This window comes from Gordonia sp. IITR100, assembly GCF_002009645.1.
Classification (GTDB): domain Bacteria; phylum Actinomycetota; class Actinomycetes; order Mycobacteriales; family Mycobacteriaceae; genus Gordonia; species Gordonia hongkongensis.
The window spans coordinates 403,700-461,370 of sequence record NZ_MVKV01000003.1 but is presented as its reverse complement, the minus strand read 5'-3'; the positions used below and the strand labels follow the sequence as shown (position 1 = coordinate 461,370).

General features: G+C 69.1%; 48 protein-coding genes, 1 pseudogene and 1 riboswitch (2 of these 50 running past the window's edge). Of the genes and pseudogenes, 15 read left to right on the top strand and 34 right to left on the bottom strand.

Annotation, left to right across the window (positions count from 1 at the left end):
• Positions 1 to 108, bottom strand: partial view of a DUF475 domain-containing protein gene (locus tag B1818_RS08490; protein WP_078112429.1) — the 5' portion only. It extends 1,029 nt beyond the left edge of the window; 108 of the gene's 1,137 nt are visible here — the first part of the coding sequence; the start codon lies at positions 106 to 108; the stop codon falls past the left edge of the window.
• Positions 105 to 386, bottom strand: coding sequence for a hypothetical protein (locus B1818_RS08485; RefSeq protein ID WP_065632033.1), 282 nt, complete (start codon positions 384 to 386; stop codon positions 105 to 107). Before B1818_RS08485 ends, B1818_RS08490 begins: the two co-directional genes overlap by 4 nt.
• 431 nt (positions 387 to 817) lie before the next feature.
• Here B1818_RS08485 and B1818_RS08480 point away from each other — a divergent pair, with 431 nt between their 5' ends.
• Positions 818 to 1,162, top strand: a complete 345-nt coding sequence (locus B1818_RS08480) for an RNA polymerase-binding protein RbpA (protein ID WP_058250448.1) — start codon at positions 818 to 820, stop codon at positions 1,160 to 1,162.
• Positions 1,163 to 1,240: 78 nt separating this feature from the next.
• On the opposite strand, the gene B1818_RS08475 is transcribed toward B1818_RS08480, so the two are convergent.
• The 5 genes from B1818_RS08475 to cobN form a co-directional block, all read right to left on the bottom strand.
• Entirely contained in the window at positions 1,241 to 2,059 is an 819-nt protein-coding gene (locus tag B1818_RS08475; RefSeq protein ID WP_058250447.1) for a polyprenol monophosphomannose synthase, read from the bottom strand.
• The gene (lnt, locus tag B1818_RS08470) at positions 2,043 to 3,737 is read right to left on the bottom strand and encodes an apolipoprotein N-acyltransferase (RefSeq protein WP_078112428.1); all 1,695 of its coding nucleotides are present in this window, start codon (positions 3,735 to 3,737) and stop codon (positions 2,043 to 2,045) included. The genes B1818_RS08475 and lnt overlap by 17 nt, the downstream gene beginning before the upstream one ends.
• A complete protein-coding gene (locus B1818_RS08465; RefSeq protein ID WP_078112427.1) occupies positions 3,734 to 5,368 on the bottom strand; it encodes an amidohydrolase in 1,635 nt (544 codons plus the stop codon). Before B1818_RS08465 ends, lnt begins: the two co-directional genes overlap by 4 nt.
• A gap of 108 nt (positions 5,369 to 5,476) precedes the next feature.
• The gene (locus B1818_RS08460; RefSeq protein ID WP_065632035.1) at positions 5,477 to 5,986 is read right to left on the bottom strand and encodes an FxsA family protein; all 510 of its coding nucleotides are present in this window, start codon (positions 5,984 to 5,986) and stop codon (positions 5,477 to 5,479) included.
• Positions 5,987 to 6,130: 144 nt separating this feature from the next.
• Entirely contained in the window at positions 6,131 to 9,862 is a 3,732-nt protein-coding gene (gene cobN / locus B1818_RS08455; RefSeq protein WP_078112426.1) for a cobaltochelatase subunit CobN, read from the bottom strand.
• 71 nt (positions 9,863 to 9,933) lie between these two features.
• Positions 9,934 to 10,011, bottom strand: a riboswitch (cobalamin riboswitch).
• Between the two features lie 60 nt (positions 10,012 to 10,071).
• Between cobN and cobG the strand changes: the two genes are divergently transcribed.
• The 3 genes from cobG to B1818_RS08440 are packed head-to-tail and all read left to right on the top strand — an operon-like array spanning position 10,072 to position 13,479.
• Positions 10,072 to 11,232 (top strand): precorrin-3B synthase, encoded by a 1,161-nt coding sequence (cobG, locus tag B1818_RS08450; RefSeq protein WP_078112425.1) that lies wholly within the window; start codon positions 10,072 to 10,074, stop codon positions 11,230 to 11,232.
• A 13-nt stretch (positions 11,233 to 11,245) separates the two neighbouring features.
• Positions 11,246 to 11,869, top strand: a complete 624-nt coding sequence (locus B1818_RS08445; RefSeq protein ID WP_078112424.1) for a precorrin-8X methylmutase — start codon at positions 11,246 to 11,248, stop codon at positions 11,867 to 11,869.
• A gap of 11 nt (positions 11,870 to 11,880) precedes the next feature.
• Positions 11,881 to 13,479 carry a precorrin-2 C(20)-methyltransferase gene (locus tag B1818_RS08440; RefSeq protein ID WP_249145729.1) on the top strand — a complete coding sequence of 533 codons (1,599 nt, stop codon included), beginning with the start codon at positions 11,881 to 11,883 and terminating at the stop codon, positions 13,477 to 13,479.
• On the opposite strand, the gene B1818_RS08435 is transcribed toward B1818_RS08440, so the two are convergent.
• The 4 genes from B1818_RS08435 to B1818_RS08420 are packed head-to-tail and all read right to left on the bottom strand — an operon-like array spanning position 13,432 to position 17,070.
• Positions 13,432 to 14,196, bottom strand: coding sequence for a cobalt-precorrin-6A reductase (locus tag B1818_RS08435; RefSeq protein ID WP_254859599.1), 765 nt, complete (start codon positions 14,194 to 14,196; stop codon positions 13,432 to 13,434). The two genes, B1818_RS08440 and B1818_RS08435, sit on opposite strands and share 48 nt — an antisense overlap.
• On the bottom strand, positions 14,193 to 14,969 hold the full coding sequence (cobM, locus tag B1818_RS08430; protein WP_078112471.1) for a precorrin-4 C(11)-methyltransferase: 777 nt from the start codon (positions 14,967 to 14,969) through the stop codon (positions 14,193 to 14,195). The genes B1818_RS08435 and cobM overlap by 4 nt, the downstream gene beginning before the upstream one ends.
• On the bottom strand, positions 14,966 to 16,276 hold the full coding sequence (cbiE, locus tag B1818_RS08425) for a precorrin-6y C5,15-methyltransferase (decarboxylating) subunit CbiE (RefSeq protein ID WP_078112470.1): 1,311 nt from the start codon (positions 16,274 to 16,276) through the stop codon (positions 14,966 to 14,968). Before cbiE ends, cobM begins: the two co-directional genes overlap by 4 nt.
• Complete coding sequence (locus B1818_RS08420) at positions 16,273 to 17,070, bottom strand: SDR family NAD(P)-dependent oxidoreductase (protein ID WP_078112422.1); 798 nt, start codon at positions 17,068 to 17,070, stop codon at positions 16,273 to 16,275. Before B1818_RS08420 ends, cbiE begins: the two co-directional genes overlap by 4 nt.
• Before the next feature lie 63 nt (positions 17,071 to 17,133).
• Here B1818_RS08420 and B1818_RS08415 point away from each other — a divergent pair, with 63 nt between their 5' ends.
• From B1818_RS08415 to B1818_RS08410, 3 genes and pseudogenes are all read left to right on the top strand, one after another.
• Positions 17,134 to 17,535 carry a PPOX class F420-dependent oxidoreductase gene (locus tag B1818_RS08415; RefSeq protein WP_078112421.1) on the top strand — a complete coding sequence of 134 codons (402 nt, stop codon included), beginning with the start codon at positions 17,134 to 17,136 and terminating at the stop codon, positions 17,533 to 17,535.
• A gap of 594 nt (positions 17,536 to 18,129) precedes the next feature.
• Positions 18,130 to 18,308: pseudogene (locus tag B1818_RS24395) on the top strand (IS3 family transposase); the annotation flags it as partial.
• Positions 18,309 to 18,476: 168 nt separating this feature from the next.
• A complete protein-coding gene (locus B1818_RS08410; RefSeq protein WP_078112469.1) occupies positions 18,477 to 20,084 on the top strand; it encodes an HNH endonuclease signature motif containing protein in 1,608 nt (535 codons plus the stop codon).
• Positions 20,085 to 20,262: 178 nt separating this feature from the next.
• Here the strand turns inward: B1818_RS08410 and B1818_RS08405 are convergent, their stop codons facing one another.
• On the bottom strand, positions 20,263 to 21,429 hold the full coding sequence (locus B1818_RS08405) for a Xaa-Pro peptidase family protein (protein ID WP_078112420.1): 1,167 nt from the start codon (positions 21,427 to 21,429) through the stop codon (positions 20,263 to 20,265).
• 54 nt (positions 21,430 to 21,483) lie between these two features.
• On the opposite strand from B1818_RS08405, the gene B1818_RS08400 reads away from it, so the two are divergent.
• Positions 21,484 to 22,440, top strand: a complete 957-nt coding sequence (locus tag B1818_RS08400) for a 5'-3' exonuclease (protein WP_058250584.1) — start codon at positions 21,484 to 21,486, stop codon at positions 22,438 to 22,440.
• Positions 22,441 to 22,510: 70 nt separating this feature from the next.
• Here B1818_RS08400 and B1818_RS08395 read toward each other — a convergent pair whose 3' ends face one another.
• From B1818_RS08395 to dop, 11 genes are all read right to left on the bottom strand, one after another.
• Positions 22,511 to 23,428 (bottom strand): DUF4333 domain-containing protein, encoded by a 918-nt coding sequence (locus B1818_RS08395; RefSeq protein ID WP_078112419.1) that lies wholly within the window; start codon positions 23,426 to 23,428, stop codon positions 22,511 to 22,513.
• Positions 23,429 to 23,639: 211 nt separating this feature from the next.
• Positions 23,640 to 26,450 (bottom strand): RNA helicase, encoded by a 2,811-nt coding sequence (locus B1818_RS08390; RefSeq protein WP_078112418.1) that lies wholly within the window; start codon positions 26,448 to 26,450, stop codon positions 23,640 to 23,642.
• Positions 26,447 to 27,364: a twin-arginine translocase subunit TatC gene (tatC, locus tag B1818_RS08385; RefSeq protein ID WP_091344258.1), complete on the bottom strand. Its 918-nt coding sequence runs from the start codon at positions 27,362 to 27,364 to the stop codon at positions 26,447 to 26,449. The genes B1818_RS08390 and tatC overlap by 4 nt, the downstream gene beginning before the upstream one ends.
• A 93-nt stretch (positions 27,365 to 27,457) precedes the next feature.
• Positions 27,458 to 27,730: a Sec-independent protein translocase subunit TatA gene (tatA, locus tag B1818_RS08380; RefSeq protein ID WP_058250435.1), complete on the bottom strand. Its 273-nt coding sequence runs from the start codon at positions 27,728 to 27,730 to the stop codon at positions 27,458 to 27,460.
• 83 nt (positions 27,731 to 27,813) lie between these two features.
• Positions 27,814 to 28,785 carry a YafY family protein gene (locus B1818_RS08375; RefSeq protein WP_058250434.1) on the bottom strand — a complete coding sequence of 324 codons (972 nt, stop codon included), beginning with the start codon at positions 28,783 to 28,785 and terminating at the stop codon, positions 27,814 to 27,816.
• On the bottom strand, positions 28,785 to 29,777 hold the full coding sequence (locus B1818_RS08370) for a YafY family protein (protein ID WP_078112417.1): 993 nt from the start codon (positions 29,775 to 29,777) through the stop codon (positions 28,785 to 28,787). Before B1818_RS08370 ends, B1818_RS08375 begins: the two co-directional genes overlap by 1 nt.
• A gap of 68 nt (positions 29,778 to 29,845) precedes the next feature.
• Positions 29,846 to 31,204, bottom strand: a complete 1,359-nt coding sequence (gene pafA, locus B1818_RS08365) for a Pup--protein ligase (RefSeq protein ID WP_004019052.1) — start codon at positions 31,202 to 31,204, stop codon at positions 29,846 to 29,848.
• A 75-nt stretch (positions 31,205 to 31,279) separates the two neighbouring features.
• Positions 31,280 to 32,071, bottom strand: a complete 792-nt coding sequence (gene prcA, locus B1818_RS08360; protein ID WP_078112416.1) for a proteasome subunit alpha — start codon at positions 32,069 to 32,071, stop codon at positions 31,280 to 31,282.
• The gene (prcB, locus tag B1818_RS08355) at positions 32,068 to 32,949 is read right to left on the bottom strand and encodes a proteasome subunit beta (protein ID WP_068970063.1); all 882 of its coding nucleotides are present in this window, start codon (positions 32,947 to 32,949) and stop codon (positions 32,068 to 32,070) included. Before prcB ends, prcA begins: the two co-directional genes overlap by 4 nt.
• The gene (locus tag B1818_RS08350) at positions 32,946 to 33,137 is read right to left on the bottom strand and encodes a ubiquitin-like protein Pup (protein ID WP_004019064.1); all 192 of its coding nucleotides are present in this window, start codon (positions 33,135 to 33,137) and stop codon (positions 32,946 to 32,948) included. The genes prcB and B1818_RS08350 overlap by 4 nt, the downstream gene beginning before the upstream one ends.
• A gap of 194 nt (positions 33,138 to 33,331) precedes the next feature.
• Positions 33,332 to 34,831, bottom strand: coding sequence for a depupylase/deamidase Dop (gene dop, locus B1818_RS08345; RefSeq protein ID WP_058250430.1), 1,500 nt, complete (start codon positions 34,829 to 34,831; stop codon positions 33,332 to 33,334).
• A 67-nt stretch (positions 34,832 to 34,898) separates the two neighbouring features.
• Here dop and glgP point away from each other — a divergent pair, with 67 nt between their 5' ends.
• Together glgP and B1818_RS08335 are read left to right on the top strand one after the other, a co-directional pair.
• Complete coding sequence (glgP, locus tag B1818_RS08340) at positions 34,899 to 37,493, top strand: alpha-glucan family phosphorylase (RefSeq protein ID WP_078112468.1); 2,595 nt, start codon at positions 34,899 to 34,901, stop codon at positions 37,491 to 37,493.
• A 102-nt stretch (positions 37,494 to 37,595) separates the two neighbouring features.
• Positions 37,596 to 38,021 carry a nitroreductase family deazaflavin-dependent oxidoreductase gene (locus B1818_RS08335; RefSeq protein WP_078112415.1) on the top strand — a complete coding sequence of 142 codons (426 nt, stop codon included), beginning with the start codon at positions 37,596 to 37,598 and terminating at the stop codon, positions 38,019 to 38,021.
• Positions 38,022 to 38,061: 40 nt separating this feature from the next.
• On the opposite strand, the gene B1818_RS08330 is transcribed toward B1818_RS08335, so the two are convergent.
• The 3 genes from B1818_RS08330 to B1818_RS08320 form a co-directional block, all read right to left on the bottom strand.
• Positions 38,062 to 40,596 carry an FHA domain-containing protein gene (locus tag B1818_RS08330; protein ID WP_078112467.1) on the bottom strand — a complete coding sequence of 845 codons (2,535 nt, stop codon included), beginning with the start codon at positions 40,594 to 40,596 and terminating at the stop codon, positions 38,062 to 38,064.
• 117 nt (positions 40,597 to 40,713) lie between these two features.
• Positions 40,714 to 42,531, bottom strand: coding sequence for a proteasome ATPase (arc, locus tag B1818_RS08325; RefSeq protein ID WP_058250428.1), 1,818 nt, complete (start codon positions 42,529 to 42,531; stop codon positions 40,714 to 40,716).
• A gap of 201 nt (positions 42,532 to 42,732) precedes the next feature.
• Entirely contained in the window at positions 42,733 to 43,563 is an 831-nt protein-coding gene (locus tag B1818_RS08320) for a tRNA (adenine-N1)-methyltransferase (RefSeq protein ID WP_065632207.1), read from the bottom strand.
• 203 nt (positions 43,564 to 43,766) lie between these two features.
• Here B1818_RS08320 and B1818_RS08315 point away from each other — a divergent pair, with 203 nt between their 5' ends.
• Together B1818_RS08315 and B1818_RS08310 are read left to right on the top strand one after the other, a co-directional pair.
• A complete protein-coding gene (locus B1818_RS08315; protein WP_058250581.1) occupies positions 43,767 to 44,651 on the top strand; it encodes a RecB family exonuclease in 885 nt (294 codons plus the stop codon).
• A gap of 67 nt (positions 44,652 to 44,718) precedes the next feature.
• Positions 44,719 to 45,564: a thioesterase family protein gene (locus tag B1818_RS08310; protein WP_078112414.1), complete on the top strand. Its 846-nt coding sequence runs from the start codon at positions 44,719 to 44,721 to the stop codon at positions 45,562 to 45,564.
• 78 nt (positions 45,565 to 45,642) lie between these two features.
• On the opposite strand, the gene hisG is transcribed toward B1818_RS08310, so the two are convergent.
• The 5 genes from hisG to B1818_RS08285 all read right to left on the bottom strand — a co-directional run bounded on the left by hisG (position 45,643) and on the right by B1818_RS08285 (position 48,925).
• A complete protein-coding gene (gene hisG, locus B1818_RS08305; protein ID WP_058250425.1) occupies positions 45,643 to 46,488 on the bottom strand; it encodes an ATP phosphoribosyltransferase in 846 nt (281 codons plus the stop codon).
• Between the two features lie 89 nt (positions 46,489 to 46,577).
• Positions 46,578 to 46,841: a phosphoribosyl-ATP diphosphatase gene (locus B1818_RS08300; RefSeq protein WP_014926729.1), complete on the bottom strand. Its 264-nt coding sequence runs from the start codon at positions 46,839 to 46,841 to the stop codon at positions 46,578 to 46,580.
• Positions 46,838 to 47,509 carry an HAD family phosphatase gene (locus B1818_RS08295; RefSeq protein ID WP_078112466.1) on the bottom strand — a complete coding sequence of 224 codons (672 nt, stop codon included), beginning with the start codon at positions 47,507 to 47,509 and terminating at the stop codon, positions 46,838 to 46,840. The genes B1818_RS08300 and B1818_RS08295 overlap by 4 nt, the downstream gene beginning before the upstream one ends.
• An 80-nt stretch (positions 47,510 to 47,589) precedes the next feature.
• On the bottom strand, positions 47,590 to 48,390 hold the full coding sequence (locus tag B1818_RS08290) for a helix-turn-helix transcriptional regulator (RefSeq protein ID WP_078112413.1): 801 nt from the start codon (positions 48,388 to 48,390) through the stop codon (positions 47,590 to 47,592).
• Positions 48,391 to 48,454: 64 nt separating this feature from the next.
• Entirely contained in the window at positions 48,455 to 48,925 is a 471-nt protein-coding gene (locus tag B1818_RS08285; protein WP_078112412.1) for a CinA family protein, read from the bottom strand.
• 118 nt (positions 48,926 to 49,043) lie between these two features.
• Between B1818_RS08285 and B1818_RS08280 the strand changes: the two genes are divergently transcribed.
• The gene (locus B1818_RS08280) at positions 49,044 to 49,898 is read left to right on the top strand and encodes an alpha/beta fold hydrolase (RefSeq protein WP_058250579.1); all 855 of its coding nucleotides are present in this window, start codon (positions 49,044 to 49,046) and stop codon (positions 49,896 to 49,898) included.
• Here B1818_RS08280 and B1818_RS08275 read toward each other — a convergent pair.
• Positions 49,811 to 51,241 carry an MFS transporter gene (locus tag B1818_RS08275; protein WP_078112411.1) on the bottom strand — a complete coding sequence of 477 codons (1,431 nt, stop codon included), beginning with the start codon at positions 51,239 to 51,241 and terminating at the stop codon, positions 49,811 to 49,813. The genes B1818_RS08280 and B1818_RS08275 overlap by 88 nt on opposite strands.
• Positions 51,242 to 51,380: 139 nt before the next feature.
• On the opposite strand from B1818_RS08275, the gene B1818_RS08270 reads away from it, so the two are divergent.
• Positions 51,381 to 52,304 (top strand): manganese-dependent inorganic pyrophosphatase, encoded by a 924-nt coding sequence (locus B1818_RS08270; protein WP_078112410.1) that lies wholly within the window; start codon positions 51,381 to 51,383, stop codon positions 52,302 to 52,304.
• A gap of 216 nt (positions 52,305 to 52,520) precedes the next feature.
• Positions 52,521 to 54,143, top strand: coding sequence for an HNH endonuclease signature motif containing protein (locus B1818_RS08265; protein ID WP_078112465.1), 1,623 nt, complete (start codon positions 52,521 to 52,523; stop codon positions 54,141 to 54,143).
• Positions 54,144 to 54,630: 487 nt separating this feature from the next.
• Here the strand turns inward: B1818_RS08265 and B1818_RS08260 are convergent, their stop codons facing one another.
• Together B1818_RS08260 and metH are read right to left on the bottom strand one after the other, a co-directional pair.
• Positions 54,631 to 55,398 carry a crotonase/enoyl-CoA hydratase family protein gene (locus B1818_RS08260; protein ID WP_078112409.1) on the bottom strand — a complete coding sequence of 256 codons (768 nt, stop codon included), beginning with the start codon at positions 55,396 to 55,398 and terminating at the stop codon, positions 54,631 to 54,633.
• 38 nt (positions 55,399 to 55,436) lie between these two features.
• A protein-coding gene (gene metH / locus B1818_RS08255; RefSeq protein WP_078112408.1) for a methionine synthase crosses the window boundary here: on the bottom strand, positions 55,437 to 57,671 show its 3' portion. 1,356 nt of this gene lie beyond the right edge of the window; only the last 2,235 of its 3,591 coding nucleotides appear in the window; the start codon falls outside the window, past its right edge — the gene reads right to left on this strand; its stop codon occupies positions 55,437 to 55,439.

Here is a 57,671-nt window from a genome sequence, read left to right as displayed (position 1 = left end):
GCCGAGGATGGCGCACAGGGCGAGGCCGGTCCAGCCGAGGTAGAGGTAGGCGACAACCAGCGCCACGAGCGTGACGACGAGCGAGGGCGCGAAGATGCGCGCGGTCACCGCAGCTTCTCGGCTTCCCGCGCGAGTTCGAGCAGCGTGTCGGTGAGGTCGGCCAGTACGTCGTGTTCGGCACCTTCGGCCACCGCGGTGCCGAGGTCCTCCGCGGCGCACCGCAGCGCGAACATCCGGTCGCCGAAGTCGGCGGCCTCCGCCGAGGAGAGGATCACCGCGTCGTCGGGAATGGATGTGCCCTCGAGCAGCGTTCTCTGCTCGTAGGCACGCTGCCTGCACGATCGCTTGCAGTACTTCCGCCGACGCCCCATCTCGGAGTCCACCATCGTGCGGCCGCACCAGGCGCAGGCGTACGGCCGACGCCGACGTGATGCGCCCGTTTGTACGCCGTGCGTAGTGCCTGGTTCCACACCGAGACCGTACCGCTGTCACGACTGGCCCCGCTCGCTGCGCTCCCGGCGGCACACACACACTCGCCCCGCTCGCTGCGCTCCCGGCGGCGCACACACACTCGCCCCGCTCGCTGCGCTCCCGGCGGCGCACACACACTCGCCCCGCTCGCTGCGCTCCCGGCGGCGGCCCCGCCGAGCGGGTTGGACAACACGGGTCGTCGCCGGTGGCGAACCCACGCAGGAATGCGCGTAGAATATTCCTGTTGACGACCCGAAAGTCGTGCGCAGCGTTGCGCGCGAACCTGGAATGCAACAGAGATCTCCCGGCAGACCGGGAGATCCGACGAAGTTGAGAGGAACCCTTCATGGCAGATCGAGTACTTCGGGGTAGCCGCCTCGGCGCGGTGAGCTACGAGACCGATCGTGACCACGACCTCGCGCCACGACGCATCGTCCAGTACCGCACCGACAACGGCGAGATCTTCGACGTGCCGTTCGCCGACGACGCGGAGGTCCCGTCGAAGTGGCCGTGCAAGAACGGCATGGAAGGCACGATCCTCGAGGGCGCCGAGCCCGAGGAGAAGAAGACCAAGCCGCCGCGTACGCACTGGGACATGCTGCTCGAGCGACGCAGCGAGGAAGAGCTCGAAGTGCTGCTCAACGAGCGCCTCGACCTGCTCAAGCAGCGGCGCAAGGGCATCACCAACTGACACCCGCGGGCGCCCGACGCACGAGACCGAACAGACCCGGCAGGACATCCTGCCGGGTCTGTTCGTCTGCTCAGCGAATCATCGCGTCCGGACGAGTCCCCAGCGCTCGAGGCGGCTCTGGACTCCCCAGCGGGCAACCATCGTGAACGCCTCGGACATCACGCCGCCGCTCATCTTGGACACCCCGATCTCACGTTCGGTGAAGGTGATCGGTACCTCCCGGACGTCGAAGCCGGCACGCACCGTGCGCCACGCCAGGTCGATCTGGAAGCAGTAACCCGCGGACTCGACGGTGTCGAGTTGGATCTTCTCCAGCACGATGCGGCGATAGGCGCGGAACCCGGCGGTGATGTCGTGGACGCCCGCACCGAGGGCCAGACGGGCGTAGGTGTTGGCCCCGCGGGAGAGGAACTCCCGGCGCTTGGGCCAGTTCACCAGCTTGCCGCCCGGGACGTAGCGGGACCCGATCACGAGATCCGCGCCGTCGTTGACGGCGTCGAACAGGCGGTGCAGCTGCTCAGGCGCGTGGCTGCCGTCCGCGTCCATCTCGACGATGACCGCATAGTCGCGGTCGAGTCCCCACGCGAAGCCGGCGAGGTACGCCTTGCCCAGGCCATCCTTATCGACGCGGTGCATGACATGGACCCGGGTCGCCGCGTCGGCGCGAGCAAGGTCGTCGGCGACATCGCCCGTGCCGTCCGGGCTCGAGTCGTCGACCACGAGGACATGCGCCCCTGGCAGCACGTCCTGTAGACGTCCGATGATGAGCGGCAGGTTGTCGCGCTCGTTGAACGTCGGCACGACGACGAGTGCGCCCGTGCCGTCGGCGCCGACCACGCGTTGCGGCGCGTCGTCGGGCCGCCGCTGCCCTGCCGTGGCGTCAATCCCCGATGCCATCGAGCTCCTTCGTGTCACCGGTCGCCCGTGCGGCGACCCTGCGTGGCCTGAGTGAGAACCTAGTACGCGAGCGCAGCGCAAACAAAAGCCCGGCCACCGCGGCGATGATCGCGACCACCTCCGGCCAGGGGCCCAGGCGGGTCGCGAGGGTCATGTCCTCATGGAGTGGCAGACGCCCGGTCAGCACGTCCGCGGTGAATATGCCGGACTGTTGGCTGATGGATCCATCCGGCTCGATGACGGCGCTCACCCCACTGGTGGCCGCGACGACCACGGACCGCCCGTGTTCGACGGCCCGGACCTGTGACATGGCCAACTGCTGATACGTCATCTCGGTCCGGCCGAAGGTCGCGTTGTTGGTGGGCACGAACAGCATCTGCGCGCCGTCCCGGACGGATTGCCGAGCGGCCCGATCGAAGGCGACCTCCCAGCAGGTCGCGACACCGACGGTCACCGTCCCCGAGCGACCGGGCACATCGACCACCGTGGGTCCGGTGCCGGGGCGGAAGTCTCCGGCCATGTCCGCATACGACGAGAACAGGCGGAAGAACGGCCGCCACGGGAGGTATTCGCCGAACGGCTGGACGATGTGCTTGTCGTAGCGGTCGACCGGGCCCTGCGCGCCGTCCCAGACCAGGACCGAATTGGTGGGTCGGCCATCGGGGTTGCGGATGAGCGTGCCGACCAGGATCGGCGCGTCGACGGCCTCGGAGGCCGCGGTGATCCCGGCGGCCGCGTCTGCGTTGTCCAGCGGCGAGATGTCCGAGGCGTTCTCCGGCCACAGGACGAAGTCGGGCTGCTCGGTCTGCCCGGTGTCGATCGCCCGGCCGTAGGACATCGTGGTGCGGACATGATTGTCGAGGACAGCGCGCCGCTGGGCGTTGAAATCCAGACCCAGTCGCGGGACATTGCCCTGGATGGCACCGATCCGGGCCGAGGACGTCGCGATGTTGCGGTCGAGGCTGGCGGGGGTCGCCGCGATGGCCGCGATCGGTGCGAGCAGCGCGATGGCCACCGCGGCGGTCGCGATGCGCACCACGCCCGAGGAACGTTCGGTGGACGGCCCCGGGCCGTCGGCGTGCTCGGGGTCGGAGGCGGTCGTCGTGCGCCGGTACGCCCGGGTGAGGATCACGAGCAGCCAGGCGACCGCGGAGCCGAACAGCGCGACACCGGCCGACAGCCCCGGAGCGCCGAGAACCGCGGCCAGCGGCAGCAGCGGCCCGTCGACCTGACTGAATGCGGTTCTCCCCCAGGGGAACCCGCCGAACGGGAAGGCGGAACGGAGCGCTTCGACGAGCACCCAGGACAACGTGAACCACACCGGGGGCACCGGAAGCCGCATCGTCAGGGTGGCGATCGCGCCGAACAGCGCGAGGTAGACGGCGAGCACCGCGGCCAGGGCGAGCCACGGGAGCGGACCGACGTAGACGCCGATCCACGGCAACAGCGGCACGAAGAACGCCAGCCCGAAGACGAAGCCGATCCACCCGCCGGTGCGCACCCGGGGCGACCCGACGAAGAGTGCGGCGAACAACAGGCCGAGGCCGAGGACCGCGAGGAACCACCAGTTGCGCGGTGGGAACGCGGCCCACATCGCGACACCCGCGGCGGCGGCGGTCCCGGTACGTGCGAGCCAGGACGCTGAGATCCGGGATCGGGAGACCCGCGGGGGACTCACCCGGCGTCCCGGTCGTACAGGGTCCGGCCCCGGTGCACGGTGCGTACGCAGCGCGGCAGCGCGGCCCCCGGTGAGACGTCCGGCAGCGCCGGCACCCGCGACCGCGGATCGGTCGACCAGCGCTGGACCTTCTCGTGGGACCCGGCGACGACGAGCTCGTCGACCTCCCACACCGCGTAACTCGCCGGGGCCCCGGGCGTCAGGGTCCCGGTGACACCGTCGTTGACTCCCCCGGCCCGCCAGCCGCCGCGGGTCGTCGCGGCGAACGCGCCGCGCGCCGAGATCGCGTTGGTCGGCTGATGATGGTGCACGGCGGCCCGGATGGTCGACCACGGGTCGATGGCCGTCACCGGCGCGTCTGACGAGAACGCCAGGGCGACACCGGTTTTGGCCAGCATCGCGAAGTCGTTGAGGGTGGCCGCGCGGCTCGCCCCGAGACGGGCGTCGTACAGGTCGCCGGGACCGCCCCATTCGGCGTCGAACAACGGTTGCATGCTGGCGATGACGCCGCAGCGGGCGAGGACCTCGGCATCGGCGGCGGTGACCATCTCGGCGTGCTCGAGCCGGTGCGCACAGCGTGCGAGCGCGGGCGTGCCGAGTTCGTCGGCGAGTTCGGCGAGTGCGCTGACGACGACGCCGGTCGCGGCATCGCCGATGACGTGGAAGCCCGCCTGGATGCCCGCGATCGTGCAGGCGCGCAGGTGATCGCGGATCGCCTCGGCGTCGAGGTAGCTGATGCCGCTGGTGTGCGGATCGTCGGTGTAGGGCTCCGAGAGCCACGCGGTGTGGGAGCCGATGGCACCGTCGATGAACAGGTCACCGCCCAGGGCGTCGGCCCGGGTGATCGACATCAGTTCGCGGGCGTGGTCGGCGTCGGTGACGGCCTGGCCCCAGTAGCGCCGGATCTCGACGGGATGGTCGAGTTCGGCGAGCGCGAGGAAGTCGTCCATGCCGCTGATGTCCGGTCCGCCGTTCTCGTGCACGGCCACCACCCCGTGGGCGGCGGCCCCGTCGAGCGCACGGCGTTGTGCACGTTCACGATGCGCCGCGGTGACCAGCAGGCGGGCCGCGCCGCGGACGAGATGGTGGGCCTCGGCGACCAGCGGCTCCTCCGGGTGATAGCCGACGGCGTCGGCCAGGTCCGGGATCAGGCGTCGCAGCGCGGTGGACGCCACCGCGGAGTGCTCGTCGATCCGGGCGAGGTACACCGGCCTGGTCCCGACGACGGCGTCGAGCTCGGTGGTCGTCGGGAAGCGACCGTCGTCGGGTTCGGCGCCCGCCCAGGTCGAGTCGTCCCAGCCGAGACCCCAGATGAGGTCGCCTTTGTCATGGGCGGATTCGGCGGCCACGGCCTTCTCCACCAGCCGCAGGCAGTGCGTGCGGCTCGACGCCTCGTTCAGGGTGAGGCCGTCGAGTCCGAGCCCGGTGGACGTCAGGTGGACGTGGGAGTCCACGAACCCGGGACTGACGAAGTGTCCGGCGAGGTCGATGACCTCGGCGTCGGGATGGAGTGCGCGGCCGACGTCGTCGGTCCCGACCCAGACGACGATTCCGTCGGTCACGGCCATCGCGGTCGCGTCGGGGGCGGCCGGCGAGTACACGGCGCCGCCGAGAAGCAGTTGGGTTGCCACGATCGTTCAGTGTGCCTTGCCGTCGGAGGAGGGTGGCGAGCGGTCCGGATGCGTACGTGTCGGCGGCGCGGGCGGCGTGGTGCCGACCGTCGGCTGATCAGGACCTGTTCAGCGGCCCTGCGGTAGGCCCCGGGTGTGCGGCGGCGCCGACGGCGACCCCGGCTCGGACGTGTCGGACTCCACGACGGAACCCTCGACGACGGTCGCGCCACGTCCTGCGCCGTAGACACCGGTGGCATACATCCCGGCCCGGTCCATCGCGGTCGCCACACGGCGGGCACCCACCGCGGCGACGGCCGGACGCATCACCCGACGGGTGGGCGGGAACAGCAGCAGGGTCCCGGCCACGGTCGACACGACGCCCGGGACGACCAAAAGGATGGTCGACACGGCGACGAGCGCGGTGTCGGCCAGCGGGGCGCGGGCGTCGACCTCGTTTCTCGACGCGCGGCGCAGCTCGTCGAAGACCTTGCCGCCCTGCCAGCGCAGGACGACAAATCCGAGGACCACGGCGGCGAGGCTGATCAACACCGCCCAGCCGAATCCGAGGGTCATGACCATCGCGACGAACGCGGCGATCTCCAGCACGGCGTAGGCCGCGAACCAGCGGAGAGCCATGATGCTTCACCTGTCCTTCGGTGCCCTTCGGCACCCGTTGACGTCAGGGTCTGCGTGGACAACGAACGACGACGCGGTTTTGTCCCGGGGGGTGGTTTCGACAAGCTCAACCAGCGGTGGGCGGCTCAACCAGCGGTGGGCGGCTCAGCCGGCAGAGGCGTCCTCGCCGCGGCCCTCGATGTCGCCCTCGGTCTGGAGGTAGACGGTGCGGAGGGCGTCGAGGAGCTCGGCCGGCGGTTCGCGCCACATGTCGCGTTCGACGGCCTCGAGGAGACGTTCGGCGATGCCGTGCAACGCCCAGGGGTTGGACTGCTGCATGAACTGCTGGTTCGTCTCGTCGAGGACATAGGACTCGGTGAGCTTCTCGTACATCCAGTCGGCGACGACGTCGGTAGTGGCGTCGTAACCGAAGAGATAGTCGACGGTGGCAGCCATCTCGAAGGCCCCCTTGTATCCGTGGCGCTGCATGGCCGAGATCCAGCGCGGGTTGACGACGCGGGCGCGGAACACCCGGCTGGTCTCCTCCGACAGCGTGCGGGTGCGGACGGAGTCGGGGCGGGTGCTGTCGCCGATGTAGGCCTCCGGCGAGGAACCAGTCAAAGCGCGAACGGTCGCGACCATGCCGCCGTGGTACTGGAAGTAGTCGTCGGAGTCGGCGATGTCGTGTTCGCGGGTGTCGGTGTTCTTGGCCGCCACGGCGATCCGCTTGTACGCGGCGCGCATGTCGTCGACCGCGGGCACCCCGTCGAGGTCGCGTCCGTAGGCGTAACCGCCCCACTCGGTGTAGACGCGGGCCAGGTCCTCATCGCTGCGCCAGTCCCGTGAGTCGATGAGTTGCAGGATGCCGGCGCCGTAGGTGCCGGGCTTGGAACCGAAGACACGTGTCACGGCCCGACGCCGGTCGCCGTGCTCGGACATCGCGGCGCGCACGTGTGCCGCGACGAAGTTCTGCTCGTCGGACTCGTCGTCAGCGGCCGCGGCGAGCGCGACCGCGTCGTCGAGCATCGTGACGACGTGCGGGAAGGCATCCCGGAAGAAGCCGGAGATGCGGACGGTGACATCGATGCGGGGACGTCCGAGTTCCTCGAGGCCGATGAGCTCGAGCGAGGAGACCCGCCGCGACATCTCGTCCCACACCGGCATGACCCCGAGCAGCGCGAGCACCTCGGCGACGTCGTCACCCGAGGTGCGCATGGCGCTGGTCCCCCACACCGACAGCCCCACCGACGCCGGGTATTCGCCGTGGTCGGTCAGGTAGCGCTCGAGCAGAGAGTCGGCCATCGCGCGGCCGGTCTCCCACGCCAGCCGCGAGGGCACGGCCTTCGGGTCGACCGAGTAGAAGTTGCGTCCGGTCGGCAGCACGTTGATCAGCCCGCGCAGCGGTGACCCGCTCGGTCCGGCCGGGATGAACCCGCCGTCCAAGGCGTGCAGCACCCGCGGGACCTCGCCGGTCGTCTGACGCAGGCGCGGGACGACCTCGGTCGCCGCGAAGGTGAGCACATCCCCGACCGCGCTGGGCAGTCCCGCGGTGGCCGCGGCAACCGCTTCGGTCGACCAGTCGTCCTTCGCGCAGGCGGCGACGAGTTCGCGGGCCTGCGCCTCGACGGCGTCGACGGAACCGCGCTCGGCCGAGCCGTCTTCGACGAGTCCGAGGGCCTCGCGCAGGCCGGGCAGGGCCGACGTGCCGCCCCAGAGCTGGCGCGCACGCAGCATGGCGAGGACCAGGTCGACCTCGGCGTCGTCGCGCGGGGGCTCGCCGAGCACGTGCAGCCCGTCACGGATCTGCACGTCCTTGATCTCGCACAGCCACCCGTCGACGTGCAGCAGCATGTCGTCGAAGACCTCTTCGTCGGGCCGTTCGGTGAGCCCGAGATCGGAGTCCATCTTCGCCGCGGTCAGCAGTGTCCAGATCTGCTGGCGGATCGCGGGCAGCTTCGCCGGGTCGAGGGCGGAGATGTTGGCGTGCTCGTCGAGAAGCTGTTCCAGCCGGGCGATGTCGCCGTAGGACTCGGCGCGTGCCATCGGCGGGATCAGATGGTCGACGAGAACCGCATGAGCGCGGCGCTTGGCCTGCGTCCCCTCGCCCGGGTCGTTCACCAGGAACGGGTAGACGAGCGGGAGGTCGCCGAGGGCGGCGTCGGTCCCGCAGTCCGCCGACATGCCGAGGTTCTTACCGGGCAGCCACTCCAGGTTGCCGTGTTTGCCGACATGCACGATGGCGTCGGCGCCGAAGCCGTTGTCGTGCGCCGCGATCCACCGGTACGAGGCCAGATAGTGGTGCGACGGCGGCAGATCCGGATCGTGGTAGATCGCGACCGGGTTCTCGCCGAACCCGCGCGGCGGCTGCACCATGATCGCGATGTTGCCGAAGGTCAATGCCGCGATGACGATGTCGCCGTCGGGATTGTGCGTGCGGTCGACGAACAGGTCGCCCGGAGCGGGTCCCCAGTGCTCGGTGACCGCCGCGCGCAGTCCTTCGGGCAGGGTGTCGAACCACGACCGGTAGTCGCGCGCGGACAGGCGGATCGGGTTGGCGGCGAGGGTCTCCTCGGTCAGCCAGTCGGCATCCTGACCACCGGTGGCGATGATCTGGTGGATCAGCGCATCTGAATCATCGTCGGCGAGACCGGGGATCGCGTCCGGGCCGGCCTCCGGGCCGATGTCGTAGCCGGCATCGCGCATCGCGGCGAGAAGGCGCAGCAGGCTGCGCGGGGTGTCGAGACCGACGGCGTTGCCGATCCGCGCGTGCTTGGTCGGGTAGGCCGACAGCATGACCGCGATCCGCTTGTCGGCGGCCGGGGTCCGACGCAACCGGGCGTGCGCGGTGGCGATCCCCGCCACCCGTGCGCAGCGCTCGAGATCCGGCTGGTACCAGGGCAATCCGTCGTCGTCGAACTCCTTGAAGGAGAACGGCACGGTGATGATGCGGCCGTCGAACTCGGGCACCGCCACCTGGGTGGCGACGTCGAGTGGCGACAGGCCGTCATCACTGTCCTCCCAGTCCGCGCGGGACCCGGTGAGGCAGAGACCCTGCAGGATCGGGATGTCGATGGCGGCGAGACGTTCGATGTTCCACGCCTCGTCGTCGCCGCCGGCCGATGCGGTGGCCGGGGTGGCGCCGCCGGCGGCCAGCACCGTGACCACGAGGGCGTCGGCGGTACCGAGCAGTTCGAGGAGGTCGTCGGGCGCAGTCCGCAGCGAGGCGCAGAAGATCGGCAGCGCACGGGCCCCGCAGTCCTCGATCGCATCGCACAGCGCGGCGATGTACCGCGTGTTGCCCGCCAGGTGCTGGGCGCGGTAGTAGAGAACCGCGATGGTTGGGGCGTCGGCGGGCCCTTCGTGGCTCGTCGCTAGCGCTCCTCGCACCTCAGGGAGCAGAGAAGGTTCGGCTTCCGCTCCTCGCACCTCAGGGAGCAGAGAAGGCGTCCGTTCCAGGACGCCCCACGCGGGCGTCTGCTGCGGGAGTTCGAACCCGTTGCCGGTCAGCAGGACGGTGTCGGACAGGAAGTGGTGCAGATTCACGAGGTTGGCGACGCTGCCCGCGGCGAGATAGTCGTGGGCCTGGGCGGCGACGCCGGAGGGCACCGTGGAGTGCGCCATCAGATCGGGGTCGGGCTGCTGCTCACCGGAACAGACGACGAGCGGCTTGCCGGTCGCCTCGACCGCAGCCAGCCCGTCCTCCCAGGCGCGTACGCCGCCCAGGATGCGCACGACGATGAGGTCGGCGTCGGCGGCGAGACGCGGGATGTCCTCGATCAGGATGCGAGAGGGATTCGCGCCGCGGTAGGACACCGACGCGTCGGGCGACGCGTTGCCCTCGTCGGCCGCCGAGGCCGTGAGCAGGTCGGTGTCCGAGGTCGAGAGCAGCAGGATCATCGTGTCTCCTCGCCGGGTTGTCGCGCCCGGTGCGTGTCGGTGCCGTGGGTGGCGGGTGCAGTGCGAGGGTCTGGTCTGACTTCCGGATGTCCGGCCGATGCCGACCCCCGGTCACAGTGGCGCGACCGCGCCGGAATCGCACCGGCTTCAGCCCGCTCGCGGTGCGTTCAGCCTACGGCCACCGCGCCCGCCGGTCGTAGGCTGGTGGGATGAATCAGCGAGCCCGGGCCGCCACCGACCGTTGCCCAGGCGTCTTCGACACGCACCCGGCGGCCGACGGCGCGTTGGCCCGTGTCCGGCTGCCGGGCGGACGGATCCGTCCGGACCAGCTGGAGATGCTCGCCCGGGCCGCCGCCGACCACGCCGACGGGCACCTGGAGCTGACGGTGCGCGGCAACCTCCAGCTGCGCGGGATCACCGACGTCGAAGCCGTCGCGCAGGCCGTCGTCGCCGCCGGGCTCGCGCCGAGCAGCAGCCACGACAAGGTGCGCAACATCGAGCTCAGCCCCCTGACCGGCCGCATCGGCGGCGTCGCCGATGCGCGTCCGCTCGCCGCGGCCCTCGACGACGCCCTGCGGGCCGACCCGGCCGCGGCCACCCTATCCGGCCGGTTCCTGTTCGGCATCGACGACGGGCGCGGTGACATCGCCGGACGACGACCCGACGCGTGCGCGGTGATCCGGGGCGGCACTCCCCTGGCCGCGGATGTGCTCACCGGCGGGACGGCCGTCGGATCGGCCACCGGTACGGAGGCGATCGTGCGCGCGCTCATCGCGGTGGCCGCGGGTCTGGGCGAGGTCTCGCCCGGCGCCTGGCGGGTCCGCGACCTCGACGACGACTCCCGGCGCCGGCTCGCGGAACTCATCGCCCCGACGCTGGATCCCGTCATCGGGGCCGACCCGGACGCGGCACCGGTCGCCTCGGAGGAACCGATCGTCGGCTGGTTCGACCAGGACGACGGCGCGGTGCTGCTCGGCGCGGTCGTCGAACTCGGACGCTTGCCGGCCCGGCTGGCGGAATTCATCGCGGCCGTGCAGGCGCCGGTCGTGTTCACCCCCGACCGCGAGATCCTCCTGTGCGACCTCGGCGAAGGCGTGGCCGAGACCGTCGTCCGCGTGCTCGCACCGATGGGTCTGATCTTCGACGCCGCTTCGCCATGGGCCCAGGTCAGCTGCTGCGTCGGAGCCCCGGGTTGCTCGTCCGCGCATGCGCCGGTCCGGGACGACCTGGTGACCCGGGTGCAGGACGGCGACCCCGTCGAGGAGCGTGAACACTGGGTGGGCTGCGCCCGTGGCTGCGGGTCGCCGGCCGAATCGCACCTGTCGGTGCAGGCCACGCCCGACGGCGGATACGAACGGCGGCGCCGTTAGGCTCGTTCCCACCATGACCGAGTACCTGCGTGACGGCGCCGCGATCTACCGCCAGTCCTTCGCCACGATCCGCGCCGAGTCCGACCTCTCCGCGTTCGCGCCCGACGTCGCGACCGTTGTCGTCCGCATGATCCACGCGTGCGGCCAGACCGACCTGACGCACGACGTGGTCGCGACGCCCGGCGTCGTGGCCGCCGCACGCAGTGCACTCGAGGCCGGCGCCCCGATCCTCTGCGACGCCAACATGGTGGCGTCCGGCATCACGCGCAAGCGTCTCCCCGCGGACAACGAGGTGCTCTGCCACCTGTCCGAACCCACCCTCCCGGCCCTCGCCGAGAAGATGGGAACCACGAGGACCGCTGCGGCACTGGAGTTCTGGCGGCCGCGCCTGGAAGGTGCCGTGGTCGCGATCGGCAACGCGCCGACCGCACTGTTCGCGCTCCTGGACATGATCGACGACGGCGCACCGCGTCCCGCCGCCGTCGTCGGGGCACCCGTCGGTTTCGTCGGCGCGGTCGAATCCTGCGCGGCACTGGCCGAACGCGACGACCTCGAATTCATCACGGTCACGGGCCGGCGCGGCGGGTCGGCGATCACCGCGGCCGCGGTCAACGCGCTCGCGACCCCGCAGGAATGATGGTGGATCACATGAACTCTGACAGCACCGCGGCCGGACAGAAGTCAGGGCCGGGCACGCTCTACGGCATCGGACTCGGCCCGGGTGACAGCGAGCTGATGACCGTCAAGGCCGCCCGCCTGATCAGCACCGCGGACGTGATCGCGTATCACTCTGCGCGACACGGCAACAGCATCGCGCGATCGGTGGCCGCACCCTACCTGCGTGACGGCCAGACCGAGGAACGTCTCATGTACCCGGTCACCACCGAGACGACCGACCACCCCGGCGGGTATCAGGGCGCGCTCGACGACTTCTACGCCGAGAGTGCCGAACGTCTCGCGGTGCACCTGCGCGCGGGTCGCGATGTCGTCCTGCTCGCCGAGGGCGATCCACTTTTCTACAGCTCTTATATGCACATGCACAAACGCCTGGCTTCGCACTTCGACGCCGAGATCGTGCCCGGCGTCACCTCGGTCAGCGCGGCGTCCGCGGCGACCGGGGTCCCGCTCGTCGAGGGCGAGGAGACGCTGACCGTCGTGCCCGGCACCGCGTCGACCTCGGAGCTGCTCTTCCGTTTCCGGTCCGCGGACGCGATCGTGGTCATGAAACTCGGTCGGACCTTCGAGCGGGTGCGCGACGCCCTCCGCGAGGCCGGGCGTCTCGACGAGGCCTTCTACGTCGAACGCGCGTCGACGACCGTCGAGCGGGTGTTGCCGGCCGCCGACGTGAATCCCGCAGAGGTGCCGTACTTCTCGATCCTCGTCGTCCCGGGACGCCGCAACAACCCGATGTTCGAACCGGAGCCCGTCCCGGGTGAGCTCGTCGTCGTGGGGCTCGGACCGGGTCACGACAGCTGGACCACCCCGGAGGTCCGCGCGGAGCTGGCCACGGCCACCGACCTCGTCGGTTACACCACCTATCTCAAGCGCGTCACCCCGCGGCCGGGGCAGCGAGTACACGCCAGCGACAACCGGGTCGAGGCCGAGCGGGCCGAGTTCGCGCTCGACCTCGCTCGACGCGGCGCTCGCGTCGTCGTCGTCTCGTCCGGTGATCCCGGCGTCTTCGCGATGGCCGCCGCGGTCGCCGAGGTCGCCGCACAGCCCCGGTGGCACGAGGTGCCCGTCCGTGTGGTGCCCGGCGTCACGGCGGCGACCGCGGTCGCCGCTGCCGTGGGAGCGCCCCTCGGGCATGACTTCGCGATCATCTCGCTCTCCGACCGGTTGAAGCCGTGGTCGGTCATCGAACGGCGCATCCGAGCCGCACTCGGCGCCGACCTGGTGATCGCCATCTACAACCCGGGCTCGGCGAGCCGCACCTGGCAGGTCGGGGCCCTCAAACACACTCTCTCGCAGACGGTGTCGCCCGATCGCGTCGTCATCCTCGGACGGGACGTCGGTGGTCCGGAGCAGCAACTCACCACGACCACGGTCGCGGACTTCGATCCCGCGGTCGTCGACATGCGCACGATGATCATCATCGGGTCGTCGGCCACAAGGGTCGCGCCGCGCGCGGCCGGAACGTTGGTGTTCACACCGCGCAGTCACCACCCGGTCGACAGCGACGATCACACCGCCGATCAGTCAGCCGAACAGCTCCTCGAGCCAGTTCCGGGCGGCACCGACATCTGAGACGACCGGCGTGTCGGGTTCGGCGGGCCGGTCGACCATGATGACCGCGATCCCGAGTTCGGCCGCGGCCGCCAGCTTGGCCGAGGTCAGCGTTCCGCCGCTGTTCTTCGTGACCAGCAGATCGATGTCGTTGTTCCGCAGCAGGTCTCGCTCCGACCGGTGGTCATAGGGACCCCGCGAGCGCAGCACCTCGTGATGCGGCGGAAGCGCTCCGGTCGGGGCGTCGACGACCCGGATCAGGAACCACGCCGAATCAATCCCCGCGAAGACACCGACGTCCTGGCGCCCGGTGGTCAGGAAGACGCGTCCGCCGCGGGCGGCCACCTCCCGCGCGGCGGCGGGGAGGTCGGGCACGCGTGTCCACGTGTCGGTATCGCCGGGCACCCACGGATCGCGACGCAGGCGCAGCAGCGGCAGACCCGCGTCGGCGGTGGCTCGCGCCGCATTGCGGGTGATGGTCGCGGCAAACGGATGGGTCGCGTCGACCACTGCCTGAATACGGTTGCTCTGCAACCACTCCCGGAGTCCATCGGATCCGCCGAACCCGCCGATGCGCACCGGCCCGACCGGTAGACGGGGGTGTTTCACCCGGCCGGCGAGGGAACTGATGAACGCGATGTCGGTGTCGGCGAGGGTCGAGGCGAGCGCTCGCGCCTCCCCGGTCCCGCCGAGGATCAGGACGTGCGGGACAGGATCCGGCGGGATCTGTTCGGTCACGGCGGCGGGTGGCGATCAGCGCGGAGTTTGGTCATCCGCGCATGCGAGTACAGATAGCTGTCGGTGACGTCCGACCGGCGCGGGCCGAGCACGTGGCCGACGAAGATGACCGCGGTCCTCCGGATGTCGGCGGCGTCGAGGGCCTCGGGCAACCGGTTGAGCGGACACCGCACGATCTGCTCGTTCTCCCGACTGGCGAAAGCGACTGTGGCGGTGGGGCAGTCATCGCCGTAGTGCGGGCTGAGCGCCGCCACGATCTCCTCGGCCCGATGGGCTGCGAGATGCAGCGCAAGTGTCACCCCCGTCCGGGCCAGGGTCGCGAGGTCCTCCCCCGGCGGCATGTCCGTCGACAGGGTGGAGACCCTCGTGATCAGCAGGCTCTGGCCGACACCGGGGATGGTGAGTTCGGTGTCGAGTGCCGCCGCGGCAGCCGCGAACGCCGGGACACCGGGCACGATCTCGTGATCGATTCCGCGCGCGGTCAGCTCACGCTGCTGCTCGGACATCGCTGAGTACACGGAGAGGTCACCGGAGTGGAGGCGCGCCACGTCGTGCCCCTTGCCGACGGCCGCCGCGATGACATCGATGATGTCCGACAGCGGCATCTGGGCGGTGTCGATCAGTTCGGCACCGTCGGGACACAGGTCGAGCAGTTCCGGGGGCACCAGAGACCCGGCGTAGACGCAGGTCTGGCACTCCCCCAGCAGCCGCGCTCCGCGCACCGTGATGAGATCGGGCGAACCCGGGCCGGCCCCGATGAAGTAGACGGTCAACGGAGCGCCTCCGTCGAATCCGCGGCGGCAGCGTGGGGTGCCGTCTTCGCGACGGCCCACTGCACGATCGGCAGCGCAGGGCGCCAGGTGTGCATCGTGCCGAGCGGTGCCACGGTTTCGACCGACAGGCGTCGTAGCGCACCGCCGTGTCGGGCGTGCCAGTGCGTGACGAGCGTCTGGTTCTCCACGGTCACCGCGTTCGCGACGAGCCGCCCCGAGTCCGGCAGAGTCGCCCAGACGAGCGAGAGGATCTCCTCGTCCAGTCCGCCACCGATGAAGACGACATCCGGCTGCGGCGCGTCGGACAGGTCGTCGGGAGCCGGGCCCCGCACCGACAGCCGATGCGCCACCCCGTGTCGGGCGGCGTTGCGCCGCAAACGATCAGCACGATCGGGATCGCGTTCGAAGGCGACGGCCACTCCCCGGTCGTCCGCGCGCAACCACTCGATCGTCACACTGCCCGACCCGGCCCCGATGTCCCAGAGGACCTGCGCGCCGGCCGGTTCCAACGCGCACACGGAGAGGGCGCGGATCGTCGACTTGGTGATCTGGCCGTCGTGTTCGTAGGTGTCGTCCGGCCGCCCCGGGAGCCGGGACCGGCGCGGTCCGACGCAGTCGAGGGCGACGATGTTGAGCGGGTCCCCGGCCCGGCGGCGCCAGGTCTCGGCCGTACCGGTGGCGATCTGTTCGGCCGGCCCACCGAGTTGCTCGAGGACGGTCATCGTCGACGCGCCGAAACCGGCGTCGACCAGGATGCCGGCGAGTGCGGCGGGTGTGGTCTCGTCGCGGCTCAAGACCAGTACGCGAGCCCCATCGGTGACCTCGCCGATCACCACGCCCGGCTCGGCGCGCACCGCACTGACGATCCGGGTCGTGGCGAGGTCCCAGCCCAGACGCGCACAGGCGAGGCTCGCGCTCGACACGGCCGGATACACCCGTACCCGGTCGACACCGACACGCGCGATGATGCTCGCACCGACGCCGTGGAACATCGGGTCGCCGCTGGCCAGGATGTGAATCGTGCCCGGGTGAACGGCGTCCGTGTCCTCGCTCTCGACCACTTCTGCGAGGTGTTCCGACATCGGCGACCGCCACGGTCGCAGTTCGGCGTCCAGTTCGGGCACCGCGCCGTCGAGCAGCGCCAACTGCCGCGCAGCGCCGTAGATCACGCGGGCGCGGCGAAGTTCGTCGCGGACGGTCTCGCCCAGACCGGACCAACCGTCGGCGCCGATCCCGACCACCACGAACTCCGATGGGACGAGCTCGGACGGGACAGACGACGTGACTTCGGTGTCCGGAGACGTCATCGGGGAAGTCTCCGCCACACGGCACGCGGCAGCAGTCGCATCCCGAAGAACAACGGACGCAACGTCCCCGGAATCCAGACCTCACCGCGGCCCTTGCGATAGGCGTGGGCCACCGCGGCGGCGACCTGCTCGGCATCCCGCGACAGCGGGGCCGGCTTCACCCCCGACGCCATCAGGTCGCGGGTCATCGCGCCGATCACGAAGCCCGGGCGGGCCAGCAGCAGACGAGCGCCGGTGCCGTGCAGCGCATCCGCGAGTCCGCTCGCGAATCCGTCGAGGCCCGCCTTGGTCGATCCGTAGACGTAGTTGGCGCGGCGCACCCGGACACCGGCGACCGAGGAGAAGACGATGATGGTCCCGGAGCCCTGCGCGCGCAACACCGACGCGAGCGGGGTGAGCACGCTGATGTGGGCGTAGTAGTCGGTGTGGGCGATCTGAAGTGCATGCGCCACATCGGTTTCGGCGCGGGCCTGGTCGCCGAGGATGCCGAACGCGATGATCGCGATCCCGATCGGACCGTGTCGCTGCGCCAACGACTCGACGAGCGTTGGGTGGCTGTCGGTGTCGTTCGCGTCGAGGGCGACGGTGTGTACCTCGGTTGCACCGGCGTCGAGCAGTCGTGCGGACTCGGCCGCGAGGTCGTCGGGACGGCGGGCCGCCAGGACGACGGTCCGCCCGGATGCGAGGCGCGCCGCGGTGGCGACGCCGATCTCGCTGCGGCCGCCGAACAGCACGAGGGCACCGGACGGGTCGGTGTCCGGACGCGCTGATGCCCCTCTGCTGCGTGACGCCATGGCTGCCAGTATCGCATCGGCCCCGCGACCGACCGTGTGCGGCGTCGCGGCTAGTTTGGTGTCATGCCTCGTACCGCCGCCGATCTCGGGCCCGATGCGCTCGCCTTCCTCGTCGAACGCCACCTCGGGACCCTCACCACGCTGCGTGCCGACGGCACCCCCCACGCCGTGGCCGTCGGCTTCACCTGGGATCCCGACGCCGGCCTGGCGAGGGTCATCACCTCGGACGGCAATCAGAAGGTTCGCAATACCGAGCGGGGTGGCTACGCGGCCGTCACCAACGTCGACGGCCCGCGGTGGCTGACCCTGGAGGGACCCGCGACGGTGAGTCGTGAGCCCGAGCGCGTGCGCGAGGCTGAGCAGCGCTACGCGCAGCGATACCGGGAGCCCAGGCCGAACCCACGCCGCGTCGTGATCGAGATCAGCGTGAGTCGGGTGCTCGGCTCGGCGTCGCTGTTCAGCTAGTGCCCACGTGTGAAGTCGGACGCTGCTTGACGTGGGCGCTGGCGTCGTCAGCAGGTTCGGTCCGGTTCATCGCATAGTCATCAAGGCCGGCCGGAACTTCCCGAACGGTGACGCGCTCCCCACGCTGGTGTGACCGGCGATCTGCGACATCGAGGACAACCGGCTCGGGGACCGACGGGGACCTGACCCCAGATCTCGGACACGTTGAATCCGGCAACGAGCTGGAGGAAGCGAGTCGATCGAGGTACGGCTCGACGACACGAGTGAGAGCGGTTTCGTCAGGACGCGGGTGGACTTGTACGAGTCGACCCCCGAGGCCACGGTGCGTGGTATCGCCGCCGATCTCGGTGGAGCGCGGCACGCTGCGTCACTGGCTCGACCGCTACGGCACTGACCCGCAAGACCGTTGGCGGTCGAGTATTTCGTCGGGGAGACGAACTGGTGAGCCGCTTCGGCGTTTGTCGCCGAACCGGCTCGACACCTACCCGGTGAGGTGGCAATGCCAACTCCTCACGATCGCGTGCTCGTCGTTCACGGGTGGCGGAAGGCAGCCCCCGCGCGGGCAGCGCGGACGGAAGCTGATCATGCTATGCGTGGTCGGACTTGCTGAGCCGCGACTTCGCCGCTTGCGCCCCGAATCGGGCGTGTGTCGGAGACATCGCGTATCTGCCGATCGCTGACGGCACCACCCTGTATGAGCCACGATGACCGACTGCTACTCCCGACCGCCGTCCGGGTGGGCGGTGGTCGATCACATGCGCATCGACCTAGTCGGGTCAACGCTCGGCATCGGGGTTTCTCCCTATATCACGAGGCACCGACAACTTGCTCTCGCCGAATAGCGTTGAATGACATAGCTTTTGAGATTGACGCGCGTCCATTTTGATGTACACTCGAACGTACATTCGCAGCAACGGCAACGGTTCTCAGGGGAGGTGACCATGTCTGATGAATCCGCGACGCCGCAACCGCGTGCCGTCGAACTGGTGGCCGACCTCCACCGCATCCTCGACGAACTGCAGACCGTGGACCTGGCGCCGTGTACCGATACCGAGTTGGCGGATGTGGCGGCCGACACCGAGAAAGCGATCGCACGGTTGACCGTGGCCGGTGACCGGCAGATCGATCAGGTCGAGGCCCGCGACCTGCCCCGCAAAGCAGGCTGTCGGACACTCATGCAGTACATGACCCACCGGCTGCGGGTCTCCAACCCGATGCGGCGTCGTAAGCAGATGGATGCCACCGCCACCCGCACCAGCCTCGGCGGCGAGGTCCTACCACCTGAACATCCGTGCCTCGCTGAAGCGTTCGCCGCGGGTGCGGTCGGCTCCGCGCACGTGCAGGCCGCCTTGGACGTCCTCGACCGCATCCCAGTCGCCATCAACCACGACATCAAGGTCGCCGCCGAACGGCAGATGGCCGAGATCGCCGCCGACCACACACCTGCCGACATCACCCAACTCGGTGCCCGGCTACTGGCCCATCTCGACCCCGACGGCACCCTCGCCGACGATTCGGAACGCAAGAGGCGCCGCGGCCTGTGGATCGGTCGGCAACGAGCCGATGGCACCGCCACCATCTCCGGCACCGTCACACCCGAACTCCACGCCCGACTGTCGATGATGTTCGCGGTCTGGGGCAAACCCGGACTTAACAACCCCGACGACCCGCAGTCTCCGTCCGGGCCCGCCGGCACCGCCGACCCCGACGCCCTGACCGCCGCCGCCGACCGCGACGGACGCACCCCCGCCCAGACCAATCACGACGCCCTCGATGCCGCGCTGGCCGCCGGTTTCGCCGACGGGACTCTCGGCACCTCGCATCGTGGGCTGCCGGTGCAGCTGATCATCAAGGCCGACCTCGGTGATCTGATTCGTGAAGCCGGCCTCGCGACCACTGCCACCGGCACCCTGCTGCCCATCCCGGACCTGATCGCGATGGCCGCCGACATCCAGCCGTGGTTGGCGATCTTCAAAGACCACACCACCGTGCCGCTGCACTTCGGCAGGGGGAAACGTCTCGCCACGCGCGAACAACGCCTCGTCTCCTTCGCCCGCCCTGACGGTGAAGTGTGCTCGGCACCCGGGTGTGACCAGCCCGCCACCCACGTCGAACTCCACCACGCCCAAAGGGACTGGGCGAAGGGTGGTCTCACTAACATTGACGACCTCGCCCCCGCCTGCCCACGCCACAACCGCATGGTCGGCGACAAGCCCGGTCAATACACCACCCGCATCGCTCGGTCCGGACCCGACGAAGGTCGCTGCGTGTGGCGGTTGAACGCCGAACCCGGCGCGCCACCCAACCCCGACCGCCTCAACCGTCGACCCGACATACCCCGACGGTTCGCACACCACCTGAACACCGTGCGCGAGCAGATCCACGGACCACCACCCCGGCCCGGCGATCACCCACGCCCAGACGGCCACACCCACATCGACGCACGCCGCTCATGGGCGACAATCAGCCACGTCATCGATGTCCGACCACCCCGACCCAAGCCCTCCGTCGTCGAAGCGTTCCTCGCCGAGCTTCTCGCCACCCGCTAGTTCGCGTCCATAGATCAAACTCGCGATCAGCGAACTTCGACTCGCCCGATGGACCTCGATCGAAGTCCAGCAGCCGAAATGACGTTCAACGGTCGGACAGGCGTGCCCGCCTCCCGGCGTCAGAGCGATGTCGTTGTCGTACGAGATGAACCGACGACGCGCGGCAGCAGTGTGAGTCCTACAGCCGGACGAGGTCGTGCGGGCGGTTGTTCAGCGACTCGCAGCCGTCATCGGTCACGACGACGATGTCCTCGATGCGGGCACCCCAGTGTCCGGACACGTAGACCCCCGGCTCGACGCTGAACGCCATGCCCGGGCGCAACGGAATGTCGTTGCCGCCGACGATGTACGGCTCCTCGTGTACCGACAGCCCGATCCCGTGACCGGTCCGGTGGATGAACCGATCGGCCAGGCCGCGCTCCGCGAGGAGATCACGCGCCGCCGCGTCGATCGAGGACGCGCTCACCCCCGGCCGGACGGCGGCCACCGCCGCGCGTTGGGCCTCGAGCAGAGCGGCGTAGGCGTCGGCGATCTCGGCGGGCGGATCGTCGAAGCAGTAGGTGCGCGTGGAATCGGAGTTGTAGCCCGGCTCGACCGGGCCGCCGATGTCGATCACGACGATGTCGGACCGCTCGATGACCCGGTCGGAGAACTCGTGATGGGGATCGGCTCCATTCGGTCCCGACCCGACGATGATGAAAGCCGCCTCGGTGTGTCCCTCCTCGAGGATCGCGGCGGCGATGTCGGCGGCCACCTCGCGTTCGGTGCGGCCGGGGATCAGCCAGTCCCCCATCCGCGCGTGCACCCGGTCGATCGCGGCACCCGCGCGGCGGAGCGCGTCGACCTCCGCGGCGTCTTTGATCATTCGTAGTTCGCGGAGCACCTCGGTCGCCAATTGCGGTGTGGCGCCGGTGTGTCGGGCCAGCGGGATGGCGTGGAGGGCGGGCATGGAGTCGGACACCGCGATCCGCGGCTGCGACGGCAATCCGGCCAATGCGAGAGCGTGGGCGTCGTCGCCGTCGACCCAGTCGGCCACCTCGATGTCGAGATCGCCGACCGCGGAGGACGACAGCGACGGGACCTCGAGCCGCGCGATCACCAGTCGGGGATCACCGGTAGCGGGGATCACCAGCGCCGTGAGCCGTTCGAAGGTCTCCGCCCGGGAACCGATCAGGTAACGCAGGTCCGGCCCGGGGGCGACGACCAGCGCGTCCAACTCCGCGGCGCGGGTGAGTTCGGCGGCGCGGCGGACCCGGTCGCGATACACCTGCGCCTCGAAGAGCGGCCCGGCTCCGATCCCCTCGCCCGCCGTCGCGACCCGTGTTGCCCCGCTCCCAGATGCCATGCGACGAACACTACCGCCGACTCATGACAGAGTGTGGGGGTGACGGATTCGTTGATGCTGCTCGACGGCGCCAGCCTGTGGTTCCGATCGTTCTTCGCGCTGCCGGAGAAGATGACCAGCCCGGATGGGCGCCCGGTCAACGCGGTACGCGGTTTCGTCGACACGATCGCCAATCTCGTGGTGCGCGAACGCCCCACACGCTTGGTGGTGTGCCTCGATCTCGACTGGCGCCCCGAGTTCCGCACCGACCTGATCCCCACCTACAAGGCCCATCGCGTCGCGGTCCCCGACGGCGGGACCGACGTCGAGGGCCGGGACATCGACGTCGAAGAGGTACCCGACACGCTCACCCCGCAGGTCGACATGATCATGGCTGTTCTGTCGGCGGCGGGCATCGCCACCTCGGGCGCCGTCGGTTGTGAGGCCGACGACGTGATCGGCACGCTCGCCTACGACGAGGCGAACGATCCGGTGATCGTGGTCAGCGGTGACCGGGACCTACTGCAGGTGGTCGCCGACGATCCCGTGCCGGTGCGCGTCCTGTACGTCGGCCGCGGTCTGGCGAAGGCCGAGATGATGGGCCCGGTGGAGGTCGCCGAGAAATACGGCGTGCCGGTCGAGCGCGCGGGTATCGGCTACGCGGAGATGTCGATGTTGCGCGGAGATCCCTCGGACGGTCTGCCGGGCGTGGCCGGTATCGGCGAGAAGACCGCGGCGAAACTGATCACCGAGTACGGGAGCCTCGACGCCCTGGAGGCGGCTGCCGCCGACCCGTCGTCATCGGTTCCGACGCGGAGCCGCAAGGCACTGCTCGCCTCGGTCGAGTACCTGCAGGCGGCGCGGACCGTCGTCTCCGTGCGCACCGACGCCGAGACGATCGACAGCGGTTCGGACATCCTCCCGGCCGAGCCCGCCGACCCCGCGGCCCTCGCGGAGCTCGTCGAGGAGCTGGGTATCGGAGCGTCGGTGGGGAGGCTGGCCAAGGCTCTCGGCTGGCCCCAGGCCGGCTGAGGCCGCATGTAGCAGCCGGCTGAGGCCGGACGTGACAGCCTGCTGAGGCCGGACGTCACAGCCGGTCGAGTCAGCTGGGGCGCGAGACCTCGTAGCGGCCGTCGTCGTCGATGAATGTGACGGTGACCTGCTGCTGCTGCCCGCCGACGGTGACCGAGCACGTGAACGATGCTCCGGTCTCCACCCGCTGCCCCGACGGGCACTGGACGTCGGAGACGTCGCTGGCCTGGTAGTCCTCGGTGAGGATCTTCTGCACGCCGTCCTGCGCCGCCTGCTGATCGAGGTTCTTCGGTGCCCATCCGGGGAAGAGGAATGCGGTGATCAGCACGATCGCGGCGATGAGGAGCAGCGCGCCGCCGCCGACGAACATCAGCGTCCGGGCGGTCCTGTTCGACTTCCCGGTCGCCATTCCGCTGAACTGGTCGCCGCCCCCGTATTGGTTCTGCCCGTATTGGTTCTGCCCGTATTGGTTCTGCCCGTATTGGTTCTGGGCGTACGGGTCCTGGCCGGCGGGCTGCTGGCCGTACTGTCCGGGTGCCCCGTACTGACCCGCCCCGTACTGACCCGGTCCCCCGTACTGACCGGCTCCGTATTGCTCGGCGCCATACTGACCGCCGGGCTGCCCGTAGGGCTGACCGGCCGGTTGTCCGTACTGCCCCGGTTGTCCGCCGGGATGACCGACCTGAGTCGGCTGGGACTGAGACGGGGCCGACTGGGGCGGCTGGCCCGTCGGCCCACCCGGCTGCTGGTACGGGTTTTGCTGGTAGGGATTCTGTTGGTACGGATTCTGTTGCGGCTGACCATAACCCGGGTTCTGTGACCCGGGGTTGGCGGAGCCCGGGTTGGGGGCCATGGTGGTCGGGTCGGCCTGCGGGGCGCCCGTCGGAGTTGCGCCGGGGAGGTTCACGATCTCGGTCTTGCCGTCGGGACCGGACTGATCACCGGAGGGATTCGGCTGGGACGGGTTGGGGTTGTACGGGTCGGTCATGAGTCCCTCCCACTCGGCCGTTCACCCGGACGGGTGCCGGCGAACTGTGACGTCGCGGCAGTATCGGGGCAGGACACGCCGACACCGAATGCGGGATGAACGTTACCTCAGCGGCCTGGCACTATCAGCGAACATCGCGCGTGGCCCGGCGTCGCGTCGTCCGGTGAACCGACACCGGCCCACACTCGTCGGCGGAGGTCGACGGCGCGGTTCAGCCGAGCTCGGCGGCGACCACGCCGCGGCGGATGGCCTTGACCGCTGCCCGCGCCGTCCCACCGAGGCGCGTGTCGGAGCCCACGCCGAGTCGGATCTGTTCGAGCAGGTCCACGACCTGCCGGTTCCACCGCACGAAGTCGCCCGGAGAGAGCAGCTGTCCGCGTTCGCCCGCCAGCAACAGGGCCTCGCCGAGCGAACGACCCGACGCCCACGTGGCCACGGCGACCGAGAAACCGGTGTCGGGTTCGCGTGTCGGACTGACCCGATGACGCTGCTCGACCGCGGTGACCCGCGACCAGATCTCGACGGTCGCGGCCATCGCCGCACGCATCGAGCTGCTGCCGGGCAGGGCGTCGACCCCGCTGTAACTGTCGCGCCGGCTCTCGTAGACGAGTGCGGCGACGACCGCGGCGAGGTCGGGGGGTGACAACTCGTCCCAGACCCCGGCTCGGATGCACTCGGTCACGACCAGGTCGCTCTCGCTGTAGATACGGCCGAGCAGCTTGCCCGAATCGGTCACCATCATCGTGTGCCCGGTGGACTCGGTCGACTCGGCGACGCGCTCGAGATATCCCAGCTCGCTGAGGACGCCGACGATGTGATCGAAGGTGACCCCGAGGGTGGACGTCCGCTCCCCGATGCTGCGCTCGGCGTTGACGATGTCGCGCACCAGCCGGTTACGGCGTTCGGCGAGCCGGAACAGCTCGTCACCGTTGGACAGCTGATGTGCCGGATGCGCGCGCAGGGTTCGCCGAAGGTTCGCGAGTTCGGTGTCGTCGGCGGCGTCGGCGCGCTTCTTCTGACGTCCGCGCGGCATCTCGATGCCGGTCGATCGCAACGCCGACGCCAGGTCGCGGCGACCGCGCCCGGTGCGTCGGTCGGCGTTCTTCGGCATCCGCATGTTGCCCAGCACCTCGGGCGGGTTGACGAAGTCGCGGGTACCGACGCGTCCGCACCAGGCGTCCTCGGTCAGTACGAGCGGCTTCGGATCCTGTGCTTGCGTGGCCGGTTCGATGATGACAGCCAGACCGCGGTGCCGGCCGACGGGTACGCCGATGACATGACCGCGTTTGAGTGCGGCCAGGTCAGCGGTGATGGCGTCGTGTGTATTGACCCGCTTGCGGTACTTCAGATCTCGTTCACGGCGGCGGATGTCCTCGCGCAAAGTGATGTAACCCAGGAAGCCCGCGTACGGACCGTCGTCCGAATCCGATTCGGCGCCAACGGGTTCCAGTCCCCGCGCCTGCGCTGCGCGGGCCAGTTCGCCGTCGAGCTTGCGCAACGCCCGTTGCGCCTCGTCCAGCTTTCGCGCCTGACCGACGACCGATCGATCGGCCTGGAACTGGGCGAACGACCGATGGAGCAGCTCACGCGCGCCGTCCAGGCCCAATCGGCCGAGCAGGTTGACCGCCATGTTGTATTCCGGGGAGAACGAACTCCGCAGCGGGAACGTCCGCGCGCCGGCGAGGCCGGCGACCTCCTCCGGAACCACCTCGGGTGTCCACACCACGACGGCGTGACCCTCGACGTCGATCCCGCGACGGCCGGCGCGACCGGTCAGCTGCGTGAACTCGCCGGGCGTCAGGTCGACGTGCGATTCGCCGTTGTACTTCACGAGACGCTCGAGAACCACCGAGCGAGCGGGCATGTTGATGCCGAGCGCGAGCGTCTCGGTGGCGAACACCATCCGGACCAGTCCGCGCACGAACAGTTCCTCGACCGTGTGCCGGAAGGTCGGGAGCATGCCCGCGTGGTGCGAGGCGAGTCCGCGTCGCAGCCCCTCACGCCATTCGTGCACCCCGAGCACGTCGAGGTCGGCCGGTGCCAATTCGGTGAGATGGCGGTCGACGATCGCGTCGACCTCGCCGATCTCTGCGGGAGTCAGAAGCGAGATCCCGGATCGCAGACACTGCGCCAGGGCGGCATCGCACCCGACACGGGAGAAGATGAAACCGATCGCCGGGAGCAACCCCTCGCGGTCGAGTCGCGTGACGAGGTTCGGCCGGGAGAGCGCGGGTCCCCGCCCGTCGCGCCGACGGGGCGCGCCGCCACGTCCTCGGCCACGGCCGCGCGACGACTCCCGCTCGTCGTCGGCCATCAGGATCCGGTGCCGGATCTGGCGTTTGAGCTCCGGATTGACGCGCGGACGCGTGCCGGCCTTGCGGGCCGGACCGGTGTCGGCCGGATCGAACAGGTCGAACAGTCGCTGCCCGACGAGCATGTGCTGGGACAGCGGCACCGGACGGTGTTCGTCGACGATCACCGAGGTGTCACCACGGACCGTCTGGATCCAGTCGCCGAACTCCTCGGCGTTGCTCACCGTCGCCGACAGACTGACGACCCGCACCGACGGTTCGAGGTGCAAGATCACCTCTTCCCACACCGCCCCGCGGAACCGGTCCGCCAGGAAGTGGACCTCGTCCATGACGACGTGGGACAGACCGTCCAGTGCCCGTGATTCGGCGTAGATCATGTTGCGGACGACCTCGGTCGTCATGACGACGACCGGGGCATCGGGATTGATCGAACTGTCGCCGGTCAGCAGCCCGACCGACTCGTGCCCGTGGACGGCAACGAGATCGTTGTACTTCTGGTTGCTGAGCGCCTTGATCGGCGTGGTGTAGAAGCACTTCGAGCCACCGGCCAGAGCCAGATGGACGGCGAACTCGCCGACGATGGTCTTACCCGCGCCGGTCGGTGCGCACACCAGCACACCGTGGCCGCCCTCGAGCGCCTCACACGCGCGGCGCTGGAAGTCGTCGAGGCGGAAAGCGAGTCTCGACGTGAACGAGTCGAGTTGGGTCACAGGACGTCGTCGAAGGTCTCGCGTGCCCGCGTCGACGTACGGGTGGCGTTGGCGACCGCGTTCGCCGGCGCCGGGATCGGCGATGCCGGGGCGATCGGTTTCGTCGGCGGCAGTGGGCTGGCCTCGTCATCGGAGAGGCCCGCCCATGCGGGCGCCTTCTTCGCCTTGCGCCGGTCGAAGATCCGCGCGAACTGGATCGCGAACTCGAGCAGCACGGTGAGCGCGAGGGCCAGTGCGAGCATCGTGAACGGATCCTGGCCCGGTGTCGCGATGGCGGCGAAGACGAAGACCGCGAAGATGAGCCCGCGGCGCCAGCTCTTCAACCGGGCGTAGGTCAGCACGCCGACGACGTTCAGCGCGATGATCAGGAGCGGGAGTTCGAAGCTGACGCCGAAGATCACCAGGACATTGAGCATGAAGCCGAAGTACTGGTCACCGGCGAGCGCCGTGACCTGGACCTCGTTGCCGACCGTCAGCAGGAAGTCGAAGGCCTTGGCGACGACCAGATAGGCGAGCACCGCGCCGCTGACGAACAGGGTCGTCGCCATCGCGACGAACATGATGCCGTAGCGACGTTCGTGGGCGTGCAGACCCGGAGTGATGAACTGCCAGATCTGGTAGATCCACACCGGGCAGGCGAGGACCACACCCGCGGTCAGCGCGACCTTCAACCGGAGCATGAACTGGTCGAACGGACCGGTCGCCAGGAGGCGACACGAATCATCCGGTGTCAGCGTCGCGCGTGACGACGCAGGCAGATCGCAGTACGGCCCGCGCAGCACGTCGCCGAGCGACGGGATGCCCAGGAAGCCGTGGCTGTACCAGACGAACCCGAAGATGGTGGTGGCGATGATGGCCAGCAGCGAGATGACCATACGAGTGCGCAACTCGTATAGGTGCTCGACCAACGACATGGTGCCGTCGGGATTGAGTTTTCGCTTGCGTTGCCGCGGGTCGAGGCGTCGGGGAATCGGGAGAGTGCGCACTGGCGATGCTCCGACGCGCCCCTAAGCCGATTTCTTGGCGTCGGCGTCGCGCTGCGTGGCCGGCTGGGTCGAGTCACCAGCGGGCAGCTCGCGTCGCGCCGGATCGGTCGCTGCCGCGTCGGTGGTGGCCTGCGCGTCCTTGTCGTCGTCCTTCTGCATCTCCTTGACCTCGCTCTTGAAGATGCGCAGCGACTGTCCCAGACCACGGGCGGCGTCCGGCAGCTTCTTCGAGCCGAACAGGATCAGCAGCACGATGGCGACGATCGCCCAGTGCCACCATGACGTGAAGCCCATGAGATCACCCTTCAGTTCGGAGCAGACAGTGTCCAATGCTACCCGACACACGCCGAGCCGGAGGGGCCCAGTCGTGGCCGGTCTCAGCGATAACGCCCGCGGGCGGCCTCCGCGGTGTCGGCGACCGCGGCGGCAATCGCCGGGTCATCGACGACCCGCACGGCGCCGGCGAATCCGAGCAGGAACCGGGTGAGCCATTCCGGCGAGCCGTAGACCAACCGGGCGCGGACGGGGAGACCTGGATCGGGCCGGTCCTCGACAGTCTCGAGGGGTTCGAGCGGGTAGTAATCGAGAATCCACAGGTGATCGGCATCGATCTCGATCTCGACGGCCGGAAGGTCGGGGTCCTCGGCGACGAGCACCGACTGATTCGACGCCGCCGCCTCGGCCGGCGGACGGCTCGGCTCGTCGAGGGCGGTCGCGGTGTCGACGCGGTCGAACCGGAACAACCGCACGCCTTCGGCCATCCGGCACCAGGCCTCGAGATAGGTGTGCTGGTCCATGACCTGCAGGCGGATGGGGTCGACCACGCGGTCGGTGACGCTGTCGCGTCCGGCCGAGTAGTAGCGCAGGCGCAATGCCCGCGCTTTCTTGGTGGCCTCGCGGATCGTCGTGTACGTGGGGTTCTCCCCCGACGGCTCGGCGGGTGCGTCGGACGCTCCCGCGACCCCCGGCACCGTCGCACCCACCGCCTGCTCGATCTTGGCGATCGCCCGCCTGGCCGCCGCCACATCGATGACCCCCGGGGTCTCGACCAGCGCCCGCAGTGCGACGAGGAGCGTGCTCGCCTCCACGGTCGTCAGCCGCAGTGGCCGGTCCATGCCCGCGGTGAACCCGACCGTGACGTAACCCTCGCTGAACTCGAGCTCGATCAGGTCGTCGGGGTAATAGCCCGGTAGCCCGCAGACGAAGAGCAGCTCGAGGTCCTTCGTGAGCTGCGCTTGCGTGACCCCGAGTTCGTCGGCGGCCTGAGCAACCGAGATGCCCCGGCGGGCCTGGAAATACGGGACCATCGCCAGCAGTCGGTTGAGTCTCGACGGCGCTGCCGCGGCCATCAGACGCTCACCCCCATCAGACGGTCGAGGCTCGCGATGACGAGCTCGCGCAACTCGGGCGGATCGAGGACGACCGCGTCACGGCCCACACCCAGCACCATCCGTGCCACCGCGGTCAGCGAGTGGATGTCGAGGGTCACGATGTCGCCGGGTTCGCCGTCGAAGTCGGCGGGTTCAGTCGTCGTCGCGGCCCTGCGGAGGCCGAATGCCCGGTCGGCCGCGACCCAGATCCGCGCGACCCGTCCGTCCGAACCTGCAGCGGAATCGACCGCCGCGGAGACGATCTGCTGGAGATCGGTGCCGGCCGGGACCACGACCGCGTCGGCGGCACCGACCGCGGCGACCGTCGTGATCCGCGACAGCCGGAACGTCCGGGTGGCGTCGCGGTCGCGATCGTGGCCGACGACGTACCAGCGGCCGCGGTGGGACACCACTCCCCACGGTTCGACGCGTCGGGTGGTCGGCGCGGCCGCGGCAGACGATCGATGCTGGAACTCGACGGCACGGCGGTCCTGGACCGCGGCGAGCAGGCCGGCGATGACCTCTTCGGAGCCGAGCCATCGTGATGACCCGCCCGAGGTGATCCCCAGATCGTCCTCGGAGCGGACATCGAGCCCGGCGGCCCGGAGCTTGAGGATCGCCGTCTGTGACAGCGTCGAGACCTCGGGGGTGTCCCACAGCGCGGCGGCCATGGCGATCGCCGCGGCCTCGTCGGACTCCAGCGAGATCTCCGGCAACTCGTAGGAGTCGCGGTCGATGCGGTATCCCTCGGCGCCGGCCGCCATCGGCGACCGGCCGGTCACGAGGGGGATCCCGAGATCTCGCAGCTCGTTCTTGTCCCGCTCGAACATCCGGTTGAACGCCTCGTCGGACTGCCCGTCGTCCGGATAGCCCGCGACGTTGCGGCGGATGTAGTCGGCGGTGACGTACTGCCGCGTCCACAGCAGGCAGATCACGAGGTTGAGCAGACGCTCGACTTTGGGGGTTGCCACCGAGTCAGGTTAGAACGTGGCCGTTCACCGCGTGCGGAGGCACGCTGGGTTCGCCGGTGACCCGGCGCTCACATCGAGGCGATGAGGCGATCGACGCGCTCGTCGACACTGCGGAACGGGTCCTTGCACAGCACCGTCCGCTGGGCCTGGTCGTTGAGCTTGAGGTGAACCCAGTCAACGGTGAAGTCACGCCCGGCTTTCTGCGCGGCCGAGATGAAGTCGCCCCGGAGCTTGGCGCGGGTGGTCTGCGGCGGCTCGTTGACCGCGGTCTTGATGGCCTCGTCGGTGGTCGCCCGGGCGACCAGCCCCTTGCGCATCAGGACGTCGAACACGCCGCGGCCGCGTTTGATGTCGTGGAACGCCAGGTCGAGCTGCGCGATCTTCGGATCCGAGAGCTCCATCGAGTACCGGTCCTGGTAGCGCTGGAACAGCTTGCGCTTGATGACCCAGTCGACCTCGGTGTCGACCTTGGCGAAGTCGTCGCTCTCCACGGCGTCGAGCATCCGTCCCCACAGGTCCACGACCATGTCCATCTCGGGGTCTGGTCGGCGGTTGGTGAGGTGCTCGACGGCGCGTGCGTGATACTCGCGCTGGATGTCGAGGGCGCTGGCCTGCCGACCGCCGGCGAGGCGCACCGGGCGTCGCCCCGTCGGGTCATGGCTGACCTCGCGGATGGCGCGGATCGGATTGTCGAGCGCGAAGTCCCGGAACGCGACACCGGCCTCGATCATCTCCAGGACGAGAGCCGCCGAACCGACCTTGAGGAGGGTGGTCATCTCCGACATGTTCGAGTCGCCCACGATGACGTGCAGCCTGCGGTACTTCTCGGCGTCGGCATGCGGCTCGTCGCGTGTGTTGATGATCGGGCGCGACCGGGTGGTCGCCGAGGAGACGCCCTCCCAGATGTGCTCGGCGCGCTGGGACAGGCAGAAGGTCGCGGCCTTGGGGGTCTGCAGCACCTTGCCCGCACCACAGATCAGCTGGCGCGTCACGAGGAACGGCAACAGGACGTCGGAGATGCGGGAGAACTCCCCCGCCCGCACGACGAGATAGTTCTCGTGGCATCCATAGGAGTTGCCGGCCGAGTCGGTGTTGTTCTTGAACAGATAGATGTCGCCGCCGATGCCCTCGTCGGCCAGGCGTTGTTCGGCATCGACGAGCAGGTCCTCGAGAACCAGTTCGCCCGCGCGGTCGTGGTTGATCAGCTGGATGAGGCTGTCGCACTCCGCCGTGGCGTATTCGGGATGCGATCCGACGTCGAGATAGAGGCGAGCGCCGTTCTGCAGGAAGACGTTCGAGGACCGGCCCCACGACACGACCCGGCGGAAGAGGTACCGCGCGACCTCGTCCGGACTCAGGCGGCGGTGGCCGTGGAAGGTGCACGTGACACCGAACTCGGTCTCGATGCCCATGATTCGTCGCTGCACTTGACCAACCCTACTCGCGCGGGCCGCGGCGGACCGGTCGACACGCACCGGCCGCCGCGCGCCGCGGCGTTCTCGTCACTGTTCGGAGGATGGCGTCTCACCAGGGGCTTCGTCCGCCTCGGACGGCATATTCGAGGACTGGGCCGCCGCAGCCTGCGGGAGGAGTCCTTCGACCGTGGACGTCGTGAGGCGCCGGAACGCGCGCCGCGGACGGTTGTGGTCGAGGACGGCGACCTCGAGATCGCCCGCGGCGAGCACCCGGCGTTCGGTCGGGGTCCCGCCACCGTTGTCGGCCGGCGCCGTCAGGGCGGTGACCGCGACGCCGATCGCCCGGCCGAGCTCCATGTCGGGCTCGTAGCTGTCCTTGAGGGCCGCCGCGATCGGTTCGGTCGCCCCGCCCATCACCAGGAAGCGGGTCTCGTCGGTGATCGACCCGTCGTAGGAGATCCGGTACAGCTGCGACCGTTTCGGCTTGCCCGGACGGGCGACCTCGGCGACGCAGAGCTCGACCTCGAACGGCTTCGCCTGCTCGGTGAAGACGCTGCCCAGTGCGTTGGCGTAGGTGTTGGCCAGCGACAGCCCGGACACGTCGGCACGGTCGTAGCTGTAGCCGCGCATGTCCGCGATCTGGATGCCGGCCTTGCGCAGGCTCTCGAACTCGTTGTACTTGCCCACCGCCGCGAAACCGATCCGGTCGTAGATCTCGCTGGTCTTGCGGAGCGTGTTGGACGGGTTCTCCGCGACGAACAGCACACCGTCGGCGAACGTGAGGATCACGACGCTGCGTCCCCGGGCGATGCCCTTGCGAGCGAGCTCCGAGCGATCGCGCATGATCTGCTCGGCACTGGCGTAGTACGGGAAGGTCATCGGGCACCCCCCTCGTGCTCGGCGCTGCGGCGTTCGACGACGGCACGTGCCGCCGCCTCGATGTCGGTCGCGTCCACCTCCCGGGCCCCGTCGGCGCCGACGATGGCGGCCATCGGGAAGATCTTGCGGACCAGATCGGGCCCGCCGGTCGCCGAGTCGTCGTCGGCGGCGTCGTACAACGATTCGACGGCGATCGCGAGCGCCTCGTCGGCGGTCAGATCGGGTCGGTAGAGCTTCTTGAGCGAGGACTTGGCGAACACCGACCCCGAGCCGATGGCGGTGTAGCCACCGAACTCCTCGTGCCGGTCACCCGCGACGTCGAAGCTGAAGATGCGTCCGCGTTCGTTCGGATCGTCGTGGTCGATGTCGTAGCCGACGAGCAGCGGAATGGCCGCCAGACCCTGCAGGGCCGCGCCGAGATTGCCCCGCACCATCGAGGCCAGCCGGCTGACCTTGCCGTCGAGGGTCAGCGGGACGCCTTCGATCTTCTCGTAGTGCTCGAGTTCGACGGTGAACAGCCGGACCATCTCGATCGCGATCCCGGCGGTGCCGGCGATCCCGGCCGCCGAGTACTCGTCGGTGATGTAGACCTTCTTGACGTCGCGCGTGGCGATGAGGTTGCCCATGGTGGCCCGGCGGTCCCCGGCGAGGACGACCCCACCCGGGTATGACACGGCCACGATCGTCGTGCCGTGCGGGATGTCACCGGCGCCGTCGGCGCCGCCGGCGAACGACCCCACCCGGTCGACCTGGGCCTGCGGGAGTTGTTCCGGCGCATGCGTCCGGAGGAATTCGGTGAACGACGAGATGTCGGCGCCGGCGAACGAGCCGGGGCGGAACTGGGACAGCGGGGGCAGTGAACCGAACCTGTCGCTCACTGGCCGCCCTTCTGGACGTAGGCGCGCACGAAGTCCTCGGCGTTCTCCTCCAGCACGTCGTCGATCTCGTCGAGCAGGTCGTCGGTGTCCTCGGCCAGCTTCTCGCGACGTTCCTGTCCGGCGCCGGAATCGGGGCCCACGCCCTCGTCGTCGCCGCCGCCACCACGCTTGGTCTGTTCCTGCGCCATCTGCTGCCTCCTTGAAACCGATCGCCCCTTGGCGGGCTACCGCGGTCGAGGGAGTCGGGATCGGGTGTCGCTGTCGCGGCGGTGATCCGGTGTCTCGACCCTGCGGAATCGTGTGCTCCCACACTACCTGTGGGGACGACAACTGTGGCGGAACGAAGCACATGCCGTCGGAGACGGCGAGGCGCCGCGGCCGGTCAGGTGGTGAGCTGATCCACCAGTTCGGCGGCCGAGTCCACCGAGTCGAGGAGCTTGCCGACGTGCGCCGCGGTGCCGCGTAGCGGTTCGAGGGTGGGGATACGGACCAGCGAGTCCCCGCCCAGATCGAAGATGACCGAGTCCCAGCTCGCCGCCGCGACGTCGGCGCCGAACCGGCGCAGACACTCGCCGCGGAAGTAGGCGCGCGTGTTCCGCGGCGGCTCGCTGATCGCGGCGAGCACGTCGTTCTCGTCGGTCAGCCGCTTCATCGACCCGCGCGCGACGAGCCGGTTGTACAGCCCCTTGTCGAGCCGGACGTCGGAGTACTGCAGGTCGATGAGCTGCAGACGCGGCGCCGACCACGACAGGTTCTCACGCTGGCGGAAGCCCTCCAGGATGCGCAGCTTCGCGGGCCAGTCGAGGATGTCGGCGCACTCCATCGGGTCGCGCTCGAGGCGGTCGAGCACGTCCGCCCACGTCTGCAGGACGTGTGCGGCGCGCTGGTCGTCGGAGTGCTCCTGGTCGTGGAACTTCTGACAACGCTCCAGATACTCCCGCTGCAGAGCGAGGCCGGTGAGCTCGCGACCGTCGGTGAGTGCGACCGTGGCCGTCAGCGACGGGTCGTGACTGATCGTGTGTACGGCCTGCACCGGCCGCGCGAGCTCGATGTCGGAGAAGTCGACCCCGGCCTCGATGAGGTCGAGGACGAGCGCGGTGGTCCCGACCTTCAGGTAGGTCGAGGTCTCGGCGAGGTTGGCGTCGCCGATGATGACGTGGAGTCGCCGGTATCGCTCGGGGTCGGCGTGCGGCTCGTCGCGGGTGTTGATGATGCCCCGCTTGAGCGTGGTCTCCAGCCCGACCTCGACCTCGATGTAGTCCGACCGCTGCGACAGCTGATAACCCGCCTCGTCGCCGGACTGGCCGATACCCACGCGTCCCGAACCGGTGATCACCTGCCGGGACGCGAAGAAGGTCGTGAGCCCGGCGATGACGGCGGTGAACGGGGTCTCCCGCGCCATCAGGTAGTTCTCGTGGGTGCCGTAGGAGGCGCCCTTGCCGTCGATGTTGTTCTTGTACAGCTGCAGTTTCGGAGCGCCCGGGACGCTCGCCACGTGACGAGCCGCGGCCTCCATCACGCGCTCCCCGGCCTTGTCCCAGATGACCGCGTCCATCGGGTCGGTGACCTCGGGTGCGGAGTACTCGGGGTGGGCGTGGTCGACGTACAGCCGCGCCCCGTTGGTGAGGATCATGTTGGCCGCGCCGATCTCGTCGGCGTCGATGATCGGTGCGGGTCCGGCCCCGCGGCCGAGGTCGAAACCTCGGGCGTCGCGAAGCGGTGACTCCACCTCGTAGTCCCAGCGTGTCCGCTTCGCGCGCGGTACACCGGCGGCCGCGGCGTAGGCGAGAACCGCCTGGGTGGACGTCATGATCGGGTTCGCGGTCGGGTCGCCGGGCGCGGAGATTCCGTACTCGACCTCGGTCCCGATGATTCGCTGCATCCTTCGAGGGTAGATGTTCACTTGCCACCGGTCGCAACCACCGCACGTGCTGAGTACGGTCGACGCCGTGAAAGCATTCCGCCGGTTCACCGTTCGAGTGCCGCTGCCCGACCGGATCGCCGACCTCGCGCCGTTGTCGCACAACCTGCGCTGGGCCTGGCACACCCCCACCCAGGAGCTGTTCGCCACCATCGACCCGCGCCTGTGGTCGTCGACCGGCGATCCGGTCCGGGTTCTCGCCGACACCGACCCCACCCGTCTGGTCGAGCTGGCCGACGACGAGGGTTTCGTGGCACGGGTCGCCGAGGCACACGCCGACCTCGAGCAGTATCTCGATGCACCGCAGTGGTTCCAGAGGTATGCGACCGAGTCATCGGGACAGGACGGTTCGGCGCATGACCGGGTGGTGCCCCCGGGAATCGCGTACTTCTCGATGGAGTTCGGTGTCTCCGAGGTCCTGCCGATCTACTCCGGCGGCCTCGGCATCCTCGCCGGTGACCATCTCAAGGCGGCCTCCGACCTCGGGCTGCCGCTGATCGGCGTCGGATTGCTGTACCGCTCCGGTTACTTCCGCCAAGGCCTCGATCACGACGGCTGGCAGATCGAGCGGTATCCCGTGAACGATCCCGCCGACCTGCCCCTCACGCTCCTCGCCCCGGGCGACGGCGCGGAGCCGGTGATCGTCGAGGTCGCGATGCCCGGCGGGGCGACCCTGTCGGCCCAGGTGTGGGTGGCGTCGGTGGGCCGAATCCCGTTGCTGCTCCTCGACTCCGACATCGATCGCAACGATGACGAGCCCGAAGGCGCCGCCCTGCGCGCGGTAACCGACCGGCTCTACGGCGGGGATCAGGAACACCGGATCGCACAGGAGATCCTGCTCGGCATCGGCGGTGTCCGCGCGCTCCGCGAGTACGTCCGGATCACCGGCCGACCCGAGCCGACGGTGTTCCACATGAACGAGGGACACGCGGGCTTCCTCGGCGTGGAACGCATCCGCGAGTTGGTGGCCGGCGGGCTCGACTTCGACACCGCGGAAGCGGTGGTCCGCGCCTCGAACGTGTTCACCACCCACACCCCGGTGCCGGCCGGGATCGACCGTTTCCCCGCCGACCTCGTCGCCCGTTACCTCGACGCCGACTCCGACGGCAAATCCCGCCTGCTGCCCGGGCTGGCCGCGGCGACGGTGGCCGAACTCGGCGACGAGGCGGACCCCGGCGTCTTCAACATGGCGCACATGGGATTTCGGCTCGGGCAACGCAGCAACGGGGTGTCGCAGCTGCACGGTGCGGTGAGTCGGGAGATGTTCGCCGACCTGTGGCCGGGTTTCGACGCCGCCGATGTGCCAATCGGCGCGATCACGAACGGCGTGCACGGACCGACCTGGGTGGCCCCGGCGTGGCGCGACTTCGCCGACGGGGACGAGGACTCCGCGCCCGAGGTGTACGCGGACCTGTCCGACGAGACGATCTGGCGAACACACGAGAAGCTGCGCGAGGAACTAGTCGACGAGGTGCGGCGGCGAGCACTAGCCAGCGGCCTCGACCGCGGCTTCACCCACGCCGAGCTGGCATGGACCGCCGACCTGTTCGACCCGCACGTGCTGACCATCGGATTCGCACGGCGAGCGGCGACCTACAAGCGCCTGACGCTGATGCTCCGCGATCCCGAACGCATGCGCACCATCCTCACCGATCCCGATCGGCCGGTGCAGCTGGTCATCGCGGGCAAGGCCCACCCGGCCGACGAGGGAGGCAAGTCCCTGATCCAGCAGGTCGTCCGGTTCACCGAGGATCCGGAACTGCGCGATCGCATCGTGTTCCTCCCCGACTACGACATCTCGATGGCGCGTTTCATCTACGCCGGTTGCGATGTGTGGCTGAACAATCCGGTCCGTCCCATGGAGGCCTGCGGGACCTCGGGGATGAAATCGGCGCTCAACGGCGGACTCAATCTGTCGATCCTGGACGGCTGGTGGGACGAGATGGCCGACGGCGACAACGGGTGGGCGATCCCGTCCGCGGAGGGGATCACCGACGAACATCGTCGCGACGATCTGGAGGCGCAGGCGCTGTACACGCTCCTCGAGGAGACGGTGATCCCCCTCTTCTATCGCCGGGCGGACGACGGTGTACCCCGCCGGTGGGTGGAGATGATGCGCCACACCCTCACTCGGCTCGGACCGCAGGTACTCGCCTCGCGCATGGTCCGCGACTACACGACCGACCTCTACTGCCCGGCCGCCCGCGCCTACGAGTCCGCATGCGCCGACTCCTACGCGGGGGCACGCGACCTCGCCGTCTATCGGCGCACACTGGAGACCGGATGGTCGTCGGTTCTGGTGGCCGGTGTGGAGGACGAGCGTCGCGTGGACGGACTCTGGATCACCGCCCATGTGGCATTGGGAGACCTCGCGCCCGAGTCGGTCGCGGTGCAGGTCGTGCTCGGCCGGGTCGGCGACGACGGCGAGATCCTGGCACCGACGTTCACCGACATGACCCCCGGTCCCGACCGCGATGCGTCGGGCCGGGTGGTGTTCACCGCACTGGTGCCGCCGTCGGCCTCCGGTCATCTCGGCTACACCGTCCGGGTCCTGCCCCGCCATCCGCAGTTGTCGTCGGAGTCCGAACTCGGGTTCGTACGCTTTCCGGCGACGACCGGTTGACGGATCCCTCCATCCCCGGGGGTGATTCAGGGTCTTCCCGGATGCCGTCGCCGCCCTCGCCACGCCACACTGGTCGAACAGAGCCAGTGACGGGAGGACCGGATGGCCGTGTCGTCGACGGTCGCGAGGACGGCGTCGCAAATCGCTTCGATGCTGGGTGAGCGACGCATGTGGCTGGTGGCGGTGCTCAACAAGCACGTGACCAACCGGATGGTGCTGCTGTGGGCCGGGCGCGTCCCGGGGATGGCGGTCATCGAACACGATGGTCTCCGCAGTGGCCGCCGCTACCGGACGCCGGTCATGGCGCTGGCGTCGGGCCGCGATTTCTGGGTCGTCCTGAACTATGGCGCAGGGTCGGACTGGGTGGCGAACGTGCTCGCGGCGCGGGGGGCCTCGATCCGACACCGCGGTCGTCGATGTCAGATCGGGGACGTCCGCGTGCTGCCGGCGTCGCGGAGCGGCGCACCCCTCCCCGACAGCCTCGACGACGACCGGAAGGTGCTGTGCGCCGTCGTGCGAGACGTCTGACGGAACGGACCGCCCGTCAGTGCTGGTCAGCCGCCGCGGGTCACCGCTTCTTCAATCGCAGCCGCGAATAGGTGAAGGCGAGCAGCAGCGCGCTGATCACCGCGAGCACCCCGTAGGCGAGTGCGGTGTGCGCGACCGATGTCTCCCACAGCGTGATGCGCTGCGGCGCGGCCACATTGATGTTGTAGAGGTCCACGCTGCCGGCCGCGGCGACATACCCCCAGAACGACGGGAAGATCCACGACAGCTGTTCGAGTCCGATGCCGTCGAGTTTGAACAGGCCGCCGCAGAACACCAACTGGACCATCACGACGATGACCAGCGGGGGCATGACCTGCTCGTTGGATTTGACCGCCGACGAGATGGCGAGACCGACGAGCGTGCTCACGCAGGCGAGGACGGCCACCGCGACGAGCAACGCCAGCGGCGGCGGGAGGATCGGACCGCCGAAGTCGGGCAACCCCCGACCGGCGAAGGTGATGCCGACCATGATGATCGTCTGCAGCACCGCGGCGACGAAGAACACCACGATCTTGGCGAAAAGGTATGCGCCGGGCCGCAACCCGACGGCGCGCTCGCGTTCGAAGATGTCGCGCTCCCCGACGAGATCGCGCACGGTCAGCGCGGCCCCCATGAACGCGGCCCCGACGACGAGCACGACGAGGATCTGGATCGCCTCCGCGCCGTCCTTCGGTGGCGGCGCGTTCGGGATCACCTCGAGGCGGGCGAACCCGCTCGAACCCGGGATCACCAAGGTGAGCAGGCCGAGCACGACGGGTAGCAGCACGAGGAAGACGAGATAGCCGACGTCGGCGAAGATGAGCCGTACCTGGCGTCGGGCGATGGTCGACGACTGGCGGGTGAAGCTCGTGTGCGGCACCGGTATCGGCGGACCGGGGGGACGCTGGGGCGGCGGCGGATTCGGCGCTCGGCGGTGCCGGTCAAGGTACCGCATGTGTGCGGTGTCCGGCTGATCGGCGACGTACGCGAAGATCTCTGCCCAGTCGGAGGTGCCCATCTCCCCCTCGACCTGTCCGGGCGGGCCGCAGAAGGACGTCTTGCCGCCGGGCGCCAGCAGCAGCACCTGGTCGCACATGGACAGATAGGTCAGCGAGTGCGTGACCACGAGGACCACACGCCCGGCGTCGGCGAGCCGGCGGAGGGTGGCCATCACCTGGCGGTCGAGTGCGGGGTCGAGACCGGAGGTCGGTTCGTCGAGGATGAGCAGTGACGGACCCGTCAGCAACTCCATCGCGACCGACGCGCGCTTCTGCTGGCCGCCGGACAGCTTCTCCACGCGGGTGTCGACATGCTCGGTCAGCTGCAGCTCGCTGAGCACCCCGTCGATGACCCGGTCCCGATCGGCCTTCGAGAGGTCGGGTGGCAGGCGCAGTTCCGCAGCGTAGCGCAAGGCCTGCCGGAGCGTGAGCTTGTGGTGCAGGACGTCCTTCTGCGGCACCATGCCGATGCGGGTGCGCAGAGCGTCGTATTCGGCGTGGACGTTGCGGCTCTCGAAGGTGACCAGGCCGCTCGTCGGTGAGTTGAGTCCGGCCGCGATCTTCGACACCGTCGACTTACCCGCGCCCGAGGGGCCGATCACCGCGGTCAGCGTGCCCGGACTGGCGCTGAAGTCCACGTCGGCGAGCAGACGCTTCCCGCCGTCCACGACGAGACTCACACCGTGGACGTGGAGGCCGTCGGCGACCGCGGCGCTCTCCTGCCCGCGCATCAGCGTGCCGCCGGACACCACGAAGTCGCTGTTGCCGATGGTGACGACGTCGCCGTCGGTCAGTTGCGCGCTCGACACCCGCCGGCCGTTGACGAAGGTTCCGTTGACGCTGCCGAGGTCCTCGATCACGAGGGCAGCCCCGCGGCTGGACACCTGTGCGTGGTGCCGGGACGCCAGGACGTCGCTGACGACGATGTCGTTGTCGGGCGTGCGTCCGATCCGCTGGACTCCGCGGAGCGAGATCGACTCGCGCTCGGGCGGTGTCGGCGCGCCCGGCAACCGGTAGACCGCCGACACGTTCTGCTGCAGCGCCTGCAGATGCGGCGCGCTCAGGACTTCCTGCGGCATCGGGTCCACACGGTACTGTCGCCCGCCCGGTGCATGGGCCGGCATCTGGCCTGAGGCCGGGACAGGCGCGCCCGGGAACCCCGCCGAGCGAGGACCTGACGGCGGGTAGCCCGACTGCATCGGACGCGAGACCGGCGGGCCCGGCCGGGACGGCGCGCTGCGCCCGGAACCACTCGAGGGCGGTCGGCCGCCGGATGCGGGCACGTCGACCACGAGGTCGACGACCGGACCCGTGTTCACGTCGCCGAGGCGTACCTGGGTCGTACCGGGCACCATGAACTCGGCCATCCGCCGGCCGTTGACGAAGAAGCCGTTGGTGCTGCCGATGTCGACGAGACACCAGGCCGTACCGCGCCACTCGATGGCGAGATGCCGACGCGACACCATCGGATGGTTGATCACGATGTCGTTGTCGGGCTCACGCCCCAGGGTGATGCGCGGAGCGCCGCCCAGTGGATGCGGCGCCCCACCGTCGACGATCACTCGTCCACGCGCCATCGATGTGCTGTTCATCGCCGACAACTCTAGTGCTTGACGGCGCTGTTCACGCGGTTCTGTCGAGCAGACAGCCGACCCCGTGGGAGTCGGCTGTCTGCTCGGTCGAGACCACTGTCGCTACAGGTACTGACCCGTGTTCGTCTCGGTGTCGATGGCCCGGCTCGCGCCCGCACTCTTGCCCGTGACCAGCGTGCGGATGTACACGATCCGCTCGCCCTTCTTGCCCGAGATCCGAGCCCAGTCGTCGGGGTTGGTCGTGTTGGGCAGGTCCTCGTTCTCCGCGAACTCGTCGAGGATGGAGTCGAAGAGATGCTGGACGCGCAGACCCGGTGCACCCGTGTCCAGTTGCGACTTGATCGCGTACTTCTTGGCCCGGTCGACGACGTTCTGGATCATCGCGCCGGAGTTGAAGTCCTTGAAGTACATGATCTCTTTGTCGCCGTTGGCGTAGGTGACCTCGAGGAACCGGTTGTCCTCGCTCTCGGCGTACATCCGCTCGACGACCTTCTCGATCATCGCGTTGACACAGGCCGTGCGATCGCCCCCGAATTCGCCGATGTCGTCGGCGTGGATGGGCAGCTCCTCGGTGAGGTACTTGGAGAAGATGTCGATCGCGGATTCGGCGTCGGGACGCTCGATCTTGATCTTCACGTCGAGGCGCCCCGGGCGCAGGATCGCGGGGTCGATCATGTCCTCGCGATTCGACGCACCGATCACGATGACGTTCTCGAGGCCCTCGACGCCGTCGATCTCACTGAGCAGCTGCGGGACGACGGTGGTCTCCACGTCCGAGGAGACGCCCGATCCGCGCGTGCGGAAGATCGAGTCCATCTCGTCGAAGAAGACGATGACCGGCGTGCCCTCCGAAGCCTTCTCGCGCGCCCGCTGGAAGATCAGCCGGATGTGCCGCTCGGTCTCACCGACGAACTTGTTGAGCAGCTCGGGGCCCTTGATGTTCAGGAAGTACGACTTCGCCTCCTTGGCGTCGTCGCCCCGCACCTGCGCGATCTTCTTCGCCAGGGAGTTGGCCACGGCCTTGGCGATGAGCGTCTTGCCACAGCCGGGCGGACCGTAGAGCAGCACGCCCTTCGGGGGACGCAGCTGGTAGTCGCGGAACAGGTCCTTGTGCAGGAACGGGAGTTCGACGGCGTCGCGGATCTGCTCGATCTGGCGGCCCAGGCCACCGATGTCCTCGTAACCGACGTCCGGGACCTCCTCCAGGACGAGATCCTCGACCTCGGCCTTGGGCACCCGCTCGAACGCGAACCCGGCCTTGGTGTCGATGAGCAGCGAGTCGCCGGGACGCAGCTTGCGACGCAGACCGTCCTCACCGTCGACCTCGCCCAGCAGCGGTTCGGCCAGCCAGACCACCCGCTCCTCGTCGGCGTGACCGACGACCAGGGCGCGTTTGCCGTCACCGAGCACCTCGCGCAGCGTGCTGATCTCGCCGACGGTGTCGAACTCGCAGGCCTCGACGATGGTCAGGGCCTCGTTCAGACGCAGGGTCTGCCCCTTGGTCAGCAGGTCGGTGTCGATGTTGGGCGAACAGGTGAGGCGCATCTTGCGGCCCGAGGTGAACACATCGACGGTGGCGTCGGGGTGCACGTCCAGCAGGACGCCGTACCCGCTCGGCGGCTGACCCAGACGGTCGACCTCCTCGCGGAGAGCGACGAGTTGCTGTCGGGCTTCCTTGAGGGTGTCGAGCAGCTTCGCGTTGCGTGCGGTGAGGCTGTCCACCCGCTCTTGGAGATCCCCGGCCGGCCGGCCGGCTGCGCCGCGCGCAGACGAGTCCGGGCCGCTCCGCGACAGCGGCGACTCGGTGCCGCTCCGCGGCGGGGGCGGAGTGTAGGCGGGGACGAAGCCCTCGTCGGATGCACTGGCGCCCTCGGGAACCGCGCGGTCCCCCAGTGCGTCGTGGCGGTCAGATTCGGTCATTGCTGACTCCTCTCGCCGGCAATCACCCGATCCCTCGATCGGAATGCTCGCGCCGTATCCCTACGCTACCGGCCGAGACGGCGAATCGCCGTCCACCGCGCAATCGCCGGTGTTGACGGTGTGTTAAATGTGCGTCTTCGCAACGTATTCGCGATGTTTCACCGCACAGCCCGGCGACTGGCCGTTGCTCCGCGGCCGCGCTCAGCCCTTGCTCGGACGGCGCTGTGGACGCAGCGTGGTGGTGCCGTCGGCAAGGCGCCGGGCCGTGATCAGAAAAGCGGTGTGGCCTTGCATTTTGTGTTCGGGACGCACCGCGAGGCCCACCGCGCTCCACTCGCGGAGGAGCGTCTCCCAGGCCCGGGGCTCGGTCCAGCACTCCTGCTCGCGCAGGGCCTCCATCACCCGGGACAACTGGGTGACGGTCGCCACGTAGACCGTCAAGACCCCGCCTGGTTTCAACACGGTCCGCACGACGTCGAGCGGTTCCCAGGGCGCGAGCATGTCCAGGATGACGCGATCGAACCGTTCGTCCCGATCCACGTTCGCCAGATCGTCGACGGTGAGGTGCCAGTTGTCCGGCCGTCCCCCGAAGAAGGTCTCGACGTTGCGGATCGCGTGCTCGGCGTGGTCATCCCGGATCTCGAAGGAGACGACTTCACCGTCGGCACCGACCGCGCGCAGCAGCGAACACGTCAGCGCCCCGGAGCCGGCACCGGCTTCGAGGACGCGGGCGCCCGGGAAGATGTCGCCCTCGAGGACGATCTGGGCGGCGTCCTTGGGATAGATGACCTGGGCCCCGCGCGGCATCGAGAGCACGTAGTCGACGAGCAGCGGGCGCAGCGCCAGATATTGGGTACCGCTGGTCGCGGAGACGATGCTGCCCTCGGGCGAACCGATGAGATCGTCATGGGAGATGGCACCGCGGTGGGTGTGGAACTGCTTTCCCTCGTCGAGCAGCACCGTGAACTTGCGCCCCTTGGCATCGGTCAGCTGAACCCGGTCGCCGACGACGAACGGTCCGGTGGTGGGCACTGGTGCTTCCTCTCGTGAACGATCCGAACCCGCGCGACTCGGCGCAGGGGTTCGTGGGCCGTGTGGACGTTACCCGACGAGGTGGCCCGGTCCTGCCTCGTGTCGCTGCGGGGAGGGCGCCGCCCGGGTGGCCGGCGAGCGGACCCGAGTGTCGGGACCTCGGACTGTCGGGCCTGGCGCCTACCCTGCGAAGGGTGAGCACGATGACCGGAGTCGGAGACGCCTCCCCCAGCACGACCCCGACAGGGACCCCGGACGGCCCCGACGCGGATGCGCGAGGGATCGTCGGGCGCCCGCTGGCGCTGTCGCCGTCCCGCGCCGCGGACTTCAAGCAGTGCCCGCTGCTCTACCGCTACCGTGCGATCGACCGCTTCCCGGAGACCCCCACCACCGCGCAGACCAGGGGCACCGTCGTCCATGCCGCGCTGGAGAATCTGTTCGACCTCCCGGCCGAGCTCCGCACGCAGGACTCGGCCGAGTTGCTGGTCGAAGGCGCCTGGGCCGCGATGTGCGAGGGCGACCCCGAGCTCGCGAAGGTCATCGGCGAAGGTGGCCAGGCCGCGTTCCTCGCCGATGCGCACAAGCTCATCGCCACCTACTACACGATGGAGAATCCGACCGCCTTCGACGCCGACGCGGTGGAGGAACACGTCGAGATCGACGCCGACGACATGCTCATGCGGGGGTTCATCGACCGCATCGACGTCGCGCCGACCGGCGAGATACGCGTCGTCGACTACAAGACCGGGCGGTCGCCGGGTGAGGCGTACGAAGCCAAGGCGTTGTTCCAGATGAAGTTCTACGCGCTCGCGATCCTGCGCACCCGCGGAGTCGTTCCCGCCCGGTTGCAGCTGATGTACCTCTCCGACGGGCAGCAGCTGATCTACCGCCCGGACCGTGACGAGCTGCTCCGCTTCGAGCGCACCCTGCGCGCGATCTGGCAGGCGATCCGCACGGCCGTGGCCTCGGGCGACTTCCGGCCGAAGAAGTCGTGGTCGTGCAAGTTCTGTGAGCACCGCGCCCGGTGTCCGGAGTTCGGGGGCGTCATCCCGCCGTACCCCGGTCCCCCGGCGGGTTTCGCGGTCTGACCAGCCCCGACGTCCACGGGACGCCCCCGCCCCGACCCATTATGTCGGCAGTCATAGAGTGACTCAGGTGGAGAACTCGTACTACGAACCCATCGATGCCCCGTCGGATGCTGCCCGTGACGAGGGCGACTTCGAGTACTTCCGCCCGACCGAGGCGACGCTGAGCGTGTGGTCGCCGACGATGCAGCACGGTGGTCCCCCGTCGGCCCTGCTGATGCGGTCGTTGCTGCGGTGCCAGCCCGACCCGGCTCAGCACTTCACGCGTGTGACCACCGAGATCCTCGGTCCGGTCGGGCTGGGCGTCAACCGGGTCGCCGCCCGGGTCGTGCGGCCGGGCCGCCAGATCAGCCTCGTCGAGACCGAACTGCAGGTGCAGCAGGCCGACGGGACGTTCCGCGCCGCCGCCCGCTCGGTGGGGTGGCGGCTCCGCGTCGCCGAAACCGCCGAGATCGCGAACGGTCCCGATCCCCTGACGCCCGGACCGGACGAGTCGAAGGCGGTGATCGGCTTCTCCGACGACAACGGCGAGGCGGTCGACTGGGGCACCCTCGGGTTCATCGGCACCATCGAGTCGGTCCGGGCCGAGGGGCGCAACGGCTCGACTCCCGCGGTGTGGCTGCGGCCGGCGATCCCGCTCGTCGCCGACGAGAAGACCGAAGACCTGGAATCGATGTTCACCGTCATCGACGTCGCCAACGGGTTGGGCACCCGACTCCGCCCGAATCAGTGGACGTGGATGAACACCGACACCACCGTGCACCTGACGCGCGTCCCGAGCGGACCGTGGGTCGGCATCGACGCCCACATGATCGCCGGTCCGGACGGGTTCGGCAGCACCTTCGCCGACCTCTACGACGCCTCCGGCCACATCGGCCGGTCGGCCCAGACGGTGATGCTCAGCGCGGCCCAATAGCCACAAACCCACCACTAATCGGCAAACCCACCAGCTGCGAGCTGGTGGGTTTGCCGAAAATGGGTGGATTTGCCTCCGCTAGAACCGGCAGGACCGGATGTCCGTCGCCAGGATGGCCTTGGCGCCGAGCTCGGACAGCTCGTCCATGAGGTTCTGGTGGTCCTTGCGGGGCACCATTGCGCGGACCGCGACCCAGTCCGGGTCGGCCATGGGCGCCACGGTCGGCGACTCGAGGCCCGGCGTGAGCGCCGACGCCCGATCGAGAAGCGAACGGGGGCAGTCGTAGTCGATCATCACGTACTGCTGTCCGAACACCACGCCCTGCACTCGGGCGACGAACTGCCGTTCGGCCTTGGTGAGGTCGGCGTCGCGTCGGGAGATCAGGACCGCCTCGGAATCGCACAGCGATTCACCGAATGCCACCAGGCCGTGCTGACGCAGCGTGCGACCGGAACCGACGACGTCGGCGATCGCGTCGGCGACACCGAGCTGGATCGAGATCTCGACCGCACCGTCGAGCCGGATGATGTCGGCGGTGATGCCATGACCGGCCAGGTCCTCGCGCACGAGGTTCGGGTACGACGTGGCGATGCGTTTGCCCGCGAGATCGGCCACTGCCCACTGCTGGTCGGCCGGAGCCGCGTAACGGAAGGTCGACGAGCCGAAGCCCATGGCCAGCTGTTCGCCGACCTCGGCGCCGGAGTCGCGAGCGAGGTCACGTCCGGTGATGCCCAGGTCGAGCCGGCCGGAGGCGACGTAGATCGCGATGTCCTTGGGACGCAAGAAGAAGAACTCGACGTCGTTGTTGTTGTCGAGGACCGTGAGGTCCTTGGCGTCGGTCCGGCGGCGATAGCCGGCCTCGGAGAGGATGGCCGACGCGGATTCGGAGAGCGCACCCTTGTTGGGTACGGCCACTCTCAGCATCTCGTTGTCCTTTTCGTGGAGTGCGCCTGCGGGCGCGGGGATGGAGCAGAACTGTGTCGTGTGGACTGTGTGCGGACCGGGTCAACCGGTCACAGATGTCGGTACACGTCCTGCAGCGTCAGTCCCCGCTTGATCATCATCACCTGCAGCCAGTAGACGAGCTGCGAGATCTCCTCGCCGAGCGACTCGTCGGATTCGTGTTCGGCGGCAAGCCAGACCTCACCCGCCTCTTCGATGATCTTCTTGCCCAGGGTGTGGACACCGGAGTCGAGGGCGGCGACGGTACCCGAACCCTCGGGACGGCTCTGCGCCTTGTCGCTGAGTTCGGCGAACAGCTCCTCGAAAGTCTTCACGATTCCTCATTTTTGCATGTCGAGATGCGCGCGAGACCGCCGGTCCATGCACCGGCGACATCGTCGAGGTCCAGCCCGACCAGACTGGTCCGGAAGACGCGCAACCGGCCCGGCTCGACCGGTGCCGCGGACTCGACGACGAGCGTCGGACATCCGGCCGCCGATGCCGCCTGGGCGCCGGTCGGCGAGTCCTCGACGGCCAGACAGTCGGCCGACGGGACACCGAGCAGTTCCGCCGCGCGCAGGTAGGGATCGGGCGCGGGTTTGCCCACCGCCACCTCGTCGCCGCAGACCGTCGTGGTGAAGCGTCCACACCCGATGGTCTCCAGGGCCACCTCGGTCAACTCCCGCACCGTGTTCGTCACCAGCACCATGGGGATCCCTGCCCCGGCCACCAGGTCGAGTGCTTCGGCTGCGCCGGGACGCCACGGCAGGTCGTCGGCGAACAGTTCGGCGACCCGATCGAGAGTCCAGCGTCCGTCGGCATCGGGATCGCGCTCCGCGGCGGACAGACCGGCCGCGTCATGCACCTTCGCCAATGCGTCCGGCAGCGAGTTCCCGAGAGTGGATTCGCGGAGTTCCGGTGACATGACGATGCCGTGCCGGGCGGCCAGTTCCGCCATCGCGACGTCCCAGATCGGTTCGGAGTCGAGCAGCGTGCCGTCCATGTCCCACAGCACGGCAGCGGGGAGTCGCGCACCCGAGGGTGAGGTGGGGCCGGCGGTGGAGACGGTGGGGGCGGTGTCGGTCACCCCTGCATCATCGCAACCCACCGCTCGGTGGGCTCGTCGGCGGGGTAGAACAGCTCGATGGTCAGCTCCTCGAGGGTGACATCGCGTGGGGAGCCGAACGTCGTGAGGGTGCTGAAAAACGACAGCACCTGATCGCCGAGTGCGAGCCGGAACGGCACCAGCAACTGCGGTTGTCCCCCGACTCCGGCACGGTCGCGGGCGAGACGTCCGTCGAGTGCGGCGACGGTCGGATATCCCGAGACCTCCCGTTCGAGGGCGGCGAGGCGCGGATCGCCGGTGATCCGCGCCATCCGCCGGAGCAACTCGAGCAGGTAGGTCGCCCACTCGTCGAAGTTGTGCGTGGCCCGCGCGAATCCGTCCGGATGCAGCGACACCCGGAACAGGTTGACCGGTCCGGTCTGCAATTCGGGCGGCAACAACTCGAGAAGGGTGAGCGCGGTGTCGTTGGCCAGCACGACGTTCCAGGTCCGGTCGAGCGCCATGCCCATGTTCGGGTTGTGGGCGTCGAGCAATCGCTGGACCGACGACCGGACGTGGGCCATCGTGTCCGAGTCGAGCGGTTCCTCGCTGTAGCGGGGTGCGTGCCCGGCAGCGAGGAGCAGCGAATTTCGTTCTCGCAGTGGAACATCGAGCCGCTCGGAGAGCGCCTCGAGCAGCGCCGGACTCGGGCGTGACCGGCCGGTCTCGACAAAACTGAGGTGACGCGGCGAGACACCGACCTCGTAGGCGAGATCCAGCTGGCTCACCGAGCGGCGAGAGCGCCACTGCCGCAGCATGCTTCCCACCTCGACGGTCATGGGGTCATGGTAGGTCCCGGGCGGGAGCGCGGCGACTACCTCACGGGTAACGGTCGTCCGGCGATCAAGACCGCAGACAGGACTCGATCAACTCCAACGAGTGTCCGATCGTCTGGGCGAGGACCTCTTCGGGTTCACCGTCGAACACTTCCCGGGAGGCGCTGACGCGGCCGCGGTGATCCAGTCCGAACCACACCGTTCCCGGTGCCGCCTCGTCGGGTTCGGGACCGGCCTCACCGGTCACCGCGACGACGAGGTCGGCGTCGAACAACCGGGCGGTCGATGCCACCATCGCGCGCGCCGCGGTCTCGCTCACGACCGGCCCCTCGGGCACGTCGAGCAGTTCGTACTTGACGTCCTTGTGGTAGGCCACGACCCCGCCGCGGAACCACGTACCCGCGTTCGGCGCCTTGCTCAGTTCGGTTGCCAGGTTCCCGCCGGTCAGCGATTCGGCGACCGCGATCCGGACGCCTGCTTCCATCGCGGCGTCCGCCACGCGCTTGCAGGTCTCCGAGAAATTACTCACATCCGACATGTGTCGCTCCCTTCGTGTCCGCGTCGACCATCGCTGGTTGGTATCCACAGGGCCGCGCCTCGAAACGACTACCTGGTAGGTAGTGGTGCCGGCGGCGCGGGTGCGAGACGTTGGGGACATGACCCGCATCGAGAACGACCCCGTTCGCACACGGCACACGACGGTGTTGATCTCGCCGGCGATGGGAGTGCCGGCGCGTGTGTACCGGCGCTTGACGGAGGCCCTGAGCAGAGCCGGACTCGACGTCGTGATCGTCCCTCGGCGAGGGATCGAGGAGGGAAGCGAGCCACCGTCTCGACGTTCCGACTGGTCCTATGCCGACGAGGCGGACGATCTGGCCGACGCCGTGACCGCCGCCCGGACGGAAACCCCGGAGACGAGGGTCCTGGTGCTCGGTCACAGCCTGGGTGCACAGCTGGCGGCGTTGGTGGCGTCACGGACCGATCGTGCTCCCGACGGGATCGTGGCGATCGGCGCCTCGGTCCCCCACTTCCGACACTACGGCGCACGCGGGATCCCGCTCGCCGCACTGGCCGCGTCGGTCACGCCGGTCGCGGCGGTGCTCGGCCGGTGGCCACGACGCGGCTTCGGCGGTCCGACGCCGCGCACGCTGATGCGGGAATGGGCGCGCATGGTGCTGACCGGGTGGGCGCCGTTCGCACTCGACTCCCGAATGCGGTTGCCGGCGTTGTCGATCCGGCTGCACGACGACGAGGTCGTGTCCGGCCGCGCCGCGGACGCCTACGACGCGGCGTTCGACAAGGACGCGATGTCGACACTGTGTTACCGGGCCTCCGACGGTCCGGCCGGGGGCGTCGCGACGCACCTCGGATGGACGCGGACGCCTGATGGGATCGTCGAGCTGATCGCGCGATGGTGGGAATCTCACGCCGTCCAGGAGCCCGATCGGGACTCGACGCGGTCGCGTGTGCGCACGGCGGTTCGTTCCGCCCAGGCGCCGGTGGCGAGATAGGCCAGCACGGCGATCGCCACGCCGCACAGCGTCACCACCATCCAGAACGGTCGTGCGGTGGCGCTCAGGTCGTCGGCCACCGTTCCCACCCGTCCGGAGAACGCGATGGCACCGGACACCGCCACGCCCAGCGCCGTCCCGACCTGGCGCCCGGTGGACGCCATGGCGGAGGCGAGTCCCGCCTGGGTTCGCGGCATGCCCGACACCGCGGCATTCGTGATGGGCGCGTTGACCAGTCCGAAGCCGATGCCGAACCCGAGGTAGGCCGCGCCGAGGTAGGTGAACGGGGTATCGGATCCGACGCCGAGGAGCAGCACTCCGCCCGCCGCCATCCCGATCCCGCCCGCGAACAGTGGCGGCCGGGACCCCCGCGCGGCGACGAGGCGTCCCGAGACCGGCGCGCAGGACGCGGCGGCCAGAGCCAACGGGATCAGCATCAGACCCGCGCCGAGCGGACTCAGTCCGCGGACTTCTTGCAGGTACAGGGTGTTGACGAACAGGAACCCGCCGGTCGCCGCGAACGCGATGACCGCGCACACGACCGCGACGGTGAACGGCACACTGCCGAAGAACCGCGGGTCCAGGAGCGGCTCGTCGCGGCGCAACTCGTAGCAGATCAGGACCACAGACGAGCACGCAGCGACCGCAAAACAGCCGACGATGACGCCGGACCTCCAGCCCAGCACATGCCCTTCGATGATCCCGAACGTCACGGTTCCCAACAGCACGAGGATCAACAGCTGACCCACCACATCGGCCCGTCGAGGCTGTGGCGCCCTCGACTCGGGGACGTACCGCCGGCTGAGAACGAGGGCGAGCACGCACACCGGGACATTGAGCACGAAGATCGCCTGCCAGCCCAGGCCAGAAACCAGCGCACCACCGACGACCGGGCCGAAGGCCAGACTCGCCCCGAATGCGCTTCCCCACAACCCGATCGCCCGCGCACGCGCCTTCGGCTCGGTGAACTCAGTGGTCACGATCGACAGGGCCACCGGGTTCAGCATCGAGCCACCGACCGCCTTGACAGCCCGGGCCGCGATGAGCACCTCCGGTGTCGGCGACACCGCGCAGAGCACCGACCCGGTTCCGAAAATCGCGAGGCCGACCCCGAAGATGCGTCTGCGACCGAGCCGGTCGCCGGTGGTGCCACCGAGGATGAGCAGGCTCGCGACGACCAGCGTGTACGAGTCGACCACCCACTGGAGCTGAGACGGCGTGGCGTCGAGATCGGCGCCGATCGACGGCAGCGCCACGTTGACCGCGGAGATGTCGAGGCCGACGAGGAACATGCTCAGGCAGCAGACGACCAGGATGACGCGTCGACGCCCGGTCGTGGACATGGGGCCAATGTAGAACCCCGACCCCGGGCGCGGGCGCCGACCCGGTGAGGATCATGCTCACGGGGAACGAGACCCGCGAGGCGCCGGGATCGTCGTAGTCTGGGCCCACGCGCACCGCCGAGGAGAAAGCCGAGGTCCCATGTCGAAGATCCTGGTGTTCGGACACCGCAACCCCGACACCGATGCCATCGGGGCGGCGATCGGCCTCGCCCACCTCGAAGCCGCGCTCGGCAGCGATGTCGAGGCCGTTGCCCTGGGCCGACCGAGTCTCGAAACCACCTTCGCACTGGAGCATTTCGGACTCGACGCGCCGCGCGTCATCGAGACGGCCGCGCCGGCGAAGGTCATGCTCGTCGACCACAACGAGCGCCAGCAGAGCGTCGCCGACATCACCGACGTGACCGTCCTGAAAGTCATCGACCACCATCGGATCGCCAATTTCGAGACGGCAGCGCCGCTGTACATGCGCGTCGAACCGGTCGGATGCACCTGCACGATTCTCACCCGGATGTACGCGGAGAACGGGGTCGAGATCCCGCGTCCGCAGGCGGGCATCATGCTGTCGGCGATCATCTCCGACACCCTCTTGTTCAACTCCCCCACCTGCACCGACGCCGATCGCGCCGCTGCCGCCGAGCTTGCCGACATCGCGGGCGTCGACGTCGACGAGTACGGCGACGCGCTTCTACGGGCCGGGACCGCGCTCGGCGACGAGCCGGTGTCGGCGATCATCGGACGGGACTCCAAGAGCTTCGACATGGGGCCGAAGACGGTACGGGTCTCGCAGGTCACCACGGTCGACTCCGCCGAGATACTCGACCGTCGCGACGAGTTCCTGACGGCAATGACCGCCGAGAAGGAGGCAGCCGGCTACGACCTCTACCTCCTGCTCATCACCGATGTGATCAAGGCCGACTCGGACCTGCTCGTGGTCGGCGAACCCGCCTCGGCCATCGAGCAGGCGCTGGGTGTCACCGTCGCCGACGGCCACGCCTTCGGCAAAGGCGTCGTCTCGCGCAAGAAGCAGATCGTCCCGCAGTTGACCGAAGTGCTGGACGTCTGAGCGGTCTCTGGCCTCCCCGCGCACATCCGCAGCCGAGAGAGGACTCGTAACAACAAAATTCGAGGACAACCCAAACCGGCGCCCCATCTACCACAACGCACCGACAAGTTGTCGCCGACGAATACCGTTGCACAACAGACACTTTCGAGTTGCGAGATGCCGACTGTGGTGTACACTCGAACGTACATTCGCGGCTACGGTTCTTGGGGGGTGGCCATGTCTGACGGATCAGCGACGCCGCAGCCGCGTGCCGTCGAGTTGATCGCCGACCTCCACCGCATCGTGGACGAGTTGCAGACGGTCGACCTGGGGCCGTGCACCGATGCCGAGTTGGCCGAAGTGGCAGCCGATACCGAGAAAGCGATCGCACGGTTGACTGTTGCTGGTGACCGGCAGATCGATCAGGTCGAGGCCCGCGACCTGCCCCGCAAAGCCGGGTGCCGAACACTCATGCAGTACATGACCCACCGGCTACGCGTCTCCAACCCGATGCGACGCCGTAAGCAGATGGACGCCACCGCCACCCGCACCAGCCTCGGCGGCGAGGTCCTACCACCTGAACACCCCACCCTGGCCGAAGCGTTCGCCGCAGGAGCGGCCGGTTCCGCGCACGTGCAGGCCGCCCTCGATGTCCTCGACCAGATCCCCAACGCCGTCGCACACGATGTGAAAGTCGCGGCTGAACGGCAGATGGCGGAGATCGCCGTCGACCACACACCCGCCGACATCACCCAACTCGGTGCCCGGTTGCTGGCTCATCTCGACCCCGACGGCACATTGGCTGATGACACCGACCAGAAACGACGCCGCAACTTGTGGATCGGCCGCCAACGCGCCGATGGCACCGCCAAGATCTCCGGCACCCTCACACCCGAACTCGCCGCCCGGTTGACGATGATGTTCGCCGTATGGGGCAAACCAGGACTCAATAACCCCGACGACCCCCACTCACCGTCCGGACCCGTCGGCACCGCCGACCCCGACGCCCTGACAGCCGCGGCCGACCGTGACAGCCGCACTCCCGCGCAGGTCAACCACGACGCCCTCGACGCCGCACTCGCCGCCGGATTCGCCGACGGGACCCTTGGAAAGTCGCACCGCGGGTTGCCCGTGCAACTGATCATCAAAGCCGACCTCAACGACCTCATCCGCGAAGCCGGACTCGCCACCACCGCCACCGGCACCCTGCTTCCCATCCGGGACTTGATCGCGATGGCCGGTGAGGTCCAGCCGTGGTTGGCCATCTTCAAAAACGCCACCGCCGTCCCCCTGCACTTCGGGCGCGGGAAACGACTCGCCACCCGCGAACAACGCCTCGTCTCGTTCGCCCGCCCTGACGGCGAAGTGTGCTCGGCGCCCGGGTGTGATCAGCCCGCCACCCACGTCGAGCTTCATCACGCCCAGAAGGACTGGGCCAAGGGTGGTCTCACCGACATCGACGATCTCGCCCCAGCCTGTCCCCGTCATAACCGCATGGTCGGCGACAATCCCGGCCAGTACACCACCCACATCGAACGCTCTGGACCCGATGAAGGCCGCTGCCTCTGGCGACTCAACGCCGAACCCGGCGCACCACCCAACCCCGAACGCCTCAACCGCCGACCCGACATCCCGCGGCGATTCACACAACACCTGAACACCGTGCGCGAGCAGATCCACGGGCCACCAACGCGGTCCGGCGATCACGCGCGCCCGAACAACCGGCACCACGACGACGCGCGTCGATCATGGTCGAGAACCAGCCACGTCATCGACGTGAGACCACCCCGACCCGGCCAACGACAGCTCCGACCCTCCCTCGTCGAAGCATTCCTAGCCGAGTACCTCGCACGCAACTGACTGCGCTACAGCGCAAGAGGACCCGTCGTAGCTCGTCGACCTCCTTCGTCCCTTGCTCGGCCCGGCGGCTATCGCTCCTCATACCTCAGTGTCTGCGGCCTGACGGCCGTCGTGGACTGCGAAAGAACCCGTTGCGCTCGGCGCGAGCCCAATCACTGCTCCCTGAGGAGGCCGGAGCATGCGGAGGCCTTCACGAAGGGTCCTGGTGAGTCGGGTTGCGAAGACCCTTCGTGACGCACCCTCCGCAAGCTCCGGGCGCTCCTCAGGGAGCGGGGTTGGTCGCCCTCCGCAAGCTCCGGGCGCTCCTCAGGGAGCGGGGTTGGTCGCCCTCCGCAAGCTCCGGGCGCTCCTCAGGGAGCGGGGTTGGTCGCCCTCCGCAAGCTCCGGGCGCTCCTCAGGGAGCGGGGGCAGGGCGTTCTTTCGGATCAGGGAGCAGGGGCTGGTGAGTAGCTTGGCGCGTCGAGACGTTCCGCATTCGTCGGATCGTCTAACTGCCCACGCCCTCCCCGTGCCGGCCCGCGCCGCCGGCGAATCTGCTTGCGCCGGCCAGGGTGTCGGTGGCGAGCGAGACCATGCCGTGTCGGAGTTCGTTGGCGATGGCCGCGTCCGTGTCCAGGCCGTCCTGTTCGAGGACCGACAGCCGGTCCTGGCGCATGCACGTCTGCGGGAACGCGGCGACCTCGGTGGCCAGTGCGATCGCGGCCGGTAGCGCGGTCCCGGACGGGACGACGCGATTGGCGAGCCCGATCGACAATGCCTCGTCGGCGGTTACCGCCCGGCCGGTCAGCACGAGATCCATGGCCCGGCTCTCGCCGATCAGGCGCGGAAGTCGAACGGTCCCACCGTCGATCAACGGGACGCCCCAGCGCCGGCAGAACACCCCGAAGACGGCGTCGTCGTCGACCACACGCAGGTCCGCCCACAGCGCCAGCTCCAGTCCGCCGGCCACGGCGTGCCCGGAGATCGCCGCGATGACCGGCTTGGACAACGTCATTCGGGTCGGACCCATAGGGCCGTCACCGTCGGGTGCCACCCGATTCGGGTCACCGTCCGAGATGGCCTTGAGATCGGCTCCGGCGCAAAAGGTCCCGCCTTCTCCGTGAAGCACCGCGACCGACACCGAGTCGTCGGCGTCGAACCGCCGGAAGGCATCCGCCAGCGCATCGGCGGTCGCGCGGTCGACGGCGTTGCGCCGATCCGGCCGGTCGATCCCGATGATCCGCACCGGCCCCTCGGACCGCTCCAGAACCGTCATGGCCTGTCCCCCGTCCCTCGATCCGGTGGCGAAGTACGTCAGGTGTTGAAGTACTTCGCCTCCGGATGGTGCAACACGAACGCGTCGGTCGACTGCTCGGGATGCAACTGCAACTCCTCGGACAGTTCGACGCCGATCCGTCCCGGCTCGAGCAACTCCATCATCTTCGCCCGGTCCTCGAGGTCAGGGCAGGCGCCGTAACCGAACGAGAAACGCGCGCCGCGGTATTCGAGGTCGAAGAAGCCCTGGGCGTTCTCCGGGTCCTCGCTGGCCATCGTGCGGTCGCCGAACGCGAGTTCGCTGCGCACCCGCTGATGCCAGTACTCGGCGAGCGCCTCGGTCAGCTGCACGCCGATGCCGTGCACCTCGAGGTAGTCGCGGTAGGCGTTGTCGGCGAACAGCTTGTTGGCGAAGTCGGCGATCGGCTGTCCCATGGTGACGAGCTGGAACGGCAGCACGTCGACCTTGCCGGCCGCCTTCGCGTCGGCGCGGGACCGGATGAAGTCCGCGATGCACAGGAACCGCGACCGCTGCTGACGCGGGAACGTGAAGCTGAACCGCACCGGCGCATCCGGTTCCGGCTCGGTGAGCACGTGGACGGTGTCGCCGTCGCTGACCGCCGGGTAGTACCCGTAGACGACGGCGGCATGCTGCAGGATGTTCTCGGTCGACAGGCGATCGATCCAGTACCGCAGGCGTGGCCGCCCCTCGGTCTCGACGAGGTCCTCATACGACGGCCCGTCACCACCGCGGGCGCCCCGAAGACCCCACTGACCCAGGAACAGCGCGCGCTCGTCGAGGAGCTGCATGTAGTCCGCGATCGGGACGCCCTTGACGATCCGCGACCCCCAGAACGGCGGGGTCGGGATCTCGTTGTCGGCGGCCACATCCGAGCGGGCCGGCACCTCGACGGGTTCCTCGGCGGCCTTGCGCTTGGCCGCGATCCGCTTCGATCGCTCATGGCGGGCCTTGCGTTCGGCGGCCTTCTCCGCCGCGGCTCTCGCCTCGTCGCTGTCCGGGTCGGGTCCCCCGCCACGCTTGGTCGCCATGATGTCGTCCATCAGGCGCAGACCCTCGAAAGCGTCACGCGCATAGTGCACGTCGCCCTCGTAGGTCTCGGAGAGATCGTTCTCGACGTAGGAGCGGGTGAGTGCGGCGCCGCCCAGCAGCACCGGGTACTCGTCGGCGAGCCCACGGGAGTTGATCTCCTCGAGGTTCTCCTTCATCACCACGGTCGACTTGACCAGCAGCCCGGACATCCCGATGACGTCCGCCCGCTTGTCCGCGGCGACGTCGAGGATGGTCGCGATCGGCTGTTTGATGCCGATGTTGACGACCTCGTACCCGTTGTTGGACAGGATGATGTCGACGAGGTTCTTGCCGATGTCGTGCACATCGCCCTTGACGGTGGCGAGGACGATGCGTCCCTTGCCGTCCTCGCCGGTGGCCTCCATGTGCGGCTCGAGATGCGCCACCGCGGTCTTCATCACCTCGGCGGACTGCAGCACGAACGGCAGCTGCATCTGGCCCGAACCGAAGAGTTCGCCGACGGTCTTCATCCCGGCCAGCAGCGTGTCGTTGATGATCGTCAGCGGCGGGACCTGGGTCATTGCCTCGTCGAGGTCGTCGGTCAGACCGTTGCGCTCACCGTCGACGATCCGGCGCTCCAGGCGCTCGAACAGCGGCAGCTTCGCCAGTTCCTGGGCCCGCGACTCACGCGCCGAGGCGGCCGAGACACCCTCGAACAGCTCCATGAGCTTCTGCAGCGGGTCGTAACCCTCACGTCGCCGGTCGTAGACGAGGTCGAGGGCGACCTCGCGGTGCTCCTCCGGGATCCGGGCCATCGGCAGGATCTTCGACGCGTGCACGATCGCGGTGTCGAGGCCGGCCTGCACGCACTCGTGCAGGAAGACCGAGTTGAGCACCTGTCGCGCAGCGGGATTGAGCCCGAAGGAGATGTTCGAGATGCCCAGCGTGAAGTGCACGTCGGGGTGGGCCTCGTGCAGCCGGCGGATCGCCTCGATGGTCTCGATGCCGTCGCGTCGGACTTCTTCCTGACCCGTCGAGATCGGGAAGGTCAGCGTGTCGAGGATGATGTCCTCTTCGGCGAGCCCCCAGTTGCCGGTGATGTCGGCGATCAGCCGCTCGGCCACCCGGACCTTCCAGTCCGCGGTACGCGCCTGCCCCTCCTCGTCGATGGTGAGCGCGACGACCGCCGCCCCGTGCTCGACGACGAGCTGCATGATCTTGGTGAACCGCGAATCCGGTCCGTC

What these genes read in the sequence shown, in the direction of transcription:
- B1818_RS08485 (WP_065632033.1), bottom strand. Translation starts at nt 386, where the DNA reads ATGGTGGACTCCGAGATGGGGCGTCGGCGGAAGTACTGCAAGCGATCG.
- B1818_RS08480 (WP_058250448.1), top strand. Translation starts at nt 818, where the DNA reads ATGGCAGATCGAGTACTTCGGGGTAGCCGCCTCGGCGCGGTGAGCTAC.
- B1818_RS08475 (WP_058250447.1), bottom strand. Translation starts at nt 2,059, where the DNA reads ATGGCATCGGGGATTGACGCCACGGCAGGGCAGCGGCGGCCCGACGAC.
- B1818_RS08460 (WP_065632035.1), bottom strand. Translation starts at nt 5,986, where the DNA reads ATGGCTCTCCGCTGGTTCGCGGCCTACGCCGTGCTGGAGATCGCCGCG.
- cobN (WP_078112426.1), bottom strand. Translation starts at nt 9,862, where the DNA reads ATGATCCTGCTGCTCTCGACCTCGGACACCGACCTGCTCACGGCCTCG.
- cobG (WP_078112425.1), top strand. Translation starts at nt 10,072, where the DNA reads ATGAATCAGCGAGCCCGGGCCGCCACCGACCGTTGCCCAGGCGTCTTC.
- B1818_RS08445 (WP_078112424.1), top strand. Translation starts at nt 11,246, where the DNA reads ATGACCGAGTACCTGCGTGACGGCGCCGCGATCTACCGCCAGTCCTTC.
- B1818_RS08440 (WP_249145729.1), top strand. Translation starts at nt 11,881, where the DNA reads ATGAACTCTGACAGCACCGCGGCCGGACAGAAGTCAGGGCCGGGCACG.
- cbiE (WP_078112470.1), bottom strand. Translation starts at nt 16,276, where the DNA reads ATGACGTCTCCGGACACCGAAGTCACGTCGTCTGTCCCGTCCGAGCTC.
- B1818_RS08420 (WP_078112422.1), bottom strand. Translation starts at nt 17,070, where the DNA reads ATGGCGTCACGCAGCAGAGGGGCATCAGCGCGTCCGGACACCGACCCG.
- B1818_RS08415 (WP_078112421.1), top strand. Translation starts at nt 17,134, where the DNA reads ATGCCTCGTACCGCCGCCGATCTCGGGCCCGATGCGCTCGCCTTCCTC.
- B1818_RS08410 (WP_078112469.1), top strand. Translation starts at nt 18,477, where the DNA reads ATGTCTGATGAATCCGCGACGCCGCAACCGCGTGCCGTCGAACTGGTG.
- B1818_RS08405 (WP_078112420.1), bottom strand. Translation starts at nt 21,429, where the DNA reads ATGGCATCTGGGAGCGGGGCAACACGGGTCGCGACGGCGGGCGAGGGG.
- B1818_RS08400 (WP_058250584.1), top strand. Translation starts at nt 21,484, where the DNA reads ATGCTGCTCGACGGCGCCAGCCTGTGGTTCCGATCGTTCTTCGCGCTG.
- B1818_RS08395 (WP_078112419.1), bottom strand. Translation starts at nt 23,428, where the DNA reads ATGACCGACCCGTACAACCCCAACCCGTCCCAGCCGAATCCCTCCGGT.
- tatC (WP_091344258.1), bottom strand. Translation starts at nt 27,364, where the DNA reads ATGTCGTTGGTCGAGCACCTATACGAGTTGCGCACTCGTATGGTCATC.
- tatA (WP_058250435.1), bottom strand. Translation starts at nt 27,730, where the DNA reads ATGGGCTTCACGTCATGGTGGCACTGGGCGATCGTCGCCATCGTGCTG.
- B1818_RS08375 (WP_058250434.1), bottom strand. Translation starts at nt 28,785, where the DNA reads ATGGCCGCGGCAGCGCCGTCGAGACTCAACCGACTGCTGGCGATGGTC.
- prcA (WP_078112416.1), bottom strand. Translation starts at nt 32,071, where the DNA reads ATGACCTTCCCGTACTACGCCAGTGCCGAGCAGATCATGCGCGATCGC.
- B1818_RS08350 (WP_004019064.1), bottom strand. Translation starts at nt 33,137, where the DNA reads ATGGCGCAGGAACAGACCAAGCGTGGTGGCGGCGGCGACGACGAGGGC.
- dop (WP_058250430.1), bottom strand. Translation starts at nt 34,831, where the DNA reads ATGCAGCGAATCATCGGGACCGAGGTCGAGTACGGAATCTCCGCGCCC.
- B1818_RS08335 (WP_078112415.1), top strand. Translation starts at nt 37,596, where the DNA reads ATGGCCGTGTCGTCGACGGTCGCGAGGACGGCGTCGCAAATCGCTTCG.
- B1818_RS08330 (WP_078112467.1), bottom strand. Translation starts at nt 40,596, where the DNA reads ATGGCGCGTGGACGAGTGATCGTCGACGGTGGGGCGCCGCATCCACTG.
- arc (WP_058250428.1), bottom strand. Translation starts at nt 42,531, where the DNA reads ATGACCGAATCTGACCGCCACGACGCACTGGGGGACCGCGCGGTTCCC.
- B1818_RS08315 (WP_058250581.1), top strand. Translation starts at nt 43,767, where the DNA reads ATGACCGGAGTCGGAGACGCCTCCCCCAGCACGACCCCGACAGGGACC.
- hisG (WP_058250425.1), bottom strand. Translation starts at nt 46,488, where the DNA reads ATGCTGAGAGTGGCCGTACCCAACAAGGGTGCGCTCTCCGAATCCGCG.
- B1818_RS08295 (WP_078112466.1), bottom strand. Translation starts at nt 47,509, where the DNA reads ATGGACGGCACGCTGCTCGACTCCGAACCGATCTGGGACGTCGCGATG.
- B1818_RS08290 (WP_078112413.1), bottom strand. Translation starts at nt 48,390, where the DNA reads ATGACCGTCGAGGTGGGAAGCATGCTGCGGCAGTGGCGCTCTCGCCGC.
- B1818_RS08285 (WP_078112412.1), bottom strand. Translation starts at nt 48,925, where the DNA reads ATGTCGGATGTGAGTAATTTCTCGGAGACCTGCAAGCGCGTGGCGGAC.
- B1818_RS08280 (WP_058250579.1), top strand. Translation starts at nt 49,044, where the DNA reads ATGACCCGCATCGAGAACGACCCCGTTCGCACACGGCACACGACGGTG.
- B1818_RS08275 (WP_078112411.1), bottom strand. Translation starts at nt 51,241, where the DNA reads ATGTCCACGACCGGGCGTCGACGCGTCATCCTGGTCGTCTGCTGCCTG.
- B1818_RS08270 (WP_078112410.1), top strand. Translation starts at nt 51,381, where the DNA reads ATGTCGAAGATCCTGGTGTTCGGACACCGCAACCCCGACACCGATGCC.
- B1818_RS08265 (WP_078112465.1), top strand. Translation starts at nt 52,521, where the DNA reads ATGTCTGACGGATCAGCGACGCCGCAGCCGCGTGCCGTCGAGTTGATC.
- B1818_RS08260 (WP_078112409.1), bottom strand. Translation starts at nt 55,398, where the DNA reads ATGACGGTTCTGGAGCGGTCCGAGGGGCCGGTGCGGATCATCGGGATC.